The 48,479-nt window shown below is 67.6% G+C and carries 41 protein-coding genes (1 of these 41 running past the window's edge); 29 read left to right on the top strand and 12 right to left on the bottom strand.

The genetic code is table 11. The annotated features are described in order from the left end of the window. Positions 1-323: 323 nt before the first annotated feature. The 8 genes from A3A5_RS0133430 to A3A5_RS0133395 all read right to left on the bottom strand — a co-directional run bounded on the left by A3A5_RS0133430 (position 324) and on the right by A3A5_RS0133395 (position 8,551). The gene (locus tag A3A5_RS0133430; protein WP_018314801.1) at positions 324-929 is read right to left on the bottom strand and encodes an NTP transferase domain-containing protein; all 606 of its coding nucleotides are present in this window, start codon (positions 927-929) and stop codon (positions 324-326) included. A gap of 19 nt (positions 930-948) precedes the next feature. Continuing rightward, complete coding sequence (locus A3A5_RS0133425; RefSeq protein ID WP_018314800.1) at positions 949-1,986, bottom strand: XdhC family protein; 1,038 nt, start codon at positions 1,984-1,986, stop codon at positions 949-951. Continuing rightward, positions 1,959-2,516: a CoxG family protein gene (locus A3A5_RS0133420; protein WP_018314799.1), complete on the bottom strand. Its 558-nt coding sequence runs from the start codon at positions 2,514-2,516 to the stop codon at positions 1,959-1,961. The genes A3A5_RS0133425 and A3A5_RS0133420 overlap by 28 nt, the downstream gene beginning before the upstream one ends. Further along, positions 2,507-3,763 carry a VWA domain-containing protein gene (locus A3A5_RS0133415; protein WP_018314798.1) on the bottom strand — a complete coding sequence of 419 codons (1,257 nt, stop codon included), beginning with the start codon at positions 3,761-3,763 and terminating at the stop codon, positions 2,507-2,509. The genes A3A5_RS0133420 and A3A5_RS0133415 overlap by 10 nt, the downstream gene beginning before the upstream one ends. A 2-nt stretch (positions 3,764-3,765) precedes the next feature. Beyond that, positions 3,766-4,662 carry a MoxR family ATPase gene (locus tag A3A5_RS0133410; protein ID WP_018314797.1) on the bottom strand — a complete coding sequence of 299 codons (897 nt, stop codon included), beginning with the start codon at positions 4,660-4,662 and terminating at the stop codon, positions 3,766-3,768. A 175-nt stretch (positions 4,663-4,837) separates the two neighbouring features. Next, positions 4,838-5,638, bottom strand: a complete 801-nt coding sequence (locus A3A5_RS0133405; RefSeq protein ID WP_018314796.1) for a xanthine dehydrogenase family protein subunit M — start codon at positions 5,636-5,638, stop codon at positions 4,838-4,840. Between the two features lie 27 nt (positions 5,639-5,665). Then, positions 5,666-8,041 carry a xanthine dehydrogenase family protein molybdopterin-binding subunit gene (locus A3A5_RS0133400; RefSeq protein WP_018314795.1) on the bottom strand — a complete coding sequence of 792 codons (2,376 nt, stop codon included), beginning with the start codon at positions 8,039-8,041 and terminating at the stop codon, positions 5,666-5,668. 12 nt (positions 8,042-8,053) lie between these two features. Then, positions 8,054-8,551 carry a (2Fe-2S)-binding protein gene (locus tag A3A5_RS0133395; RefSeq protein ID WP_018314794.1) on the bottom strand — a complete coding sequence of 166 codons (498 nt, stop codon included), beginning with the start codon at positions 8,549-8,551 and terminating at the stop codon, positions 8,054-8,056. A 337-nt stretch (positions 8,552-8,888) separates the two neighbouring features. Here A3A5_RS0133395 and A3A5_RS0133390 point away from each other — a divergent pair, with 337 nt between their 5' ends. Beyond that, on the top strand, positions 8,889-9,467 hold the full coding sequence (locus A3A5_RS0133390; RefSeq protein WP_018314793.1) for a YqaA family protein: 579 nt from the start codon (positions 8,889-8,891) through the stop codon (positions 9,465-9,467). 180 nt (positions 9,468-9,647) lie between these two features. Next, positions 9,648-13,622: an FAD/FMN-binding oxidoreductase gene (locus tag A3A5_RS0133385; RefSeq protein ID WP_018314792.1), complete on the top strand. Its 3,975-nt coding sequence runs from the start codon at positions 9,648-9,650 to the stop codon at positions 13,620-13,622. A 27-nt stretch (positions 13,623-13,649) separates the two neighbouring features. On the opposite strand, the gene A3A5_RS40605 is transcribed toward A3A5_RS0133385, so the two are convergent. Next, positions 13,650-14,510, bottom strand: a complete 861-nt coding sequence (locus A3A5_RS40605) for a fimbrial protein (RefSeq protein ID WP_157637362.1) — start codon at positions 14,508-14,510, stop codon at positions 13,650-13,652. A 329-nt stretch (positions 14,511-14,839) separates the two neighbouring features. Between A3A5_RS40605 and A3A5_RS0133375 the strand changes: the two genes are divergently transcribed. The 15 genes from A3A5_RS0133375 (at position 14,840) to A3A5_RS0133305 (ending at position 30,056) form a co-directional block, all read left to right on the top strand. Then, the gene (locus tag A3A5_RS0133375) at positions 14,840-15,277 is read left to right on the top strand and encodes an HIT family protein (protein ID WP_018314790.1); all 438 of its coding nucleotides are present in this window, start codon (positions 14,840-14,842) and stop codon (positions 15,275-15,277) included. A gap of 128 nt (positions 15,278-15,405) precedes the next feature. Next, positions 15,406-17,271 (top strand): ABC transporter ATP-binding protein/permease, encoded by a 1,866-nt coding sequence (locus A3A5_RS0133370; protein WP_026201387.1) that lies wholly within the window; start codon positions 15,406-15,408, stop codon positions 17,269-17,271. Positions 17,272-17,357: 86 nt separating this feature from the next. Beyond that, positions 17,358-17,780 carry a gamma-butyrobetaine hydroxylase-like domain-containing protein gene (locus A3A5_RS0133365; protein WP_018314788.1) on the top strand — a complete coding sequence of 141 codons (423 nt, stop codon included), beginning with the start codon at positions 17,358-17,360 and terminating at the stop codon, positions 17,778-17,780. 34 nt (positions 17,781-17,814) lie between these two features. Next, positions 17,815-18,546 (top strand): bifunctional demethylmenaquinone methyltransferase/2-methoxy-6-polyprenyl-1,4-benzoquinol methylase UbiE, encoded by a 732-nt coding sequence (gene ubiE / locus A3A5_RS0133360; protein ID WP_018314787.1) that lies wholly within the window; start codon positions 17,815-17,817, stop codon positions 18,544-18,546. Between the two features lie 63 nt (positions 18,547-18,609). Then, the gene (locus A3A5_RS0133355; RefSeq protein WP_018314786.1) at positions 18,610-19,599 is read left to right on the top strand and encodes a Tim44 domain-containing protein; all 990 of its coding nucleotides are present in this window, start codon (positions 18,610-18,612) and stop codon (positions 19,597-19,599) included. 129 nt (positions 19,600-19,728) lie between these two features. Beyond that, positions 19,729-20,409 carry an SCP2 domain-containing protein gene (locus A3A5_RS0133350; protein WP_026201386.1) on the top strand — a complete coding sequence of 227 codons (681 nt, stop codon included), beginning with the start codon at positions 19,729-19,731 and terminating at the stop codon, positions 20,407-20,409. A 67-nt stretch (positions 20,410-20,476) separates the two neighbouring features. Continuing rightward, positions 20,477-22,054 (top strand): ubiquinone biosynthesis regulatory protein kinase UbiB, encoded by a 1,578-nt coding sequence (gene ubiB, locus A3A5_RS0133345; RefSeq protein ID WP_018314784.1) that lies wholly within the window; start codon positions 20,477-20,479, stop codon positions 22,052-22,054. A 37-nt stretch (positions 22,055-22,091) separates the two neighbouring features. Next, positions 22,092-22,715, top strand: a complete 624-nt coding sequence (locus A3A5_RS0133340; protein WP_018314783.1) for a methyltransferase domain-containing protein — start codon at positions 22,092-22,094, stop codon at positions 22,713-22,715. A 294-nt stretch (positions 22,716-23,009) separates the two neighbouring features. After that, positions 23,010-24,446, top strand: a complete 1,437-nt coding sequence (locus A3A5_RS0133335) for a sodium:solute symporter family protein (RefSeq protein WP_018314782.1) — start codon at positions 23,010-23,012, stop codon at positions 24,444-24,446. A 164-nt stretch (positions 24,447-24,610) separates the two neighbouring features. Further along, the gene (locus A3A5_RS0133330) at positions 24,611-24,952 is read left to right on the top strand and encodes an FmdB family zinc ribbon protein (RefSeq protein ID WP_018314781.1); all 342 of its coding nucleotides are present in this window, start codon (positions 24,611-24,613) and stop codon (positions 24,950-24,952) included. 13 nt (positions 24,953-24,965) lie between these two features. After that, a complete protein-coding gene (locus A3A5_RS0133325; RefSeq protein ID WP_018314780.1) occupies positions 24,966-25,688 on the top strand; it encodes a DUF502 domain-containing protein in 723 nt (240 codons plus the stop codon). A gap of 65 nt (positions 25,689-25,753) precedes the next feature. After that, entirely contained in the window at positions 25,754-27,562 is a 1,809-nt protein-coding gene (gene aspS / locus A3A5_RS0133320; RefSeq protein ID WP_018314779.1) for an aspartate--tRNA ligase, read from the top strand. Positions 27,563-27,778: 216 nt separating this feature from the next. Continuing rightward, positions 27,779-28,690, top strand: coding sequence for a membrane protein (locus A3A5_RS0133315; protein ID WP_018314778.1), 912 nt, complete (start codon positions 27,779-27,781; stop codon positions 28,688-28,690). Positions 28,691-28,788: 98 nt separating this feature from the next. Beyond that, entirely contained in the window at positions 28,789-29,277 is a 489-nt protein-coding gene (nudB, locus tag A3A5_RS0133310; protein ID WP_018314777.1) for a dihydroneopterin triphosphate diphosphatase, read from the top strand. Then, complete coding sequence (locus tag A3A5_RS0133305; protein ID WP_018314776.1) at positions 29,274-30,056, top strand: endonuclease/exonuclease/phosphatase family protein; 783 nt, start codon at positions 29,274-29,276, stop codon at positions 30,054-30,056. Before nudB ends, A3A5_RS0133305 begins: the two co-directional genes overlap by 4 nt. A gap of 2 nt (positions 30,057-30,058) precedes the next feature. Here the strand turns inward: A3A5_RS0133305 and mobB are convergent, their stop codons facing one another. Beyond that, on the bottom strand, positions 30,059-30,574 hold the full coding sequence (gene mobB, locus A3A5_RS0133300; protein WP_018314775.1) for a molybdopterin-guanine dinucleotide biosynthesis protein B: 516 nt from the start codon (positions 30,572-30,574) through the stop codon (positions 30,059-30,061). Positions 30,575-30,666: 92 nt separating this feature from the next. Between mobB and clsB the strand changes: the two genes are divergently transcribed. The 12 genes from clsB to A3A5_RS0133240 all read left to right on the top strand — a co-directional run bounded on the left by clsB (position 30,667) and on the right by A3A5_RS0133240 (position 47,344). Beyond that, complete coding sequence (clsB, locus tag A3A5_RS0133295; RefSeq protein ID WP_018314774.1) at positions 30,667-32,061, top strand: cardiolipin synthase ClsB; 1,395 nt, start codon at positions 30,667-30,669, stop codon at positions 32,059-32,061. 360 nt (positions 32,062-32,421) lie between these two features. Further along, on the top strand, positions 32,422-33,012 hold the full coding sequence (locus A3A5_RS0133290) for a TetR/AcrR family transcriptional regulator (protein ID WP_026201385.1): 591 nt from the start codon (positions 32,422-32,424) through the stop codon (positions 33,010-33,012). A gap of 76 nt (positions 33,013-33,088) precedes the next feature. Next, a complete protein-coding gene (locus A3A5_RS0133285; RefSeq protein ID WP_018314772.1) occupies positions 33,089-34,876 on the top strand; it encodes an acyl-CoA dehydrogenase C-terminal domain-containing protein in 1,788 nt (595 codons plus the stop codon). A 218-nt stretch (positions 34,877-35,094) separates the two neighbouring features. After that, positions 35,095-37,518: a 3-hydroxyacyl-CoA dehydrogenase/enoyl-CoA hydratase family protein gene (locus A3A5_RS0133280; protein WP_018314771.1), complete on the top strand. Its 2,424-nt coding sequence runs from the start codon at positions 35,095-35,097 to the stop codon at positions 37,516-37,518. Between the two features lie 21 nt (positions 37,519-37,539). Further along, complete coding sequence (locus A3A5_RS0133275) at positions 37,540-38,739, top strand: acetyl-CoA C-acyltransferase (RefSeq protein WP_026201384.1); 1,200 nt, start codon at positions 37,540-37,542, stop codon at positions 38,737-38,739. A 394-nt stretch (positions 38,740-39,133) separates the two neighbouring features. Continuing rightward, complete coding sequence (locus tag A3A5_RS0133270; protein ID WP_018314769.1) at positions 39,134-41,182, top strand: LamG-like jellyroll fold domain-containing protein; 2,049 nt, start codon at positions 39,134-39,136, stop codon at positions 41,180-41,182. 87 nt (positions 41,183-41,269) lie between these two features. Beyond that, a complete protein-coding gene (locus A3A5_RS0133265) occupies positions 41,270-41,503 on the top strand; it encodes a hypothetical protein (RefSeq protein ID WP_018314768.1) in 234 nt (77 codons plus the stop codon). A gap of 49 nt (positions 41,504-41,552) precedes the next feature. Next, positions 41,553-43,709 carry a phosphocholine-specific phospholipase C gene (locus A3A5_RS0133260; protein ID WP_018314767.1) on the top strand — a complete coding sequence of 719 codons (2,157 nt, stop codon included), beginning with the start codon at positions 41,553-41,555 and terminating at the stop codon, positions 43,707-43,709. A 148-nt stretch (positions 43,710-43,857) separates the two neighbouring features. Further along, positions 43,858-44,745 (top strand): LysR substrate-binding domain-containing protein, encoded by an 888-nt coding sequence (locus tag A3A5_RS0133255; protein ID WP_018314766.1) that lies wholly within the window; start codon positions 43,858-43,860, stop codon positions 44,743-44,745. 124 nt (positions 44,746-44,869) lie between these two features. Next, on the top strand, positions 44,870-45,571 hold the full coding sequence (locus A3A5_RS0133250) for an HAD family phosphatase (RefSeq protein ID WP_018314765.1): 702 nt from the start codon (positions 44,870-44,872) through the stop codon (positions 45,569-45,571). 4 nt (positions 45,572-45,575) lie between these two features. Beyond that, positions 45,576-46,598, top strand: a complete 1,023-nt coding sequence (locus tag A3A5_RS0133245) for a M14 family zinc carboxypeptidase (RefSeq protein WP_018314764.1) — start codon at positions 45,576-45,578, stop codon at positions 46,596-46,598. Next, positions 46,595-47,344, top strand: coding sequence for an alpha/beta fold hydrolase (locus A3A5_RS0133240; protein ID WP_018314763.1), 750 nt, complete (start codon positions 46,595-46,597; stop codon positions 47,342-47,344). The genes A3A5_RS0133245 and A3A5_RS0133240 overlap by 4 nt, the downstream gene beginning before the upstream one ends. On the opposite strand, the gene A3A5_RS0133235 is transcribed toward A3A5_RS0133240, so the two are convergent. Next, entirely contained in the window at positions 47,330-47,917 is a 588-nt protein-coding gene (locus tag A3A5_RS0133235; RefSeq protein ID WP_018314762.1) for a TetR/AcrR family transcriptional regulator, read from the bottom strand. The genes A3A5_RS0133240 and A3A5_RS0133235 overlap by 15 nt on opposite strands. Positions 47,918-48,121: 204 nt before the next feature. Further along, positions 48,122-48,479: the 3' portion of an acute metal response CopQ/CzcJ/MmrQ/MmtQ/MmmQ gene (locus tag A3A5_RS0133225; protein WP_018314761.1), read on the bottom strand. It continues 227 nt past the right edge of the window; the window shows 358 of its 585 coding nt (coding positions 228-585); its start codon lies off the right edge, out of view; its stop codon occupies positions 48,122-48,124.

Here is a 48,479-nt window from a genome sequence, read left to right as displayed (position 1 = left end):
AAGGCGTTGATGCGATAGCGCTGGAGAGCGCGGGCCGCCGCCCGACTTGGGGATCGTTCAAAAGCCGGTTATCGCAGGCACTGCCCCACACTCACATGGCGTTAGCAGGCTCGAACCGCGACCACGCCCAAACGGCAAGCACCGCCGCCCATACGACCAACGCCGCGTAATTTATTGCCAGCCGCATAGGCGACGCGTTTCTTGGTTACTTCTTGTCGCTCGGACAAGAAGTGACTCGCCGGCTACGCCGGCGAAACAGCCCACGCCCGCCAAGAGCAACAAGCAACCACATGGCGACAAGGCAGACGGCCCTCCCCATCCCCTCACTTCAAATCCCCCGGCGTATCAATATCCCGAAACGCCCCTTCATCCTCAGTCAGGATCCGCGTCACAGGCTTGTCCTTCAGCAGAGCCCGCGCCCCTTCATCCCCATCCAGTTTCAGCAGTTCCTCACGCCAGGCCGCGCCAAAACCAACCGGATGCCCGCGCTGCCCGTTGCGCCACGGCGCGGCGATGGTATCGGGCGTGGTGATTGTCAACGCCACCGCCCGGATCAGTTCCATCGGGAGCCAGGGCATATCCGCCAGCGCTACCACCCAGCCGCGCGCTTCGGGCGTGGCTGCCACGGCAGCACGCAGGGCTGCGCCCATGCCGGCTTCGGCGTCGGGTGACTCCACCACGCGGCAGCCGCCGCGGCGCAGTTCCTCGGCCAGTGCCGGATTGCCCGGACGAATGACTGCGATCGATTCCGGCAACGCCGCGGCCAGCGTGCGGGCGCTGCGCCAGGCCACCGAGCGGCCGCCGGGCAGCACCTCCAGCAGCTTGTTGCGTTTGCCGGCGGCGTCGAAGCGGCGGCCGAAGCCTGCGGCCAGCAGGATGCCGGTGGGCAGGTCGGTGCGGAGCAGGGGAGCGTTGGGGGCGGCAGTCATGGCGGCATTCGCGAAGTCGTCAGGTGGGACCAGGCGCGACGTCGCAGCTGCTGCCGGTGCCGGCAGCCATCTCGCGTGCGGCCTTCGCGCCTTCCACCTGCAGGATGTCGGGCAGCGATACGTGGTTCCTGGCCGCGATCACCTCGGCCAGGATCGAGATGGCGATCTCCGGCGGCGTGCGGCTGCCGATGTAGATGCCCACGGGGCCATGCAGCCGCGCCAGCTGCAGCTCGGTCAGGTCGAATTCCTTGAGGCGTTCGCGGCGCGCCTGGTTGTTGCGGCGCGAACCCAGCGCGCCCACATAGAAGGCCCGGGTGCGCAGCGCTTCCATCAGCGCCAGGTCGTCCAGCTTGGGGTCGTGCGTGAGCGCGATCACCGCGCAGCGCTCGTCCAGCTTCATGTCGGTGACGGTGTCGTCCGGCATGGTGCGCACCATGGTCACGCCGGGGATGTCCCAGGTCTCGGTGTATTCCTCGCGCGGGTCGCACACGGTGACCTGGAAGCCCAGGCCCACGGCGATCTGGCACAGGTACTTGGACAGCTGCCCGGCGCCGATCACCAGCATGCGGTAGCGCGGGCCGTGGATGGTCAGCAGCGTCTTGCCGTCGAACACCAGGCCGTCGGTGGCGCTGGCCGGGCCCAGCGTGGCGGTGCCGGTGGCCATGTCCAGCGTGCGCGCGACCAGGCGGCCGTTCTCCACGGCGTCGAGCAGCTCGGCGATGCCGCTGGCCGGGGTCAGCGGTTCGGTGACCAGCTCGATGGTGCCGCCGCACGGCAGCCCGAAGCGGTGGGCTTCCTCGGCGCTGATGCCGTACTTGATCGCTTCCGGGTGGTCGGCGGTGATGCCCTGCCGGCGCACGCGGTCGATGATGTCGTCCTCGATGCAGCCGCCCGAGACCGAGCCCACCACCAGGCCGTCGTCGCGCACGGCCAGCATCGCGCCTTCGGGCCGGGGCGACGAGCCCCAGGTCCGCACTACCGTGACCAGCAGCACGCGATGGCCTTGCTGCTGCCACTGCACGCTGTTCTTCAGGGCTTCGAGATCCACGCTGTCCATGATCGTTTCCGCTTCGGTTCCTCTGTCGGTTCATTGTCGCCGGCAGCTGTGGCAGGGGCGCCCTCGGCCGCCGGCGTGTCGTCTGTGGCGTCAGGGGTGACGGCCTCGGTGAAGCGCGCAAAGAAGGTATCTGCCATCTTGCGTGCCGCGGCGTCCACCAGCCGCGAGCCGATCTGTGCGATCTTGCCCCCCACGTGGGCGTTGACGGTGTAGGTCAGCACGGTCTCGTCACCGTCTGGTTCCAGCCGGACCTGGGCGCTGCCCTTGCCGAAGCCCGCCGCGCCACCCTGGCCATCGAAACGGATGGTGTAGCTGTCGGGGGCCTGGATATCTTCCAGTGCCATGCGGCCCTTGAAGCGTGCCTTGACCGGGCCCACCGCGGCCGTCAGGGCCAGCTGGTAGGCGTTGTCGCCGTCGGGCTCGATACTCTCACATCCCGGGATGCATTGCTTGAGCAGCTCGGTGTCGTTGAGCGCTTCCCATGCCACTTGCTGCGGGACCGGCAGGCGCTGGCTCTGGTTCATTTCCATGGAGGGGCTTCCTTGTTGTGCCTGGCGAGGGCAGGGGTGGCGGCCCGGGGCGGGCCGCCATGGTCGGACAGCAGCGTCTCGAGCGCCAGCAGGCTGTCCAGGTTATGGGCCGGGCGCAGTGCGTCCACGTGCGGCAGGATGGCTTGCACGCCACGCGCCTGCGGGGTGAAGCCGGGGTAGCGCAGCAGCGGGTTGAGCCAGACGATGCGGTGCGCAAAGCGGCGCAGCCGTGCCATTTCGTCGCCCAGCAGGTCGATATGCTCGTGGTCCAGGCCGTCGGTGACCAGCAGCACGGTGGCGCGCCCGGACAGCGTGCGCCGCGCCCAGTGGCGGTTGAAGCTGGCCAGCGCGGCGCCGATGCGGGTGCCGCCGGCCCAGTCGCGCACCTGGCCGGTGATCAGCGCGACGGCCTCGTCCGGGTCGCGTTCGCGCAGCGATCGCGTGATGTTGGTCAGCCGCGTGCCGAACAGGAATACCGACAGCCGCTCGCGCGACTGCATCAGCGCATGGCAGAAATACAGCACCGCGCGCGAGTACTGGCTCATCGAGCCGGAGATGTCCAGCAGCAGCACCACCGGCGGCTTGCGTTCGGCGTGCTTGCGGAATTTCCAGCGCAGCCACTCGCCATGCTGGCGCACCGCCAGGCGCGCGCTGGCACGCAGGTCGGCATGGGTGCCGCAGGTGGCGGCGCGCAGGCGGCGGGTGCGCTGCAAGGCCAGGTGGGCGCGGCGCGTGCGCACCAGGTGCTGCAGCGCGCGCCATTCCTGCGCGGTCAGGGTTTCAAAGTCGCGCTGCGCCAGGCGTTCCTGGTCGGAGAAGGTCAGCGGCACGTGGACGCGCTCGGCTTCCGTCTGCGCGGGCCGCGATGGCGTTTCGGGCTGGCGGGCGGCCAAGGCATCGGCCAGCCGGTTGCTGCGCTTCGGCGGCGGCGCCCCGGCATCGACGCGCGGCAGCAGCAGCGCGCGCAGCTTGCCTTCCCAGTCGGGGTCGCGCCAGAACAGGTCGAAGGCGGCATCGAACAGCGGGCGCTGGTCGGGGCCGGACAGCACCAGTGCGGCCAGCGCGGCGCGCACCTCGTCGCGCTGGCCGATATCGACATGGCGCAGCGCCTGCAGCGCATCGACCGCATGGGCCGGCGACAGCGCGAAGCCGCCGTTGTGCAACAGCCGCATGAAGTGCGTGACGTTGCGCGCCAGCACCGGCAGGGCCGGTGCGGCAGGCCGTACCGCGGCGTGCAGCGTGGCCATCTTCAGCCTCCCGGCGCGGCACCCGCCAGCAGCTCGGCCACGGTGGGGCCATCCACGCGCGCCAGGTCGTCCTGGTACTTGAGCAGCACGCCCAGCGTGTCGCGCACGGATTGCGGATCGAGCTCGGTCGCGCCCAGCGCGGACAGCGCGCGGCACCAGTCGATGGCCTCGGCGATGCCCGGCGCCTTGAACAGGTCAATGCCGCGCAGCCGGTGGATAAAGTCGATCGCCTGCGCCTGCAGCGCTGCGGCGGCCTCAGGGGCGCGCGCGGCCACGATCTGCAGTTCGCGGTCGCGCTCCGGGTAGCCCATCCACTGGTACAGGCAGCGGCGCTTGAGGGCGTCGTGGACTTCGCGGGTGCGGTTGGAGGTGATCACGATCAGCGGCGGACGCTCGGCGCGGATCACGCCGATCTCGGGGATCGACACCTGGAATTCGGACAGCACCTCCAGCAGGAAGGCCTCGAAGGGCTCGTCGGCGCGGTCGATCTCGTCGATCAGCAGCACGCGCGGCACGCCCGGCGCGGCCGGGTCGGGCAGCAGCGCTTCCAGCAGCGGGCGCTTGAGCAGGAAGTCGTCATGGTAGAGCGACTGCGCCTCGGGCCGCTCGCCGCGAGCCTCGGCCAGGCGCAGCGCCATGATCTGGCGCGGGTAGTCCCATTCGTACAGCGCGCTGGCGGCGTCCAGCCCTTCATAGCATTGCAGCCGCAGCAGCCGCGTGCCGAGCACGCCCGCCATCGCCTGCGCCATGGCGGTCTTGCCGACGCCGGGCTCGCCTTCCAGGAACAGCGGCCGCTGCATGCGCATGGCGAGATAGAGCACCGTGGCGGTTTCGCGGTCGGCGAAGTATTGCTGGCGTTCCAGCTGGGCGATGGTGTCGTCGATGGAGGTGGGAAGCATGAGGTTCTTTCTGTGCCGGTGCGCCTTGCACGCCGACGGTTTGCTCCCCTCTCCCGCACGGCGGGAAAGGAGCGGGGGTGAGGGCGCTCACTTCGCAGAGGCGCCGGCCCTCACTCCCAGCCCCTCCCCCGCGGTGCGGAAGAGGGGAGACCACAATGGGAAAGGTGAAGCGCCACTAGCTCTTCACCGCCGCCTCCACCGCCCGTGCCGCCAGTATCGGGATCAAATGCGCCCGGTACTCCGCCGACGCATGCAGGTCGGCGTTCAGCTTCGACGCATCGACCTTCACGCCACGCGCCGCCTGCGCGGTGAAGCTGGCCGACAGCGCCTGCTCCAGCGGCTGGCAGCGGAACACGCTGTCGGCCGCGCCTGTCACCGCCACGCGCACCGTGTTGCCGGTCCGCGCCACCATCACGCCCACCAGCGCAAAGCGCGAGGCCGGGTTGCGGAACTTGGCGTAGGCAGCCTGCTCCGGGATCGGGAAGCGCACCGCGGTGATCAGCTCGTCCGGTTCCAGCGCGGTTTCATAGAGGCCCTTGAAGAAGTCGTCGGCGGCGATGGTGCGGCGGTCGGTGACCACGGTCGCTCCCAGCCCCAGCACAGCAGCGGGATAGTCGGCAGCGGGATCGTCATTGGCGAGCGCGCCGCCGATGGTGCCCATGGCGCGCACCTGGCGGTCGCCGATGCCGCCGGCCAGTGCCGCCAGCGCCGGGATGCGCTGGCGCACCTCGGCATGCTCGGCCACATCGGCATGGCGCGCAGCGGCGCCGACCACGATCTCATTGCCTTCGACGCGGATCTCGGCCATGCCGGGAATGCGCGCCACGTCCACCAGCACGGAGGGCGCGGCCAGCCGCAGTTTCATCGCGGCCAGCAGGCTCTGGCCGCCGCCGAGGAACTTGGCGTCGGGATCGGCCTTGAGCGTGGCCACGGCCGCCTTGGCATCCGCGGCGCGTTCAAAATTGAATGCGTACATGTCGGTTTCCTTTGCGGTGTGCGTGGGTCACGGCCGGGCGGCCTGGATGGCCTGCCAGACCCGGTGCGGCGTGGCGGGCATCTGGATGTCCTTCACGCCCAGCGGGCTGAGCGCATCCACCAGCGCGTTGATGAACGCCGGCGGCGAGCCGATCGCTCCGGCCTCGCCGCAACCCTTCACGCCCAGCGGGTTGTGGGTGCAGGGCGTGCCGGTGGCGGTCTCGACGGTGAAGTCGGGCAGGTCGCTGGCGCGCGCCATGGCGTAGTCCATGTACGAGCCGGTCAGCAACTGGCCGCTGTCGTTATCGTAGATGCATTGCTCCAGCATGGCCTGGCCCAGCCCCTGGCCGATGCCGCCATGGACCTGGCCTTCGACGATCATCGGGTTGATGATGTTGCCGAAGTCGTCCACCGCGGTGAACTTGACCACTTGCGACTCGCCGGTATCGGGATCGACCTCGACCTCGCACACATAGGCGCCCGACGGGTAGGTGAAGTTGGTCGGGTCGTAGAACGCGTTTTCGTTCAGACCCGGCTCCAGCTTGTCGAGCGGGTAGTTGTGCGGCACGTAGGCGGAGAGCGCGACCTCGCCAAAGGTCTTGGTGCGGTCGGTGCCGGCCACGCGGAACACGCCGTTGCTGAACTCGATGTCGGTGTCCGCCGCCTCCAGCAGGTGCGCGGCGATCTTCTTGGCCTTGGCCTCGATCTTGTCGAGTGCCTTGACGATGGCCGAGCCGCCCACCGCCAGCGAGCGCGAGCCGTAGGTGCCCATGCCGAACGGCACCCGGCCGGTGTCGCCGTGCACGATCTCGACCTGATCCAGTTGCAGCCCGAGCCGGTCGGCGACCACCTGCGCAAAGGTGGTCTCGTGCCCCTGCCCGTGGCTGTGCGAGCCGGTGAACACGGTCACGGTGCCGGTCGGGTGCACGCGGATCTCGCCCACCTCGAACAGCCCCGCGCGCGCGCCGAGCGCGCCGGCGATATTCGACGGCGCCAGCCCGCAGGCCTCGATATAGCAGGAATAACCGAGGCCGCGCAGCTTGCCGCGCTGCTTCGCTTCGTCGCGCCGGGCCGCAAAGCCCTTGACGTCGGCCAGTTCCTGCGCGCGCGCCAGGCACGGCTCGTAGTCGCCGGTGTCGTAGGTCAGGCCCACCGGCGTGGCATACGGGAACTGGCGGATGAAATTTTTGCGGCGCAGCTCGGCCGGGTCGATCTTCATCTCGTGCGCTGCGGCTTCGACCAGGCGCTCGACGACATAGGTGGCCTCGGGCCGTCCGGCGCCGCGGTAGGCATCCACCGGCGCGGTGTTGGTGAAGACCGACTGCACCTCGGCGTAGATCGCGGGCGTGGCGTACTGGCCCGCCAGCAGCGTCGCATACAGGATGGTGGGCACGCTGCTGGCAAAGGTCGACAGGTAGGCGCCCATATTGGCGGTGGTATGCACCCGCATCGCCAGGAACTTGCCGTCGGCATCGAGCGCCAGCTCGGCCTTGGTCACATGATCGCGGCCGTGCGCATCGGTCAGGAAGGACTCGGAGCGGTCCGCGGTCCACTTGACCGGGCGGCCGATCTTCTTCGAGGCCCAGGTCAGCGCCACGTCTTCCGGGTACAGGAAGATCTTGGAGCCAAAGCCGCCGCCCACGTCCGGCGCGATGATGCGCAGGCGCGATTCGGGCAGCCCCAGCACGAACGCGCCCATCAGCAGGCGTTCGACGTGCGGGTTCTGGTTGGCCACGTAGACGGTATAGCTGTCGTCCTGGCGCGTGTAGCTGGCGTTGACCGCGCGCGGCTCGATCGCGTTGGGGATCAGCCGGTTGTTGACAATGTCCAGCGTGGTCACGTGCGCGGCCTTGGCAAAGGCGGCGTCGGTGGCGGCCTTGTCGCCATGGCCCCAGGTGTAGCAGGTGTTGGCCGGCACGTCGTCATGCACCAGGGTGGACGCCTTGGCGGCATCCGCGGCGCTGACCACGGCGGGCAGTTCTTCATAGTCGACGTCGATCTTCTCTGCCGCGTCGCGCGCTTGCTGCAGGGTCTCGGCGATGACCAGCGCGACCTGGTCGCCGACGTGGCGCACCTTGTCGTGGGCGATCACGGGGTGCGGCGGCTCCTTCATCGGCGAGCCGTCGATGCTGTGGATCAGCCAGCCGCAGGGCAGGCCGCCGACCTTGTCGGCCGCCAGCTCGTCGCCGGTCAGCACGGCGATCACGCCGGGCGCGGCCAGCGCCTCGGACTTGTCGATCGAGCGGATGCGCGCATGCGCGTGCGGCGAGCGCAGGAAGTACGCGTAGCTTTGCTGCGGCAGCACGATGTCGTCGGTGTACTGGCCGTTGCCGGTCAGGAAGCGATAGTCTTCCTTGCGCTTGACCGGCGCGCCTACCAGGCGCTGGTTCTCGGGTGCGTTCATGGCCGGTTCCCCTTATTCCGCGCTGGCGGTGGTGCCCTGCATGGCCGCCTGGCCCTGCTGCACTGCGCGCACGATATTGTGGTAGCCCGTGCAGCGGCACAGGTTGCCTTCCAGGTGCGCGCGGATGGTGGCGGCGTCGGCGCCGGGGTGTTCCTGCACCAGCGCGGTGGCGCTCATCACCATGCCGGGCGTGCAGAAGCCGCATTGCAGGCCGTGGCATTCGCGGAAGGCTTCCTGCATCGGGTGCAGGCCGTTGCCGGCCTTGTCGCCGGCGAGGCCCTCAATGGTGGTCACGGCGGCGCCGTCGGCCTGGACCGCGAGGATATTGCACGACTTGACCGCCCGGCCGTCCAGGTGGACCGTGCAGGCGCCGCACTGCGCGGTGTCGCAGCCGACGTGGGTGCCGGTCAGGCGCAACTGTTCGCGCAGGAACTGGACCAGGAGGGTGTTGGGTTCTACCTGTGCGTCAACGGGCTTGCCGTTGACCGTCAGGCGGATCGGAATCGCCATGCTTGTCTCCATGTGGGGTGGACGCGCATGACCAATTGCCCGAAATCCCGAAAGCAACTGCGCGGGACTGGCCACGACGCGGTACTGCCGCTTAAGACGGCTATAGGACGGCTAATTCGTGATATTGGTGCTGCCGCTGCAACTGCCGAAGGTGCGCCAGCGCACGCGGCGTTTGGCGTAGATGCTGGCGCAATTGCCACGGCCGGCGAACGATCGGCCGCAACAGGCTCTAACAGTTAATCACAAATCCAGCACAGGTGCCATGTGGTTTGCCCGCGCCCCGTTCGGGGCACAGCAGCTAGAATGAGCCGCGCCCACTGGCACCCGCCACCCTTACATGGAAGCCTTCTTCAACTGGCTGTTTGAAACCGTTGCCCTGCCCAAGGTGGGCCTGCCCGCGATCTTTGTGGTCAGCCTGATCTCGGCCACGCTGCTGCCGCTGGGCTCGGAGCCGGCGGTGTTCGGCTACGTCAAGCTCAACCCGGAGATGTTCTGGCCGGCGATTGTGGTGGCCACCGCCGGCAACACCGTGGGCGGCGCCATCGACTGGTGGCTGGGCTATGCCGCCAAGCTGGCGCTGGTGCGCTACCACAAGCGGCGCCGGGCGCGCGAGCACGACATTGAGCACCTGGAGCACCGCAAGCACGCGCGCAAGCCGCCCAAGCCCAAGCTCGACGCGCGCTACTTCCGGTGGATGCGCCGGCTTGGGCCGCCCACGCTGCTGTTTTCGTGGCTGCCTGGAATTGGTGATCCATTGTGCACTTTGGCCGGTTGGCTGCGCCTCTCATTCTGGCCCAGCCTGGCCTGGATGGCGGTCGGCAAATTCATCCGCTACCTGTTCATGACCGCCAGCCTGTTGTGGATCCCGGACAGCTTTTGGCACAACATTGCCCAAACCTTCAAGGCCTGGTTCTGATCCGGTGCGCTGCCGGCACCACCGTGGAGCGTCGTTGGCAGGCTGAAAAGTCGCCTAATCCCTTGTTCCAACAAGGATTCCTCGATGTTGCGGTGCGGCGAAACCGGGCCTTGCAGTACAATCGCCCTTTAATGAACGATTCGCGCACAGTCCCCGTGCGCAGCAGGAAGCGGTCCCCCAATGAACGCCCCACTCGTGCTCGACGCCAAGCTCGCCGCGCAGGACGCCCCGCCGCGCCTGCGTGAAATCCCCTATAACTACACGTCCTTCTCGGACCGCGAGATTGTCATCCGCCTGCTGGGCGAGGAAGCCTGGCGCATCCTGGACGAACTGCGCAGCGAACGCCGCACCGGCCGCTCCGCGCGCATGCTGTACGAGGTGCTGGGCGATATCTGGGTGGTTCGCCGCAATCCCTACCTGCAGGACGACCTGCTGGAAAATCCCAAGCGCCGCCAAATGCTGGTCAGCGCGCTGCACCACCGCCTGAACGAGATCGAGAAGCGCCGCGCCGCCGACCGTGCCGAGCACGCCGAGCCCGCGGCCGAGGACCGCTCGCACCGCGTGGAGCAGCTGGTCGCCTTCGCCAAGCAGGCGATCGAGGACTTCAAGAACGAATTCGCCGCGGCCTATGACCTGCGCAAGCGCGCCCAGCGCGTGCTGGGCCGGGTCACGCAGAAGGACAACATCAAGTTCGACGGCTTGTCGCGCGTCTCGCACGTGACCGACGCCACCGACTGGCGCGTGGAATACCCGTTCGTCGTACTGACCCCGGATACCGAGGAAGAGATCGCCGGCCTGGTCAAGGGCTGCTTCGAGCTGGGCCTGACCATCATCCCGCGCGGGGGCGGCACCGGCTATACCGGCGGCGCCGTGCCGCTGACGCCGATGAGCGCGGTGATCAATACCGAGAAGCTGGAGCAGCTGGGGCCGGTCGAGCAGACCGACCTGCCGGGCGTGTCGCACAAGGTGGCGACCATTTTCTCCGGCGCCGGCGTGGTGACGCGCCGCGTGGCCGATGCCGCCGACAAGGCTGGCCTGGTGTTCGCGGTCGACCCGACTTCGATCGATGCCTCGTGCATCGGCGGCAACGTCGCCATGAACGCGGGCGGCAAGAAGGCCGTGCTGTGGGGCACCGCGCTGGACAACCTGGCCTGGTGGCGCATGGTGGACCCGGAAGGCAACTGGCTGGAAATCACCCGGCTGGACCACAACCTGGGCAAGATCCACGACGTGCCGGTGGCCACCTTCGAACTGAAGTGGTCGGACGGCAACCGCGCCCCGGGCGAGAAGGTGCTGCGCACCGAGACGCTGGCCATCGAGGGCCGCAAGTTCCGCAAGGAAGGCCTGGGCAAGGACGTCACCGACAAATTCCTGGCCGGCCTGCCCGGCGTGCAGAAGGAAGGCTGCGACGGCATCATCACCAGCGCGCGCTGGATCCTGCACCGCATGCCGAAGCACATCCGCACCGTGTGCCTTGAGTTCTTCGGCCAGGCGCGCGACGCCATCCCCAGCATCGTCGAGATCAAGGACTACCTCGACGCCGAGACCAAGAAGCCCGGCGGCGCCATCCTGGCGGGCCTGGAACACCTGGACGAGCGCTACCTGCGCGCGGTCGGCTACGCCACCAAGAGCAAGCGCAACGCTTTCCCGAAGATGGTGCTGATCGGCGATATCGTCGGCGACGATGAAGACGCCGTGGCGCGCGCCACCTCGGAAGTGATCCGCATGGCCAACGGCAAGAGCGGCGAAGGCTTTATCGCCGTCAGCCCCGAGGCGCGCAAGAAATTCTGGCTGGACCGCTCGCGCACCGCCGCGATTGCGAAGCACACCAACGCCTTCAAGATCAATGAAGACGTGGTGATCCCGCTCAATCGCATGGGCGAGTACACCGACGGCATCGAGCGCATCAATATCGAGCTGTCGATCAAGAGCAAGCTCAGGCTGGTCGATACGCTGGAAGCGTTCTTCGCGCGCGGCAACCTGCCGCTGGGCCGCAGCGACGACGCCAACGAGATTCCCAGCGCCGAACTGCTGGAAGACCGCGTGCAGCACGCGCTGACACTGCTGCGCGAGATCCGCGCGCGCTGGCGCTACCTGCAGGACCACATGGACGTGCCGCTGGCGCAGTCCAAGGCCTCGCTGATCGGGCATGGACTGGGCCTGCTGGGGCAGGAGTTCGAGGCGCGGCTGCAGCAGCAGCCGGACGCCACCGTGTTCCACCTGCTGCAGGACCGCACCATCCGCGTGTCGTGGAAGAACGAGATCCGCGCCGAGCTGCGCAAGATCTTCAACGGCGGCGAGTTCAAGCCAATCCTGGACGAAGCCCAGAAGATCCACAAGCAGGTGCTGCGCGGCCGCGTCTTCGTGGCGCTGCACATGCACGCCGGCGACGGCAACGTGCACACCAACATCCCGGTGAACTCCGACGACTACGACATGCTGCAGGACGCGCATCGCGCGGTGGCCCGCATCATGGCGCTGGCGCGTTCACTCGACGGCGTGATCTCGGGCGAGCACGGCATCGGCATCACCAAGCTGGAATTCCTTACCGAGGAAGAGATCGGCGACTTCCGTGCCTACAAGGCCAGGGTCGATCCGCAGGGCCGCTTCAACAAGGGCAAGCTCTTGCCCGGCGCCGACCTGCGCAATGCCTATACGCCGTCGTTCGGCCTGATGGGGCATGAGTCGATCATCATGCAGCAGAGCGACATCGGCGCCATTGCCGAGAGCGTCAAGGACTGCCTGCGCTGCGGCAAGTGCAAGCCGGTGTGCGCCACGCACGTGCCGCGCGCCAACCTGCTGTACAGCCCGCGCAACAAGATCCTGGCGACCTCGCTGCTGATCGAGGCCTTCCTGTATGAAGAGCAGACCCGCCGCGGCGTGTCGATCAAGCATTGGGACGAGTTCTCCGACGTGGCCGACCACTGTACGGTCTGCCACAAGTGCGTGACGCCGTGCCCGGTCAAGATCGACTTCGGCGACGTGTCGATGAACATGCGCAACCTGCTGCGCAAGATGGGGCAGAAGAAATTCAACCCCGGCACCGCGGCGTCGATGTTCTTCCTGAACGCCACCAGCCCCGAGACCATCAACCTGACCCGCAAGGTCATGATCGACTGGGGCTACAAGGCGCAGCGCCTGGGCAACGAGGTGCTGAAGAAGCTGGCGAAGAAGCAGACCGCGCATCCGCCCGCCACCGTGGGCAAGCCGCCGGTGCGCGAGCAGGTGATCCACTTCATCAACAAGAAGATGCCGGGCAACCTGCCCAAGAAGACCGCGCGCGCGTTGCTCGATATCGAAGACAACGAGATCGTGCCGATCATCCGCGACCCGAAGGCGACCACGCCGGAAACGGAAGCGGTGTTCTACTTCCCGGGCTGCGGCTCGGAGCGGCTGTTCTCGCAGGTCGGGCTGGCCACGCAGGCAATGCTCTGGCACGTCGGCGTGCAGACCGTGCTGCCGCCGGGCTACCTGTGCTGCGGCTATCCGCAGCGCGGCAACGGCCAGTACGACAAGGCCGAGAAGATCGTCACCGATAACCGCGTGCTGTTCCACCGCGTGGCCAATACGCTGAACTACCTCGACATCAAGACCGTGGTGGTCAGCTGCGGCACCTGCTACGACCAGCTCGCCGGCTATGAATTCGACAAGATCTTCCCGGGCTGCCGCATCATCGACATCCACGAATACCTGCTCGAGAAAGGCGTCAAGCTAGAGGGCGTGACCGGTACGCGCTACATGTACCACGATCCCTGTCATACCCCGATCAAGACCATGGATCCGACCAAGCTGGTCAACGACCTGATGGGGGGCAACACCGGACTGGGCAAGATCGAGAAGAACGAGCGCTGCTGCGGGGAATCCGGCACGCTCGCGGTGACGCGTCCGGATATCTCGACCCAGGTCCGCTTCCGCAAGGAAGAGGAAATGACCAGGGGCGCTGACAACCTGCGCGCCGACGGCTTCACCGGCGACGTCAAGATCCTGACCAGCTGCCCGTCGTGCCTGCAGGGGCTGTCACGCTACAAGGAAGACGCTTCGGTGCAGGCTGACTACATCGTGATTGAGATGGCGAAGCACCTGTTGGGCGAGAACTGGATGCCCGAGTATGTCGCCAAGGCCAATGCCGGTGGTATTGAGCGGGTGCTGGTCTGACGCTGAGGTTCCGGCCGCGGGTTCCGGCTATTGGTAGCTCATCGTGAACGTCGCATTGGCGTTGGCGGACCCCGGCGTCACCGTGCCTGTACGCACATAGCGTGCCGCCAGCGGGATATTCATGGCGCCGGCGCCGGCCATGGTGCCGACGTTGAACTGGTTCAGGTTGCCGGCATTGGCGGAATCCGGTCCGTAACTGACCGGCGTGCCGTTGTAGAGAATCTGGTAGGCGACACCGCCCGCACTGGATCCGGTGGCCAGCGACAGGCTGCTGCTGGTATTGCCGGGCTGCGCGGCATCGGTAAGGGTCATTGTGACCGCGGTGGCCCCGGTACAGCTGAGCGAGATATTGAAGCCGGTTTGCCCGGCTGTCGCACCGGCGGCTGGCAAGGCCGAAGCGCTTATCGTCGGCATGTTCACCACCACTGACGTATTTTGTACCGTGCAGGCGGGCGCAACGATGTTGGTGCTGCCCGCCACCACAAGCTGGTTCACGGTCAGCGCGCCATAGCTGGCCTGGGCCAGCAGGCCTGGCAGGCTGATGGTGCCAGGCATCACGGGACCCGTCACGACGAGTTGCAGCCGGTAGCGCCCCATCGGGCCGTAGGGCGTCGGGCTGGGGTTGGGAACGGACAGTGAGGCCGGTGGCGAGACCAGCGCCGTGCTGTCGACGCTGGGGGAGCCGGAGAGCCAGTTCGCCCAGCCTGTCTTGATGCCGATGCCGCTCACGGGCGTCTGGTAAACGTTGCTGTATCCCGGCACGGGGACCATCGGGCTAGCGTAGCCCCAGTTCTGCGCGATGGTGCCCGTGCAGACAATGCTGGTGGGACCTGCGGTGACCCAGCTGGAATCGTACAGGATGCTGCCTACCGCGGTATTGCGGGGCACGCTGATCTGCACCGGCAATGAAATGGTCGCCGTGCCAAGCGCATTGCCGCCTGCGAAGCTGCAATCGGCGGCTGCCGGCGCAGACAGCAAAAGGGCCGGCAGCGCCAATGCGCAAAACGCGATGGGTATGCGCAATGGCTTGCGGAGGCGGTTTCTGGAAGGGTCGGACATGGCCGTTGACATTGACGATGGAGGAAGAGCCAGTATTCCAGCCGTGGGAAGGTAATAAAATCGGACGTTACTTAAAATGCCCGAATGCGGTGCCTGCGGCCTACCGCCCCGCGCGCTGCAGCACGGCCCCGCCATTCAACAATGGATAAATTCGTTTCATGAGCCGAATCCCCAACTGCGCCCTTTGCGAGACCGATGGCGGCGAACTGGTCTGGATGGGCGACCGCGCCCGGCTGATCCTGGTCGAGCATGACCGCTTCCCCGGCTTCTGCCGCATCGTCTGGAACGACCACGTGGCCGAGCTGAGCGACCTGGACGAGGCCGACCAGGCCTGGCTGATGCGGCTGGTGGCGCGGGTGGAGCGGGTGGTGCGCGAGGTGATGGCGCCGGACAAGGTCAACCTGGCGGCGTTCGGCAACATGGTGCCGCACCTGCACTGGCACATCATCCCGCGCTACCGCTGGGACACGCATTTCCCTGAGGCCATCTGGGCAGCACCGCAGCGCGCGGCGGACAGCGCGCACGTGCAGGAACTGGCCAGCCGGCTGCCGGCGCTGCGTACCGCACTTTCGCTGATCGAAGCAAGCGACGCCTGAGGCCGGGCGCGGAACCCGCGCCGGCCGACACCGTCTGAATGCTGTTGCTGCCGCGGTCGCGCTTGCGCCCGCGGTACCAGAACAACAAGCCCGGCCCGCATCACGCTGGCGGGCCAAGAGCTGCCGCTATGTCCTCGACCCCGACTTCCGTCACCGTACCGGGCCCGGCCGTCCCTGCCCGGGCCCTCAAGATCCAGAGCCGGCTGCGCATGGCCGCGACCTGGGCGCTGATCAAGCCCTACTGGAAATCCGAAGACCGCGTGGCGGGCCTTGGCCTGCTCACCCTGGTGATCGCACTGAACCTGGGCATCGTCTATATCAACGTGCTGCTCAATGAGTGGAACCGCGTGTTCTACAACGCGCTGGAGCAGCGCGACTATGCCTCGTTCAAGGTCCTGCTGCTGCGTTTCTCGTGGATTGCCGGCTTCTATATCGTGGCCTACCTGTCCCGGCAGTACTACACGATGATGCTGCAGATGCGCTGGCGTACCTGGATGACCGGCCGGTTCATGGGCCGATGGCTCGGACACCAGGCGTACTACCGCATCGAACAGACCCATACCACCGACAACCCCGACCAGCGGATCGCGGACGACCTGCGCCAGTTCACCGACGGCGGCCTGTCGCTGTCGTTGGGACTTCTCAACTCGGTGGTGACGCTGGTCTCCTTCGTCGGCATCCTGTGGACGTTGTCGGGGCCGATCAGTTTTGCGTTCGGTGGCAGCGAGCTGGTGATCCCGGGCTATATGGTCTGGTTCGCGGCAGGCTACGCCGTGGTCGGATCGCTGGTCGCGCACTTCGTCGGGCGCCCCCTGATCGGCCTGAACTTCCAGCAGGAACAGTACGAGGCGGATTTCCGTTTCACGCTGGTGCGGCTGCGCGAGAACAGCGAACCCGTGGCGCTGTACCGCGGCGAGCCGACCGAGAAGGCAGGGCTGCGCGCACGCTTCGACCGCATCCGCGCCAACTGGAACCAGCTGATGCTGTATACGCGGCGACTTAACTTCGTCAGCTCCGGCTATGCCCAGTTCGCCATCATTTTCCCGATCCTGGTGGCCGCGCCGCGCTACTTCGCCGGCAAGATGACGCTGGGCGGGCTGATGCAGATCAGCTCCGCCTTCGGCCAGGTGCAGGGCGCGTTGTCCTGGTTTGTCGACAGCTATGCCACCCTGGTGGGCTGGAAGGCGGCGGCCAACCGCCTGATCGATTTCCAGGAAGCGATCCGCGTGGCCGAGCGCCAGGACATGGCGCCGGGCGGCGTGCGCGATATCGAGGTGGAACATACCGGCAAGCCGCAGAATGGCATCACCATCGACGCTCTGGCGCTGGCACTGCCGGTACGCGCCGCGCGCAGCGCGGCCGTGGGCCAGCGGCCGCTGGTGGCGCCGTTCTCGCTGTCGGTCGCGCCGGGCGAGCGCTGGCTGGTCAGCGGCCCGTCTGGTTGCGGCAAGAGCGTGCTGTTCCGCGCGCTGGCGGGAATCTGGCCGTACGGCAGCGGCACCGTGACGATGCCCGACGGCGCGCGCATGCTGTTCCTGCCGCAGCGCAGCTACCTGCCGATCGGCACGCTGGCTGATGCGCTGGCTTACCCCGACGCTGGCACGGCGCACAGCGCGCAAGCGCTGCAGGTGGCGCTGCGCCAGGCGCGTCTGGCGGCGCTGGTGGACCAGCTCGACGTGTTCGACAACTGGGCGCTGCGGCTTTCTCCGGGCGAGCAGCAGAGGCTGGCCTTCGCGCGCGCGCTGTTGCAGAAACCGGACTACCTGTTCCTGGATGAAGCCACCAGCGCGCTCGACGAGGAAACCGAGGGCGCCATGTACAAGCTGATGGTGGAGTCGCTGCCCGGCGCGGCGATCGTCAGCATCGCGCACCGCAGCACCGTGGCGGCCTTCCATGGCCGGCGCCTGCGCTATGTGCCGCAGGACGGGGAGGCCGAGCAGGCTGCGCAAGCCGGCATGCCTGGGGTAAGCTATCGGGTCGTATGCGAAGCGTGACGGGGCGCGGCATCTGTACCGCCGCACTGGTCCCGTCACGCTGAAATCACCTATCGAGGGCGCCCGTAGCACGGGCTGCGATCATCATGGCAGGCCTGGACAAAGACACTCCCCATCCCACCGCGCTGACGGTCCACACGCAATCCCGCGTGCTGGAGATCGGCTTCGACAACGGCCGCAGCTTCCGGCTGCCGTTCGAGCTGTTGCGCGTGTATTCACCGTCCGCCGAAGTCCAGGGCCACGGCCCGGGGCAGGAAGTGCTGCAGACCGGCAAGCGCGAGGTGGGCGTCAATGCGGTCGAGCCGGTCGGCAACTACGCGATCCTGATCCGCTTTACCGACGGCCACGACACCGGCATCTATTCCTGGGACCTGCTGTACCGCCTCGGCGACAACCAGGATGCGCTGTGGCAGGACTACCTGCAGCGCCTGGAAGCCGCCGGCGCCGACCGCGACACCCCGATGCCCGCCGCCGGCGCTGCCGGCGGCCACGGCTGCGGCCATCACTGAGCCGCACCGATTCGATTACCCTGGAGTCTGAAAGATGAGTGAAACCCACTTCGGGTTTGAAAAGGTCGACGAAGCGGAAAAGGCCGACAAGGTTGCCGGCGTATTCCATTCGGTGGCAAGCAAGTACGACGTGATGAACGACCTGATGTCGGGCGGCATGCACCGGCTCTGGAAGATGTTCACCATCGCCCAGGCCGGCGTGCGCCCCGGCCACAAGGTGCTGGACCTCGCCGGCGGCACCGGCGACCTGGCCAAGGCGTTTGCCAAGCAGGCCGGCCCGACCGGCGAGGTCTGGCTGACCGACATCAACGAGTCGATGCTGCGCGTGGGCCGCGACCGCCTGCTGAACAAGGGGATTGTCACCCCGGTGTGCCTGTGCGACGCCGAGCGCATCCCGTTCCCGGACAACCACTTCGACCTGGTGACCGTGGCCTTCGGCCTGCGCAACATGACGCACAAGGACGCCGCGCTGGCCGAGATGCGCCGGGTGGTCAAGCCGGGCGGCAAGGTCATGGTGCTGGAATTCTCCAAGGTGTGGAAACCCCTGGAAAAGGCCTACGACGTCTATTCTTTCAAGGTGCTGCCATGGCTGGGCGAGCGCGTGGCAGGGGATGCCCCGAGCTATCGCTATCTCGCGGAATCGATCAGAATGCATCCAGACCAGGCTTCACTTGTACGCTTGATGGAACATGCGGGCCTGGAAAATGTCGAATACTTCAATCTGACGGCCGGAGTGGTGGCGCTCCACGTCGGGCGCAAGTATTAAGAAGACTTGAAATCGCCATGCCTCGCCCGCATATCGGGTGAAACTGACAGGGGATAGCAGAATATGTCGTCATTTCGTGGAAAGTTCCTGGTTGGGTCGCTGATTACCGCGATTGCCTTCGGGATGGTGTTCGATGCCAATGCCAAGCGCATCGGCGGTTCGCGCAGCATCGGCAAGCAGTCCGAATCGGTCACGCAGCGCCAGCAGGCGCCGCAGCCCACTTCGCCGACCCAGCAACCGGCCCAGCAGCCTAATCAGGCCGCCCCGGCCACGGCTGGCGCCGCCGGCGCGGCTGCCGCGGCAGCCCCCAAGCGCAACTGGGGCGGCATCCTGGGCGGCATCGCCGCCGGCCTGGGTATCGGCTGGCTGCTGTCGCACTTCGGCCTGGGCGGCGCGGCGCTGGGCTTCCTGTCCAACCTGATCCTGATCGCGCTGGTGGCGTTCGCCGCGATCTGGCTGATCCGCAAGTTCCGTGGCGGCAGCAAGCGCACCCAGCAGCCGGCCTACGCCGGCGCCGGCAACGCGCCGAACCTGGGCCGCAACGCCGAGCCCATGTTCCGCGGGGAGCCGACGCCTGTGCCTTCGGGTAGCCCGGCGGGCCCGGCCGCCAACACGGTACTGCCGGCAGCATCGGCCGCCCCGGTCGCGGCCGATGCCGTGGCCCAGCAGCCGTGGGGTGTGCCGGCTGACTTCGATACCGAAGCCTTCCTGCGCAACGCCAAGGTCCACTTCGTGCGCCTGCAGGCCGCGTGGGATGCCGGCAACCTGGACGACATCCGCGAGTTCACCACGCCGGAGATGTTCGCCGAGATCAAGATGGACCTGTCCGAGCGGGGCGCCGAGGTCAACAAGACCGACGTGGTCACGCTGGAAGCCCAGCTGCTCGGCATCGAGTCGGCCGCGGCCCAGCATATCGCCAGCGTGCGCTTCTCCGGCATGATCCGCGAGAAGGCCGGCGAGGCGGCCCAGCCGTTCGGCGAGGTCTGGAATCTGGCCAAGCCTGCCAGCGGCACGGGCGGCTGGCTGCTGGCCGGCATCCAGCAAGAGTCCTGATGCCGCACCCCGCGGCGGTGATGCGCCGGGGGGAGTAGCTTAGAATGGAGGCCCACGTGAAAGCGTGGGCCTTTTTTGTTTGGGACGCCCGATGTGCGGCGTCGCTGCCTGCCCGCCAACCGCGCTGTCATGAATACTCTGCCTTCCGCCCTGGCCATGCCCGCCATCTCGGCGCTGAACCACCTGCTTGAGCAGGAGCCGTGGGCCCGCAACCAACTCAGCCCGTTTGCCGGGCGCGTGATCCGCTTCGATGCCGCCGCCTTCGTGCTGTCGCTGAAGGTGACAGAGCACGGCTGCACCGAACTGGCGCCCGAGGCCGAGGCGCCCGCGGTGACGCTGCGCGTGCCGGTGCAGCAGTGGCCGCTGGTGGCCGCCGACGTGGCCGAAGGCGGCCAGGCCGCCGCCATGCGCCATGTACGCATCGAGGGCGACGCCGAACTGGCCAACACCGTGTCGACGCTGGCGCGCAACCTGCGCTGGGACGCCGCCGAAGACCTGTCGCGCGCGCTGCGCGGCATCCTGGGCGGGCCGGTGAGCGACAGCGTGGCGCAGCGCGTGGTCGATGGCGCGCGCCAGGTGCATGAGCAGGCCACGCGCGTTGGCCGCGCCCTGGTCGACAACGTCACCGACTACCTGCTGGACGAACACCCGACCCTGGTGCGCCACGCCGCGCTCGATGCTTTCGGCGCCGACGTGGGCCGGCTGCGCGACAGCCTGGCCCGGCTCGAAAAACGGCTGGAGCGGCTGGAGCGCGTCGGCCCGCCGCCGGCATCCGGCCCGTCCGGCCAGCTGCCGTCGCCGCACCGCTGAGCCGGCCGCGCCCCGATCCCATCCACCACTAACGTGACTGCCTGCCCGGCCCTGTGAAGATTCCCGAATGACCCGCCTCCTGCGCCTTGGCAAGATTCTCTTCGTCATCCTCTATTACGGCCTGGACGAGCTGGTGCTCTCGGGCTTCAGCAGCCGCAAGATCCGCTTCCTGGTGCGCGTCATCACCATCGGGCGCAAGCTCGACATGCCGCGCGGCGAGCGCCTGCGGCTGGCGCTGACGCGGCTGGGCCCGATCTTCGTCAAGTTCGGCCAGGTGCTGTCGACCCGGCGCGACCTGATGCCGGCGGACATTGCCGACGAACTGGCCAAGCTGCAGGACCAGGTGCCGCCGTTCGATTCGGTGGTGGCGGTGAAGATCATCGAGCGCGCGCTGGGGCGGCCACTGGACCAGCTGTTCGAGACCTTCGAGCACCAGCCGGTGGCCAGCGCCTCGATCGCGCAGGTGCACTTCGCCACGCTCAAGGGCGGCCCCTGCCACGGCCGCGAGGTCGCGGTGAAGGTGCTGCGCCCGGGCATGCTGCCGGTGATTGACAGCGACCTGGCGCTGATGCGCGACATGGCCACCTGGCTGGAACGCTTCTGGGCGGACGGCAAGCGCCTGAAGCCGCGCGAGGTGGTGGCCGAGTTCGACAAATACCTGCACGACGAACTCGACCTGATGATCGAGGCGGCCAATGCCAGCCAGCTGCGCCGCAACTTTGCCGATACCAGCCTGCTGCTGGTGCCCGAGGTGTTCTGGGACTGGTGCAGCAGCACCGTGTTCGTGATGGAGCGCATGCACGGCATCCCGATCTCGCGCACCGAATCGCTGAAGGCCGCGGGCGTGGACATGCACCTGCTGGCGGAGGAGGGCGTCGAGATCTTCTTCACCCAGGTGTTCCGCGACGGCTTCTTCCATGCCGACATGCACCCCGGCAATATCCTGGTGTCGGTGCAGCCCGAAACCTTCGGCCGCTATATCGCGCTGGACTTCGGCATCGTCGGCGCGCTGTCCGAATTCGACAAGAACTACCTGGTGCAGAACTTCATTGCCTTCTTCCGGCGCGACTACCACCGCGTGGCGCTGCTGCACGTGGAGTCCGGCTGGGTGCCGCCCGATACCCGCATCGAAGAGCTTGAAAGCGCGGTGCGCGCCTGCTGCGAGCCGTACTTCGACAAGCCGCTGAAGGAAATCTCGCTGGGCATGGTGCTGATGCGCCTGTTCCAGACCTCGCGCCGCTTTAATGTCGAGATCCAGCCGCAGCTGGTGCTGCTGCAGAAGACGCTGCTCAATATCGAAGGCCTGGGCCGCCAGCTCGACCCCGACCTGGACCTGTGGAAGACCGCCAAGCCGTTCCTGGAGCGCTGGATGCACGAGCAGGTGGGCTGGAAGGGCGCCTGGGAGCGCGTCAAGGTGGAGGCGCCGCTGTGGGCCAAGATGCTGCCCGACTTCCCGCGCCTGGCGCACCAGTTCCTGGAGCGGCGCGCGCTGACCAGCAACGGCGAGCAGGACAAGCTGCTGGCGATGCTGGTGGTGGAGCAGCGCCGCACCAACCGGTTGCTCGGCACCGGGCTGCTGTTGCTGGGCGGCTTTGTCGCCGGCATCGTGCTGACGCATGTGCTGGGCTGGGCGGGCTACTGGTAGCGCACCCCTGGCTGATCCATATTAGATTGAGGTGACCATGAGCGACCCCGCCAAGCCTGCGCCGCCGACCTTCTCCACCCGCAATGCCGCCGACCCGGCGTTCTGGGACGAGCGTTTCGAACAGGGCTTCACGCCCTGGGACCAGGGCGGCGTGCCCGATGAATTCCGGCAGTTCATTGAAGGCCGCGCGCCATGCCCGACCCTGGTGCCAGGCTGTGGCAACGGCTGGGAGGCCGCGTGGCTGTTCGGGCGTGGCTGGCCGGTGACGGCAATTGACTTCTCGCCACAGGCGGTCGCGTCGGCGCGGCGGACGCTGGGGCCGGCGGGGGCAGTGGTGCAGCAGGGCGATTTCTTCGCCTTCACGCCGCAGCCGGCGTGCGAGCTGATCTACGAACGGGCCTTCCTGTGCGCGCTGCCGCCGGCGATGCGGGCTGACTATGCCGCCCGGGTCGCGCAACTGCTGCCGCCGGGCGGCCTGCTGGCCGGCTACTTCTACCTGGGCGAAAACCGCGGCGGGCCGCCGTTCGCGATGCCGGCCGAGGAGCTGGATGCGCTGCTGGCACCGGCCTTCGAGCGACTTGAGGACCGGCCCTCGGCCGCGCCGCTGCCGGTGTTCCAGGGGCAGGAGCGCTGGCAGGTCTGGCGCCGCCGGTCCGGCTGAACCAGTCGCCGGCCAGCCCTTGTGGCGCAGGCGATGCTCAGCGTGGCGCATTTGCGCCGGCTGGGAATTTTTTTCGCCCACACTGGTCTGCGTCGCTATAATCCGCGTTTTGATTCGGCTACGACCGCAGCCCCGGCCGCGTTTTCCGCCCTGCGCGAGAACTCCAGGCAGCTCGATATGCGGCCCCGACCGATGAATTGGACTCCGGGCAGATGCGCGCAAGAAACGTGCACCCATGCGCCGCCCGGCATTCGGTTTCTCGCCACAAGGGCACTTTCTGCATAGGGCAGCGGCATGCTGATCTGGTTCGTCATCATCTACTGGGTAATCTCGGTCGGCATCGGCCTGTGGGCGGCGCTGCGCGTTCGCAACACCACCGATTTCGCCGTCGCCGGGCGCAGCCTGCCGTTCCATATCGTCACCGCCACCGTCTTCGCCACCTGGTTCGGCTCCGAGACGGTGCTGGGCATCCCCGCCGTATTTCTCAAGGAAGGCCTGTCGGGCGTGGTCTCCGACCCCTTCGGCTCGTCGCTGTGCCTGATCCTGGTGGGCCTGTTCTTCGCCCGGCCGCTGTACCGGATGAACCTGCTGACCATCGGCGACTACTACCACAACCGCTATGGCCGGCTGGCCGAGGTGCTGACCACGCTGTGCATCGTGGTGTCCTACCTGGGCTGGGTGGCGGCGCAGATCAAGGCGCTTGGGCTGGTGTTCTATACCGTCTCGGACGGCGCGCTGACGCAGGAGGCCGGCATGATGATCGGCGCGGCCAGCGTGCTGGTCTATACGCTGTTCGGCGGCATGTGGTCGGTGGCCATCACCGACTTCATCCAGATGATCATCATCGTGATCGGCATGCTCTATATCGGCTACGAGGTCAGCGGCCAGGCCGGCGGCGTCACGGCCGTGGTGTCGCACGCGGCCGCGGCCGGCAAGTTCGAGTTCCTGCCGTCGCTGGATCTTATCCAGATCATCGGCTTTGCGGCGGCGCTGTTCACCATGATGCTGGGCTCGATCCCGCAGCAGGATGTGTTCCAGCGCGTGACCTCGTCGCGCACCGAGCAGATCGCCGGGCGCGCCTCGGTGCTGGGCGGCGCGCTGTACTTCTGCTTTGCCTTTATCCCGATGTTCCTGGCGTACTCGGCCACGCTGATCGACCCCGGCATGGTGGCCAAGTACATCGACACCGATTCGCAGCTGATCCTGCCGCAGCTGATCCTGCAGCACGCGCCCATGTTCGCCCAGGTGATGTTCTTCGGCGCGCTGCTGTCGGCCATCAAGAGCTGCGCCTCGGCCACGCTGCTGGCGCCGTCGGTGACTTTTGCCGAGAACATCCTGCGCCCGTACTTCCGCCACCTGGACGACCGGCAGTTCCTGCGCGTGATGCAGACCGTGGTGCTGGTGTTCACCGCGGTGGTGACGCTGTTCGCGCTCAACTCGCACCTGTCGATCTTTCATATGGTTGAGAATGCCTACAAGGTCACTTTGGTCTCGTCCTTCGTGCCATTGTCCTTCGGCATGTTCTGGAAGCACGCCACCCGCCAGGGCGGGCTGGCGGCGATCCTGCTGGGCCTGTCTTCCTGGCTGACCTGCGAGGTGGCCTTGGCCGATGCTGTGGTGCCGCCGCAAATGGTCGGCCTGCTGTTCTCGGTCAGCGGCATGGTGATGGGTTCACTGCTGCCGCAGTGGATTGCAGATCACGCGCCGGTCAAGGAAGTGCACATCGCCTGACGGTCCCCGGTCTGCCACCCCCTCATTTCCGGCGATCAGGCAGCCTCGGAACGGTTTATAATTCAAGGCTTTGCATCGTCGCGCGGGGATCTCCCGCAGCCGCTATGGCCCGCGGCGATGTCCGCCTTTGTACCGATTCCGAAGTTTTCTCGCGAAATAACACCATGCCGATCTATGCCTACCGTTGCGACGCCTGCGGCCACGGGCGCGATGTGCTGCAGAAAATGAGCGATGCCCCGCTGACGGACTGCCCGTCGTGCGGCGTCGCCGGCGCGTTCAAGAAACAGCTGACCGCTGCTGGTTTCCAGCTCAAGGGCTCGGGCTGGTATGTGACCGACTTCCGCGGCGGCACCAGCGCGCCGGCAGCGACCGGCGCCGCGGGTGGCGCCGCTGCAGCGGCGGCCAGCGCCCCGGCGGCGGCTGAATCGTCGGCCAGTCCTGCCTCCTCCGCTTCGGCTACCCCCGCGGCAGCCGGCGGCTGCGGCAGCGCCTGCGCCTGCCATTGAGCCGGACCCGCCCGTGGTTGCCAAGAAGACTTCCGCCCTGAAAACCTGGTTCCTGACCGGGCTGCTGGTGCTGGTGCCGCTGGGCATCACGCTGTGGGTGCTCAGCCTGATCATCGGCACGATGGACCAGAGCCTGGCGCTGCTGCCCGAGGCCTGGCGCCCGGACCGGCTGATGTTCGGCAAGCGCGTGACCGGCCTGGGCGCCATCCTGACGCTGCTGGTCATCCTGCTGGTCGGCCTGCTGGCGCATAACTTCATCGGCCAGCGGCTGGTGCGCTGGTGGGAAGCGCTGCTGGGCCATATCCCGGTGGTGGGCCCGATCTATACCAGCGTCAAGCAGGTCTCGGACACGCTGCTGTCGTCCTCGGGCAATGCCTTCCGCAAGGCGCTGCTGGTGCAGTACCCGCGCGAGGGCTCGTGGACCATCGCCTTCCTGACCGGGCGCCCTGGCGGCGACGTCCAGAACCACCTGCAGGGCGAATACGTCAGCGTCTACGTGCCGACCACGCCGAATCCGACCTCGGGCTTCTTCCTGATGATGCCCAAGGCCGACACCATCGAACTCGACATGACCGTCGACGCCGCGCTCAAGTACATCGTCTCGATGGGCGTGGTGGCACCGGCGGAATTGCCGCGCAAGAACAGCAGCGCGCCCCGGCCGGCAGCCCCGGCCAGTCCAGCCAATCCGGCCGGCAGGGCCAGCAACGAGGAAACGGTCGAGACGACCGATCCTTAAGCATCCAATCTGATCACGGGCCGCCCGATGCGATCGGGCGGCCGCGTTTTACCGGGAATCTCTTAATGTCCTCCATGCGTACTCACTACTGCGGTCTGGTGACCGAACAATTCTCGGGCCAGGAAGTGGCCCTGACCGGCTGGGTCCAGCGCCGCCGCGACCATGGCGGCGTGATCTTCATCGACCTGCGCGACCGCGAAGGCCTGGTGCAGGTGGTGTGCGACCCGGACCGCCCCGAGATGTTCAAGGCCGCCGAAGAGATCCGCAATGAGTTCTGCATCCGCGTCACCGGCAAGGTCCGTGCGCGCCCGGCCGGCACCGAGAACGCCAACCTGACCTCGGGCAAGATCGAGGTGCTGTGCCATGAGCTGACCGTGCTGAACCCGTCGGTCACGCCCCCGTTCCAGCTCGACGACGACAACCTGTCGGAAACCACGCGCCTGACGCACCGCGTGCTGGACCTGCGCCGCCCGCAGATGCAGTACAACCTGCGCCTGCGCTACAAGGTGGCGATGGAAGTGCGCAAGTTCCTCGACGCGCAGGGCTTTATCGACATCGAGACCCCGATGCTGGGCAAGAGCACGCCCGAAGGCGCGCGCGACTACCTGGTGCCGTCGCGGGTGAATCCGGGCCACTTCTTCGCGCTGCCGCAATCGCCGCAGATCTTCAAGCAGATGCTGATGGTGTCGGGCTTCGACCGCTACTACCAGATCACCAAGTGCTTCCGCGACGAAGACCTGCGCGCCGACCGCCAGCCGGAATTTACGCAGATCGACTGCGAGACCTCGTTCCTGACCGAGCAGGAGATCCGCGACCTGTTCGAGGACATGATGCGCACGGTGTTCAAGAACGCCATCGACGTCGACCTGGACGCCAGGTTCCCGGTGATGGAGTTCCGCGAGGCCATGGCCCGCTTCGGCTCGGACAAGCCTGACCTGCGCGTCAAGCTGGAATTCACCGAGCTGACCGAGGTGATGAAGGACGTCGACTTCAAGGTGTTCTCTGGACCCGCCAACAGCGACAACGGCCGCGTGGTCGGCCTGCGCGTGCCGGGCGGCGGTGCGATCTCGCGCGGCGAGATCGACGCCTACACCCAGTTCGTCGGCATCTACGGCGCCAAGGGCCTGGCCTGGATCAAGGTCAACGAAGTGGCCAAGGGCCGCGACGGCCTGCAGTCGCCGGTCGTCAAGAACCTGCACGACGCCGCCATTGCCGAGATCCTGAAGCGCACCGGTGCCCAGGACGGCGACATCATCTTCTTCGGCGCGGACAAGGCCAAGGTGGTCAACGACTCGATCGGCGCGCTGCGCCTGAAGGTCGGCCACTCTGACTTCGGCAAGGCCAACGGCCTGTTCGAAGACACCTGGAAGCCGCTGTGGGTGGTCGACTTCCCGATGTTCGAGTACGACGAGGAAGACGCGCGCTGGGTGGCCATGCACCACCCGTTCACCAGCCCCAAGGACGAGCACCTGGAATACCTGGAGACCGACCCGGGCAAGTGCCTGGCCAAGGCCTACGACATGGTGCTGAACGGCTGGGAAATGGGCGGCGGCTCGGTGCGGATCTTCCGTTCGGACATCCAGAGCAAGGTGTTCCGCGCGCTCAACATCAACGACGAGGAAGCCCGTGCCAAGTTCGGCTACCTGCTGGACGCGCTGCAGTACGGCGCGCCTCCGCACGGCGGCCTGGCCTTCGGCCTGGACCGCATCGTCACGATGATGGCAGGCGCCGACTCGATCCGCGACGTGATCGCCTTCCCGAAGACCCAGCGCGCCCAGGACCTGCTGACCCAGGCCCCGAGCTCGGTCGATGAAAAGCAGCTGCGCGAGCTGCATATCCGACTGCGCGCCGCCGAGCCCAAGCCGACGGCCTGAGTTGCCTGAAGCCCGCAAGGAAGCCGCGCCATTGCGCGGCTTTTTTGCTTTTTGCGCAACGTCGGGTCGCCTGTCTGCGCTGTGAGGCGCACGGCGCATTGGTTTCGATTTGTTACTGGTCGGAACGAAGGGCGCTGCCGCGGGGTCTGCTCTCTTTGACACGTAATTTGCCGAGGGGCCTCGCAATGAAGGCTTCCGGCACTCGGGAGGAAATTCGTGACCCTGGATATCGACCTGATCCGCCAGTTCCTGCTGGCCCATGACCAAACCATCCTGACCTGGCTGGTGGCCGGGCTGCTGATGATGCTGCTGGCGCGCTTCGAGCTGCGCCGAGCCGTGCGCCGCTCGGCGCAGGCCATGTCTGAATCGGTGGCCACCACCGTGGCGGCCTGCGTGCCCGACATCGCCCATGCGGTGCAGTCGGCCGCGCCCGCCGCCGCGGCTGAGCCGGTGGAAATGCAGCGCGCCGAAGCGTTGCGCCGGCTGGCGCTGGATACCGTCGGCGTGGTCATGACGCGCGGGCGCTGGCTGGACGAGCTCGGCAACTTGCGCCTGGCCGACGACGCCTTGCTGGCCGGCCAGCGCGCCGACGGCGCCGACCCGCTGCTGGTGGTGGCGCCGCAGCCGGTGGTGCAGGCCTACCTGGATGCGCAGCGCGTGTTCGAGGACGAGGCCGCGCAGGTGCAGGCGTTGCGCCGCGATGCCCAGCGCGTGCAGGAGGCGCTGCAGGCCCTGGACGCCGAAGTTGCCCATATCGAGCAGGAAACCGGCAGCATCGTGCTGCGTTTCGAGCAGGTCAACGCGCAGGCGGCGCAGGGCATGGATGGCGGCGACTACCAGCGCTTCCTGATCCAGAAGTACAACGCGCTGGGGCAGCGCGAGAAGGAAATTGCGCTGGAGCGCACAAGGCTGCAGGGCGAGGTCCGGCACCGCGCCGACGCCCTGGCCACGCACGCACATGGCGCGTCCAAGCGCTACCGCCAGGCGCTGGCGCCGCTGATGGACCAGCTGCGTGCCGCGTGGGGCCATGGCGATTCGCCCCAGGTGTTCGACACCTGGCAGCGCACCGCCGCCGACGAGCCGTACCTGGCACCCCATGCCACGCATGGCGCGCGCAGCGCCGCCTGAAGACCGCCGACGGTCGCCTCGGGCGGGCGCCGCGACGCTTTCGCGTGGCAACGTGGCGCGGCTGCGCTATCCTTGGGTTTGTCCTTTCGCCCAGACCCATGTCCTACAAGATCCCGGAATCCGTGCTGGTGGTGATGTACACGCCAGATCTTCAAGTCTTGCTGCTGGAACGCGCCGATCGCCCGGGGTTCTGGCAGTCCGTGACCGGCAGCCTCGACACCCTGGACGAACCCCTGGCCCTGACCGCCGCGCGTGAAGTGGCCGAGGAAACCGGCATCATCGCCGGCGAGCACCAGCTGGCCGACTGGGGCCACACCATCCAGTACGAGATCTACCCGCAGTGGCGCCACCGCTACGCCGAAGGCGTCACGCGCAATACCGAGCACTGGTTCGGGCTGCGCGTGTCGGAGGCGCTGCCAGTGATGCTGGCGCCACGCGAACACCTGCAATACAAGTGGCTGCCGTGGGAGCAGGCAGCGCAGCAGTGCTTTTCCAGCAGCAATGCCGAGGCCATCCGCCAGCTGGCCTGGCGCGCGGCCGGCCCCGGCGCCGGCGAGCGCCAGGCGGTGTACGGAGCGCAGCCATGAAGCTGCGCGTGGTCACCTACAACATCCACAAGGGAGTGACCGGCATCTCGCGGCGCCCGCGCATCCAGAACGTGCGCGCCGGCCTGCATGCGATGGATGCGGACATCGTCTTCCTGCAGGAAGTGCAGGACCGCAACGACCGGCTGGTGGCTGCGGCGCTGTTCGATCCGGAGCATACGCAGCTCAACTACCTGGCCACTGACGCCTATCCGCACTCGGTCTACGGACGCAACGCGGTCTATGACTACGGCCATCACGGCAACGCGATCCTGTCGCGCCACCCGATCCTGATGTCCGAAAACCTGGATATATCCGACCACCGCTTCGAACAGCGTGGGCTGCTGCATGCGGTGGCGGATGTGCACGGGGTGGAAACCCACCTGATCTGCGTGCATTTCGGCCTGTTCGCGCGCAGCCGCGCGCGCCAGGCCGAGGCCCTGGTGGAGCGCGTGCGCAACGTGGTCCCGGCCGGCATGCCGCTGGTGATCGCCGGCGACTTCAACGACTGGAACCACCGGCTCGATGCGCAGATCTGCAATACGCTGGGCGCGGTCGAGGCCTCGCACGCGCGTGGTGCGCGTCTGCATACCTTCCCCAGCCATATGCCGTGGTGGCAGCTCGACCGCATCTATGTGCGCGGCTATGAGATCGAGCGCGCGCATGCGCTGACCGGCCGCGACTGGGCGCAGCGCTCGGATCACGTGCCGCTGGTGGCGGAACTGGGACATCCGCAGGGCGAATTGGCCATGCGCGCGGAGCCCGCCGGCAAGGCCGCCTGAATTCAGCGCACGCTGGCCGCATAGTCGCGGATGAAAGCGAATACCGCCTGCGGGTCGTTCAGGTCCAGCACCGGCAGCGCGGTCATGGCGGCCACTGCGGCAGGGTCGTCGCTTGCCACCGCCACCACGCCCGGCACCTCGTCCCACAGCGGCGCGCGCCCCAGTGCCGGGCGATATACCTCCAGCTTGGGAAAATCACTGCGCTTGTAGCCCTCCACCAGCACCAGGTCGGTGCCGGGCGGCAGCACGGCGAGCGCGTCGTCCAGCTCAGGCGAGGGCACCGCCTCCGGATAGTGGCGCATCAGCGTCAGGTGGCGCGCACCGACCAGCACGACATTGGCGCAGCCGGCCTCGCGCATGCGCCACGAGTCCTTGCCGGGCGTGTCGGGGTCAAAGCCGTGGTGGGTGTGCTTGACGCCGGCCACGCGCAGGCCGGCGGCGACGAAACAGGGGATGAGCTGGTCCAGCAGCGTGGTCTTGCCGCTGCCGGACGACCCGGTAATGCCGAATACCTTCACAATGGGTTCCGTGGGGGCGTCAGTAGTCGATTGCCTGTCGCAGGCTGCGCAGGCAAGCATCAGCATCGACGATAGCAGAGATGCGCCCACCAATGTGCGCGCGGCGCCTTGCGCCAGGCAATCTGTCCGATAATCACGGCATGTCACGGATATCCCACTCCGCTCATGCCGACGGCGCCGAGGTCCCGGCGGACCGCGCGGCAGGCCAGGCCGCGCACGCCGACGCCCGCGCGCACGGCCCGGCCGCGGCCGACGACCACGCGCCGCGCCGCCGCATGCTGCGCTGGACCTGGCGCCGCGGCAAGCCCACCACCGGCAATGCGGTGCGGCTGCTGCACGGCGGCCAGGACTTCTTCCCCGCGCTGATCGCCGCCATCGACCAGGCCGCGTTCCAGGTGATGCTGGAAACCTACATCTATGCCGATGACAAGATCGGCCGCGCAGTCAGCGACGCGCTGATCCGCGCCGCCGCGCGCGGCGTGGTGGTGCGCGTGACGGTGGACGGATTCGGCGCCGGCGACATGCCCGTCGAGCTGGCCGCGCGGCTGCGCGCCGGCGGCGTGCAACTGCGCGTCTTCCGCATGCTGCGCGGCTTCCGGCTGGCGCGGCGCCACCTGCGCCGGCTGCACCGCAAGCTGGCGGTGATCGACCGGCGCGTGGCCTTCGTCGGCGGCATCAATATCATCGACGACCACAACCACGGCCCGTTCGATGGTGCCAACCTGGGGCCGCGCTATGACTTCGCGGTGCAGGTCAGCGGCCCGCTGGTGGACGGCATTGCGCTGTCCGCCGAGCGGCTCTGGTGGCGGTTGTCGCTGCGCGATATGCACGGCACCGAACGCGCCGCCGCGGTGGCCGACTACCCGCTGGTCACCGACCTGCCGCCGCGCCCGGAAGCCGCGGGCGGCGTACGCGCCGCGCTGCTGCTGCGCGACAACCTGCGCAACCGCCGCACCATCGAGCGCGAATACCTGCGCGCGCTGGGTGCCGCGCGCCACGACGTGATCCTTGCCAACGCCTACTTCCTGCCTGGGCACAAGATGCGGCGCGCGCTGCTGGCCTGCCGCGCGCGCGGCGTGCGTGTGCGGCTGCTGCTGCAGGGCCGGGTCGAATACCGGCTGCAGCACTACGCCACCCATGCGCTGTACGCCTCGCTGCTGGAGGCCGGCGTCGAGATCTACGAGTATGCCGAGAGCTTCCTGCACGCCAAGGTGGGTGTGGTGGACGAGGCCTGGGCCACAGTCGGGTCGAGCAATATGGACCCGTTCAGCCTGCTGCTTGCGCGCGAAGCCAACGTCGCCGTTTATGATGCGGCCTTCGCCGCTGAACTGCGTACCGCACTGGAATACGCCATTGCGCATCGCAGCGTGCGCGTGATGCCGGAGGTGCATGCTCGCCGCTCGCCGCTGCACCGGCTGGCCAACTGGGCGGCCTATATGCTGCTGCGCCTGGGTGTCATCATTGCTGGTGTCACAGGGCGCTACTGAACAGTAGCGGCGAGCGCGCTGTGCGTTTGCTGCCATGCGGCAGGGCGCTGGCAGCAAACGGTTGCCGCGCAAGCCATGACCGACATGAAGGACATGCTGCATTGCAGTCCGTTTAGAAACAGCGGTCTAATTAAAAGCTTGATGGTCGGCTGCTGCGCCAGAATAATCTGAACGACCGTTCTTTTTTGGCTTAGACTGCGTGCATTCGCGGTATGCACCGGCAATTCCGCCGGTCGGCCGCAAGCAAAGAATGCAACGTCAGGGTCATACGCGGGGCCGCAGCAGGGCCCCGCAGAACGGAGAAAAAACATGCGACACCAGTCAGCCCGTCTCGAATCCGCCGCCGCCTCCCCCGCGCCAATGCGCAAGGGTGAAATGACGCGCGTGGCAATTCTGGATGCCGCACTGGAATTGTCGTCCCGCGACGGGCTTGAAGGTCTGACCATCGGCCTGCTCGCGGAACGCATGCAGATGAGCAAGAGCGGTGTCTTCGCGCATTTCGGTTCGCGGGAAGACCTGCAGGTGGAAGTGGTGCGGGAGTATCACCGCCGGTTCGAGCAGGAGGTTTTCTATCCCTCGCTGCAGGAGCCGCGCGGCCTGCCCCGGCTATGGTCGATGGTGCGGCGCTGGATGGAGAAGCGCATCCAGGAAGTGACGACTGGATGCATCTACATCAGCGGCGCCGTGGAGTACGACGACCGTGCCGGCAGCCTGGTGCGTGACGAGCTGGTCAAGAGCGTCACCATCTGGCGGGCAGCGCTCACGCGCGCCATCAACCAGGCGCGGGAGGAAGGGCATCTGCGCGCGGACTGCGATCCGCGCCTGATGCTGTTCGAGATGTACAGCCTTGAACTAGGCTTGCATCATGACGCCCGTTTCCTGCGCCTGCCTGACAGTGCCGAGCTTGCCATGGTCGCGCTCAACAAGCTGATTCAGTCTTACCGTACCTGAGGCCGCCCCGGTCGGACCGTATCGCGCAAGCGGGACGGGCGGCGTGGCGGCATCGCATAACTCCAAGGAGTCTCAGATGGGCCAGTACACCGCACCGTTGCGCGACATGCAGTTCGTGCTCCATGAACTGCTCGGCGCCGAAGCCGAACTCAAGGCGATGCCGCCGCACGCGGACATCGACGCGGACACCATCAACCAGGTCATCGAGGAAGCCGGCAAGTTCTGCTCGGACGTCGTGTTCCCGCTCAACCAGGTGGGCGACCGCGAAGGCTGCACCTACGTCGGCGACGGCGTGGTGAAGGCCCCCACCGGCTTCAAGGAAGCCTACCAGCAGTACGTCGAAGCCGGGTGGCCGGCGCTGGCGTGCGATCCCGAATTCGGCGGCCAGGGCTTGCCGATCGTGATCAACAATGTGGTCTACGAGATGCTGAACTCGGCCGGCCAGGCCTGGACCATGTACCCGGGCCTGTCGCACGGCGCGTACGAAGCGCTTCACGCGCACGGCACGCCCGAACTGCAGCAGACCTACCTGCCCAAGCTGGTCTCCGGCGTGTGGACCGGCACCATGTGCCTGACCGAGCCGCACTGCGGCACCGACCTCGGCATCCTGCGTTCCAGGGCAGAGCCGCAGGCTGACGGTTCGTACCTGATCTCGGGCACCAAGATCTTCATCTCGGCCGGCGAGCACGACATGGCCGAGAACATCATCCACCTGGTGCTGGCGCGCCTGCCGGACGCGCCGGGCGGCACCAAGGGCATCTCGCTGTTCGTGGTGCCCAAGTTCATCCCCGATGCCAACGGCAACCCGGGCGAACGCAACGGCATCAAGTGCGGCTCGATCGAGCACAAGATGGGCATCCACGGCAACGCCACCTGCGTAATGAACCTGGATGGCGCGCGCGGCTGGATGGTGGGCGAGCCCAACAAGGGCCTGAACGCCATGTTCGTGATGATGAACGCCGCCCGCCTGGGCGTGGGCGCGCAGGGCCTGGGCCTGACCGAAGTTGCGTACCAGAACTCGCTGGCCTACGCCAAGGACCGCCTGCAGATGCGCGCGCTGACCGGCCCGAAGGCGCCGGACAAGCCCGCCGACCCGATCATCGTGCATCCGGACGTGCGCCGCATGCTGCTGACGCAGAAGGCCTATGTCGAAGGCGGCCGCGCCTTCAGCTACTGGACCGCGCTGCAGATCGACCGCGAGCTGTCGCATCCTGACGAAGCCGTGCGCAAGCAGGCCGGCGACCTGGTCGCGCTGCTCACGCCGGTGATCAAGGCCTTCCTGACCGACAACGCTTTCACGTCCACCAACGAGGGCATGCAGGTGTTCGGCGGCCACGGCTACATCGCCGAGTGGGGCATGGAGCAGTATGTGCGCGATGCGCGCATCAACATGATCTACGAAGGCACCAACACCATCCAGGCACTGGACCTGCTGGGCCGCAAGATCCTGGGCGACATGGGCGCCCGGATGAAGGCCTTCGGCAAGATCGTGCATGGCTTCGTTGAAGCCGAAGGCACCAACGAAGCCATGCAGGAGTTCATCAACCCGCTGGCCGACATTGGCGACAAGGTGCAGAAGCTGACCATGGAAATCGGCATGAAGGCGATGGGCAATGCCGACGAGGTGGGCGCCGCCGCGGTGCCGTACCTGCGCGTGGTGGGCCACCTGGTGTTCTCGTACTTCTGGGCCCGCATGGCCAAGATCGCGCTGGAGAAGGAAGCGAGCGGCGACAAGTTCTGCACCGCCAAGCTGGCCACGGCACGCTTCTACTTTGCCAGGCTGCTGCCGGAAACCGCCGCAGAGATCCGCAAGGCGCGCGCCGGTTCGGCCACGCTGATGGCGCTGGACGCAGACCTGTTCTGATTTGCCGGGGCGGCTTCCTTTGCCGCTGGTTTGCTCCCCTCTCCCGCTAGCGGGAGAGGGGCCGGGGGAGAGGGCGGGAGGTCGTTATGCGCAATCGCTCATGGAAGCTCCAGCCCTCTCCCCCAACCCCTCTCCATAAATGAGAGAGGGGAGCACACCGCAAGCATTGGAAGCGTGCCCTGACTCTTACCTCAACGCTCACTAATCCAGGAGCGAGCATGTCCAATTTCATCGTCAAGAAAGTCGCCGTGCTGGGTGCCGGCGTCATGGGGGCGCAGATTGCCGCCCACCTGATCAATGCGCGCGTGCCCGTGGTGCTGTTCGACCTGCCTGCCAGGGAAGGCCCCAAGAACGGCATCGCGCTGCGCGCCATCGAGAACCTGAAGAAGCTCTCGCCCGCGCCGCTGGGCATCAAGGAAGAGGCCGGCCTGATCCAGGCGGCCAACTACGAGGACGACATCGCGCTGCTCAAGGAATGCGACCTGGTGATCGAGGCGATCGCCGAGCGCATGGACTGGAAGCACGACCTGTACCAGAAGGTCGCGTCGCACCTGGCCTCGCACGCGATCTTCGCGACCAACACCTCGGGCCTGTCGATCACCGCGCTGTCCGACGGGTTTGATGCGGACCTGAAGTCGCGCTTCTGCGGCGTGCACTTCTTCAACCCGCCGCGCTACATGCACCTGGTCGAGCTGATCCCGACCGCGACCACGCAGCCGCAGATCCTGGACCAGCTCGAAGCCTTCCTGACCACCACGCTCGGCAAGGGCGTGGTGCGCGCCAAGGACACGCCCAACTTCATCGCCAACCGCGTCGGCATCTTCTCGATCCTGGCCGTGTTTGCCGAAGCCGAGAAGTTCGGCATCCCGTTCGACGTGGTCGATGACCTGACCGGCTCCAAGCTGGGCCGCGCCAAGTCCGCCACGTTCCGCACCGCGGACGTGGTCGGCCTGGACACCATGGCGCACGTGATCAAGACCATGCAGGACACCCTGCACGACGATCCGTTCGCACCGGTGTACAAGACCCCGGCCGTGCTCAAGGGCCTGGTCGATGCGGGCGCGCTGGGCCAGAAGACCGGCGCGGGCTTCTACAAGAAGGAAGGCAAGGCCATCAAGGTGCTCGACGCCAGGACCGGCCAGTATGTCGATGCCGGCAAGAAGGCCGACGAGATCGTGGTGCGCATGCTGAAGAAGGATGCGGCCGAGCGCATCAAGCTGCTGCGCGAGTCGACCAACCCGCAGGCGCAGTTCCTGTGGGCAGTGTTCCGCGACGTGTTCCACTATATCGCTGTGTACCTGGAGCAGATCGCCGGTTCCGCCGCCGATATCGACCTGGCGATCCGCTGGGGCTTCGGCTGGAACTCGGGTCCGTTCGAAGACTGGCAGTCGGCCGGCTGGAAGCAGGTGGCCGAGTGGGTGAAGGAAGACGTGGAAGCCGGCAAGGCGCTGTCGGCCGCGCCGCTGCCGGCATGGGTATTCGAGGGCCCGGTGGCAGAGAACCAGGGCGTGCATGCCGCCGCTGGTTCGTGGTCGCCGGCGGCGCAGTCGTTCGTCGCGCGCAGCACGCTGCCGGTGTACCAGCGCCAGGCATTCCGTGCCGCGATCAAGGGCACTGCCGCGGCCGATCCGCGCAAGGCGGGCCGCACCGTCGAAGAGAACGACGCCGTGCGCATCTGGGTGAGCGAAGGCCAGGACGACGTGCTGGTGGTTTCGTTCAAGAGCAAGATGAACACCATCGGGCCGGACGTGATCGACGGCCTGACCCGCGCCATCGACCTGGCCGAAGCCGGTTACAAGGGCCTGGTGGTGTGGCAGCCGACCTCGCTGCAGCTGGGCGCCCCGGGTGGCCCGTTCTCTGCCGGCGCCAACCTTGAAGCGGCCATGCCCGCGTTCATGATGGGTGGCGCCAAGGGCATCGAGCCATTCGTGAAGAAGTTCCAGGACGGCATGATGCGCGTGAAGTACGCCTCGGTGCCGGTGGTGTCCGCGGCGTCCGGCATTGCACTGGGCGGCGGCTGCGAGCTGATGCTGCATTCGGCTGCGCGCGTGGCTGCGCTGGAAACGTATATCGGCCTGGTTGAAGTGGGCGTGGGCCTGGTGCCGGCCGGCGGCGGCCTGAAGGAAGCCGCGCTGGCGGCCGCACGCGCGGCACAGGCCGCCGGAAGTACCAACTACCTGCAGTTCCTGACCAGCCGCTTCCAGAGCGCGGCCATGGCCAAGGTCTCGGCCTCGGCGCTGGAAGCGCGCCAGATGGGCTACCTGCAGCCGTCCGACAGGATCGTCTTCAACGTGCATGAGCTGCTGTACGTGGCGCGGAACGAAGTGCGCGCGCTGGCCAGTGCCGGCTACCGCGCGCCGCTGCCGACGCTGGTCCCGGTGGCCGGCCGCTCCGGCATCGCCACCATCAAGGCATCGCTGGTCAATATGCGCGACGGCGGCTTTATCTCGGCGCACGATTTCCTGATCGCTTCGCGCATTGCAGAAGCCGTGTGCGGCGGCGACGTCGAGGCCGGTTCGCTGGTGAGCGAGGACTGGCTGCTGGCGCTGGAGCGCAAGGCCTTTGTCGATCTGCTCGGCACCGGCAAGACGCAGGAGCGCATCATGGGCATGCTGCAGACCGGCAAGCCGGTGCGTAACTAACAGGGCAAGCGAGGAACCGACATCATGAAACAATTGCAAGACGCATATATCGTTGCGGCCACCCGCTCGCCGATCGGCAAGGCCCCGAAGGGCGCGTTCAAGAACACGCGTCCCGACGACCTGCTGGCCACCATCCTGAAGGCTGCCGTGGCGCAGGTGCCGAACCTGGACCCGAAGCTGATCGAAGACGCCATCGTCGGCTGCGCGATTCCTGAAGCGCAGCAGGGCCTGAACGTGGCGCGCATCGGCGCGCTGCTGTCGGGCCTGCCCAATACCGTGGGCGGCATTACCGTCAACCGCTTCTGTGCCTCGGGCGTGAGCGCGGTGGCGATGGCGGCCGACCGCATCCGCGTGGGCGAGTCCGACGTGATGATCGCCGCCGGCGTGGAATCGATGAGCATGGTGCCGATGATGGGCAACTCGCCATCGATGTCGCCGGAGATCTTCACCCGCGACGAGAACGTGGGCATCGCCTATGGCATGGGCCTGACTGCCGAGAAGGTGGCGCAGCAATGGCAGGTCAGCCGCGAGGACCAGGATGCGTTCTCGCTGGCCTCGCACCAGAAGGCCATCACCGCGCAGCAGGCCGGCGAGTTCAAGGACGAGATCACGCCGATCGAGGTCGTTGAGCGCTTCCCCGACCTCGCCAGCGGCCAGGTGAACGTGAAGACGCGCACGATCTCGCTGGATGAAGGCCCGCGCCCGGAGACCTCGCTGGAAGGCCTGGGCAAGCTGCGCCCGGTGTTTGCCAGCAAGGGCAGCGTCACCGCCGGCAACAGCTCGCAGACCTCCGACGGCGCCGGCGCGCTGATCCTGGTTTCGGAAAAGATCCTCAAGCAGTTCAACCTGGTGCCGCTGGCGCGCTTCGTCTCGTTCGCGGTGCGCGGCGTGCCGCCCGAGATCATGGGCATCGGCCCCAAGGAAGCGATTCCGGCGGCGCTGAAGGCCGCGGGGCTGACCCAGGACCAGCTCGACTGGATCGAACTGAACGAAGCCTTTGCCGCGCAGTCGCTGGCAGTGATGCGCGACCTGCAACTGGATCCGGCCAAGGTCAACCGCATGGGCGGCGCGATTGCGCTGGGCCACCCGCTGGGTGCCACCGGTGCGATCCGTTCGGCCACGGTGGTGCACGCGCTGCGCCGCCACAACCTGAAGTACGGCATGGTGACCATGTGCGTTGGCACGGGCATGGGCGCAGCAGGTATCTTCGAGCGCGTCTGAACGCGCCTGCGGGACGGTTCCTCGGAACTGTCCCGCCCTTCTGTCAGGTGAAGAAAGCAGTACCGGCAGCAGCCTTCCCTTCGGGTTCAAGCCAGGCGCGGCGCATGCGTCGTTACGGGCCTTGACCTTGGAATGACCAAGGCCGGCGGCCCGCGCCTAGCCTGCGCCGCGCCTGGCTTGAACGCGTCCCCTTTTTCATTCTGAAACGGCTTCTTAGGACGCTGGCGCCACCCTCACCTCAAGAATCCGAATAGCCCCATCAGCATTCTTTGCCCCGCTGTCACCACGGTGACAACCCCGGTTCTTACTCTGCGAGCGCATTGCGGCAAACGCAATCCGCCACGCGGCACCTGCCGCCGGCGCACAACAACGCAGATGAACAGGGGAATGAAAGATGGCAGGGAACCTTGCGCCGGGCAAGCTGGCGGGGATGGCGCGCTGCCGTGTGCTGGCCGGCACCGTGATCGCCGCACTGGCCGCAGCACTGGCCGGCTGCGGCGGCGATGACGCCGCGCCGACAACCGCACCGAACGACACCACCATCAAGACCCCGCCGCCAGCCGGTGCCGGCGGTCCGCGCGTGCTGCTGGTCGGCGTGGACGGCGCCACCTATGCCCAGGTGCAGGGCGCGCTCCTGCGCCATGAACTGCCCAACCTGGCCCAGTTGAACCTGGTGCCCACCGCCACCGGCGGCATGCCTGGCACCATCACCGCGCAGCCGCCGCTGGACGCGCCCAGCTGGGCCACGGTGCTGACCGGCGCCTGGGCCAACCGCCACGGCATCGAAGACGATACCGGCAGCACCGCACTGCAGGCCCCTACCGTATTCCGCTACCTGCGCGCGGCCGGCAAACCCGGCCTCCAGCAAGGCGCATCCACCAGTTCGGGGACGCTGCCTGGCCTGCTCAAGGCCGAGCAGGAAGCGGGCATGCTCGATACGCTGGTTGACTGCGCCGGGGTCGACAGCTGCGTCACGCAGAACGCCATGCGGCAGGTGCAGTCCGGCTATGGCGTGGTGTTTGCGCAATACAGCGCGCCGGCACAGGCGGCAGAAGCCGGCGGCTTCGGCAACGGCGCCTATGCCACGGCCCTCGCCGGCATCGACAAGGCGCTGGGCGAGCTGCTCGGCGCCGTCGCCGCGCGCCGCCAGGGGCAGCCGGGCGAAGACTGGCTGGTGATAGTCACCACCAGCCATGGCCTGGATGCTACCGGCGCCACCACCACGGTGCCGACGGTAGAGAACCGCACCGCCTTCCTCGCCACCAACAAGTCGCTCAACGGCGCGCTGGCCAAACCTGGCGCGGCAGCGCCGGACACCCCGGCGGACCTGTCCGCGCTGCCGACCGAAGCCGATATCGTCCCCACCGTGCTGGCCCATGCCGGCGTGGCGCCCGACCCAGCCACCACGCGGCTGGACGGTTCGGCGCTGACCACCGCCACCGCAGGCGTGCGAGCCATCGGCGCCAGCATCAGCCAGTACAACGATGCCATCACCCTGAGCTGGCAGAACCCCACCGAAGCCTTCGGCATCACCCGCGTGCTGCGCGACGGCGTGCAGATCGCCTCGCTGGGACCTGAGGCGAGGCAGTTCACCGACAAGGCCTTCAACATGGCCACGGGCCTGTACCAGTTCAACTACACGCTGGTGCGCAATAACGTGCCGGTGTCGTACCTGGCGCAGATCCACTACGTCAAGCCGGTCACGCTGGCGCCGACGCTGCTCAATGGCCTGGCCACGTACTTCAGCCTCGACAGCAAGCCGTTCGCCGACGCGAAGACCGCCGCCACGCTCGGCCCGTGGGTAGCTGGCACTGACGGCGGCACGCTGGCTGCCGACAACTTCAGCGGCCAGTCGCTGCAGCTGGACTCGCGTGTCGACAGCTACAAGCTGGCGTACAACGCTGCCGATATCACGCAAAGCCCGCAGTTCACCGTCGGCTTCTGGCTCCGCACCGACTGCACCCAGGGCAACGGCACCGGCGAGCCCATCCTGTCCAACAAGAACTACATCTCGGGCGCCAACCCCGGCATCGCCGTCGCGCTGTTCGGCAGCTGCGAGATCCGCTTCAACCTGGGCAGCGGCAGCGGCAAGCGCGACGACATCAACGGCATGAAGGTGTCGGCCAACCAGTGGGCCTATCTGGCACTGTCGGTCGATGCGGCAGCCAGGCGCTTCAGCGCCTATGTCATCGATCCGGTCCTGGGCGTGCAGAAGACCGAGAACAAGGCGATCGCCAACACCGACGTGACCAAGCTGGCCGGGCTCGGCACCGGCTGGGGCGTGAACGACGATGCCACGCACAACTACGTGGGCAACAACCCCGGCTCGCTCAAGGGCGTGATGGGCTTCAACGACCTGGCGATGTGGACGCGCGTGCTGTCGCTGGACGAGCTGAAGTCCATCACCGGCGCACGCCAGCCGCTGTCCACGCTGAATCCATAACTCCGGCCGGAACCCGTTTCGCCATGGAACGGGTTCCTCACCGGACCCTACCTTCCCCCGCCCGATCCCCTGCAGGAGATTGACACCATGACTTTCCGACCTTCCACCCTGGCGCGGCCGCACTGGCTCGCCGCCCTGCTGATGTGCGCAGCGCTCGCCGCCTGCGGCGGCGATTCCGGCGACAGCCCCACCGGCTCGCCCAACGCAGCACCGACCACGCCGGGTGCCCCGGGCACCGGCGGCAACCCCGGCCAGGGCAATGGCAGCGACCAGCCTGGCGAGACGCCCGCCGTGAAGCCGCAGCTGCGCTGCGCGCCCTGAAGCCGGGCCTGGCCCGTCTCCCCTCCCGCAACCCCCCGGCACAGAATCCATGAACCCGCAAAGCAGACGCAACTTCCTCAAGCTCGCCGGCGGCAGCGCCGCCGCCACCGCCGCGCTGGCGGCCTTCCCGCCGTCCATCCGCCGCGCGCTGGCGATCCCGGCCAACAACGCCACCGGCACCATCCGCGACGTCGAGCACGTGGTCATCCTGATGCAGGAGAACCGCTCATTCGACAACTACTTCGGCACGCTGCGCGGCGTGCGCGGCTTTGGCGACCGCTTCCCGATCCCGCTGGCAGGCGGCCTGAACGTCTGGCAGCAGACCTATACCAACGGCACCACCACCCGCACCGTGCTGCCCTACCACCTCGACAGCAGCGCAGGCAATGCGCAGCGCGTCAGCGGCACGCCGCACTCGTACCCGGATGCGCAGAACGCCTGGGACCTGGGCCGCATGAACAAGTGGCCGACCTACAAGCAGACCCAGTCGATGGGCTACTACACCGAGGCCGAGCTGGACTTCCAGGTGGCGCTGGCCAATGCCTTCACCCTCTGCGACGCCTATCACTGCAGCTTCCATGGCGGCACCAACACCAACCGCCTGTTCCACTGGACCGGCACCAACGACCCCGGCGGCGACAATGGCGGGCCGGTGATCGACAACAGCGGCGACTCATTCACAGGGTCGGCCCCGCCCTACACCTGGAAGACCTACCCGGAGCGCCTGGAAGCCGCAGGCGTCAGCTGGAAGGTCTACCAGAACATGCCGGACAACTTCACCGACAACCCGCTCGCGGGCTTCAAGCAATACCGCGACGCCAACGCCGCGCGCGGCAACCAGGCCAACGGCAGCCCTTACCCGGCATACACCAGCGCCGACGACGCCATCAGCCCGCTGCTCAAGGGCGTGGCCAACACCATGCCCGACGGCGGTTTCCTGCAGTCGCTGCGCGACGATATCGCCGCGGGCAAGCTGCCGCAGGTGTCGTGGATCGTGGCGCCGGCCACGTATTCGGAGCACCCCGGGCCTTCCAGCCCGGTGCAGGGCGCCTGGTACACGCAGGAAGTGCTCAACGCGCTGACGGCAAACCCCGCGGTCTGGAGCAAGACCGTGCTGCTGATCAACTTCGATGAGAACGACGGCTTCTTCGATCACGTGCCGCCGCCATGCGCGCCCGCCTATGATGGCGACACGCTGGCCGGCGCCACCACGCTCGACCTGGAGCAGGTCAGGCCGGAATACCACGTCGACAAGCACCCCTACGGCCCTGGCCCGCGCGTGCCGATGTACGTGGTGTCGCCGTGGAGCCGCGGCGGCTGGGTCAATTCGCAGGTGTCCGACCACACCTCGGTGCTGCGCTTCCTGGAAGCCCGCTTCGGCGTGGCCGAGACCAATATCAGCGGCTTCCGCCGCGCGGTGGCGGGCGACCTGACCTCGGCCTTCAACTTCGTCAGCCCGAACACCAACCCGCTGCCGACGCTGCCCAGCCGCGACAAGGCCAGCGCCGACGCCATCCGCACCGCGCAGGGCGTGCTGCCGCAGGTGCCGCTGCCTGCGGCCGGCAGCCAGCAGATGCCGCCGCAGGACAGCGGCACGCGCCCCTCGCGCGCCCTGCCCTATGAGCTGCATGTGAGCGCACGTGAAGACGCGCGGGACCAGCGCGCAGTCTGGCTGCTGTTCAGCAACACCGGCACGGCGGCGGCGGTATTCCACGTCTACGACCGCCTGCACCTGGACCGCGTGCCGCGCCGCTACATGGTCGAGCCGGGCAAGGAACTGCATGGCAGCTGGGACGTCTTTGCCACCGACGACGGCAAGTATGACCTGTGGGTGCTTGGCCCCAACGGCTTCCACCGCGCCTTCCGCGGCAACGTGGGGGCCGTGGCCGCGGCGGGTGCCAGCGCGCCGGAGATCCGCGTCTGCTATGACATCGCCAATGCCGCGGTGTACGTGGACATGATCAACACCGGCAGCGCCCCCTGCACTTTCACCGTGCAGCCCAACGCCTACCGCACCGACGGTCCCTGGACCTACGAGGTGCCGGCCGGCATGCAGTTGCAGCAGCACTGGCCCGTGGCCCGCCAGGGCAACTGGTACGACTTCACCGTCACCACCGCGCAAGGCGGCTTCACGCGCCGCTTCGCCGGGCGCATCGAAACCGGCAAGGACAGCGTGTCCGATCCGGCGATGGGCCTCAACGGCTGAGGCGCAAATCGCCTGACGGGCAGCGCTACGCCCGCCCCCGGCCGATCCGGCCGCGGGCGGGCGTAGCCGTTTTGTCATATTGGGCCGCTAGACTGCGCGGTCGTCCGGGCCTGTCCGGGCTGCCCCCCCAACTTACCTGCGGATGACCATGCTCGGCGACCTGCTGATGACCTTTTTCGAAGTGGCGCGCCAGGGCAGCATCACCATGGCGGCCAGGCAGTTGCGCATCAGCCAGCCCACCGTCACCGGCCGCATCCGCCAGCTGGAAGAGACCTACGGCGTGGAGCTGTTCCACCGCCGCGCCAGCCGCGTCGACCTGAGCGACGTGGGCGTGGCGCTGATGCCAGTGGTCGAGCAGCTGATGCAGCAGGAAGGCAATGCCGACTACCTGCTGCGCAACGCCGGCAACCTGCGCTTCGGCAACCTGCGCATCGGCGCCACCGGCCCCTACTACATCCTGCGCGCGGTGGCGGCGTTCCGGCAGCGCTACCCGGCGATCGACGTGAGCCTGGACATAGGCAATTCGCAGCAGATGCTGGAGGCGCTGTTCGAGTACCGCATCGACGCGGCGGTGTCGTCGCACCCGGTGGACGATGACCGGCTTGCCTGCATCCGGCTGGCGTCGGACCCGATGGTGCTGGTGGTCCATCCGGACCATGCGCTGGCGCGGCTGCCGCAGGTCGAGCTGCCGCAACTGCGCGGCTGCCACCTGCTGGTGCGCGAGCACGGCTCGATGACGCGCAAAGCCACCGAGACGGCACTGGCCGCGTGCGGGCTGGAGCTGCCGCCGCACACCCTGATCGGCAGCCGCGAGGCCATCTACGAGGCCATCCGCCAGGGCCTGGGCGCCAGCGTGGTGCCGCTGGGCGAAATCCCGCGCGACCCGCTGCTGCGCGTGGTGCCGTTCGCACAAGGCGCGCCGGTGCTGCATGAATACCTATACTGCCTGCAGAGCCGGCGCGAGACGCGGCTGGTCGGCGCCTTCCTGGACTGCGTGGCGCTGGACGAGCCGACCGCCGCCACCCACGCCGCCTGAAACCCGCATGCTTGCAGCGCCAGATAAGGCACCAATGCCGGTATCGGAAAACTTGGGTCCTTCATCACCGCGCGGTCACCACGCCGCGCCAAGCTTGCCGGTTTCGCCAACTGAGCTATCCCGCATGCCCGCTGCCCCCCGCCTCGCCCTGTTTGACCTCGACCATACCCTGCTGCCACTGGACAGTGAGTATGAATGGGCCCGCTACCTCGTCGCCGTGGGCGGCGCCGAGGCCGCCGAGATCGATGCGCACAATGCGCGCTGGCTGGCCGCCTACCAGGCCGGGCGCCTGGACTTTGCCGCCCATGCCCGCTTTGCCCTGGGCCTGCTGGCACGCCACCCGCGCCAACGCCTGACGCAATGGCGCGCGGACTTCATGCGCGAGGTGATCATGCCCGCCATCCGGCCCGATGCGCTAAACCTGCTGGCCCGCCACCTCACCGCCGGCGACCTGTGCTGCATCGTCACCGCAACCTGCCGCTTTGTCACCGAACCGATCGCGCGCCAGCTGGGCGTGCCGCACCTGCTGGCGGTAGAGGCCGAACATGACGCGCACGGCGAATTCACCGGCGCGCTGGCCGGCGTTCCGGCCTTCGGCCCCGGCAAGGTGCTGCGGGTGCTGGCGTGGCTCGACACACTGGGCATGGCGCCCACGGCGCTGGCGCAGGCCACCTTCTATAGCGACTCGCGCAACGACCTGCCGCTGCTAGAAAGCGTTGGCCATCCGGTCGCCGTCAATCCGGATTCAACGCTGCGAGACGCGGCCGAGGCACGCGGCTGGCCGGTCTTGCACCTGTTCGGCACGGCCGGCGTGCCGGCCGCCTGAGTCCATGCACCCGCACGCCGGCTTCCCCGAGTACGACCAGCTGCTGGCCTTGCTGGATACGGGCAGCCACGTGCTGGACACGCGGGTGGTCTGCGAAACCATGGTGCAGGGCCGTCGCTTCGGCGTCCATGTCGCCACGCTCGGCAGCCGCGATCCGGGCGCGCCGGCGATCGGCATCTTCGGCGGCATCCACGGGCTGGAACGTATCGGCACGCAGCTGGTGCTGGACTACCTGCGCTCGGTGCTGAGCCGGCTGGCCTGGGACGAGCTGCTGCACCGCGAACTGCAGTCGGTGCGGCTGGTGTTCATGCCGATCGTCAACCCCGGCGGCATGTGGGCCGGCACCCGCGCCAACCCCAACGGCGTCGACCTGATGCGCAACGGCCCGCAGGATGCCGACGCGCGCGTGCCCTTCCTGGCCGGCGGCCAGCGCATCGGCGCCTGGCTGCCCTGGTACCGCGGCCCGGCGGGCGCGCCAATGGAAGCGGAAAGCCGCGCGCTGCTGCGCGTGGTGCAGGAAGAACTGCTGCCACGCCCGCTCAGCTTTGCGGTGGACTGCCATTCGGGCTACGGCTGGCGCGACAGCATCTGGTTTCCGTACGCGGGCACGCGCCGGCCGATGGCGCACCTGCCGGAGATGTACCTGCTCAAGACGCTGTTCGAGCAGGCCCACCCGCACCACGGCTACACCTTCGAGCCGCAAAGCCACCAGTACCTGCTGCACGGCGACTTGTGGGACCATGCCTATGACCTGACGCCGCATGGCAACCTGTTCCTGCCGATGACGCTGGAACTGGGCTCGTGGCTGTGGATCAAGAAGAACCCGCGCCAGCTGTTCTCGCGCGAGGGCATCTTCAACCCGATCAAGGCGCACCGCACCGCGCGCGTGCTGCGCCGGCACGTGAGCCTGTTCGACTTCCTGGGCCGCGTGGCCTTTGCGCCGGATCGCTGGCTGCCGCGCGGCGCGCAGCGCGACGATCTGCTGCTGCAGGCACACGCACACTGGCAAACGGAGCCGCCGCCATGAGCCAATGGGTGTTCTTGCGGGGACTGACGCGGGAATCGCGCCACTGGGGGAGCTTGCCGGCACGCTGGCAAGCGGCCGGGCTGGGGCGGCCGCTGCTGCCCGACCTGCCCGGCAACGGCGCGCTGTCCGCGCAGCCGGCACCGTGGAGCGTGCCTGAGATGGTCACTGCGGTGCGCCGCCAGTTGTCGGCGGCCGGCGCGCACGGACCATACCGCGTGCTGGCCATGTCGCTCGGCGCCATGGCTGCGACCGAATGGGCCAGCGCATATCCGGAGGAAGTCGGCGGTCTGGTGCTGGTCAATACCAGCATGCGGCCGTTCTGCTCGCCGGCGCAGCGGCTGCGGCCGCGCAACTGGTGCAAGCTGCTGCGCGTGGCGCAGCGCTGGCGGGATCGCGCGTACTGCGAGCGGACCATCCACGCCATCACCTGTGCCCGCGCCGATACGCTGGCAAGCGATCTCGCAGGCTGGCAGGCCATTGCCGCCGATGCGCCGGTGAGCCGCCAGTCAGCGCTGGCACAACTGCTGGCCGCGGCGCGCTATCGCGCACCCGCCACTGCGCCGAGTTGCCCGGTACTGCTGGTGGCCTCGGCAGCGGACAGGCTGGTCAACCCGGCGTGTTCCACGCGCATCGCACAAGCCTGGGGAACGCAGTTGCTGACGCACCACTGGGCCGGGCATGACCTGCCCCATGACGATCCGCAGTGGCTGTGCGACGCAGTCGCACGCGCGTCAGGCTTCGGCTAGTTCGTGCACGACAGGCATGGCGCTGGTCAGCAGTGCCGCCGCGGCATCGAGCCGGTCCGGCGTGCCAAACAGCCGCGCACTGATCAAGCCGTTCTGCAACGCCCCGAACACCACCTGCGCCAGCTGCTGCGGCGGCACCGGATAGGGCGACTTGCGCTGCGCGGCGGCGCGCTCGAACAAGCGGGCCAGCCATTGCTCATTGAGCCGGATAAAGTCCTGCATCGCGGCGCGCACCGCGTCTGGCAACATCAGCACGTCGGCCGACAGCATGCTCACCAGGCAAGCCTGGTCGGTGCCGGCACCCGCGCGCAAAGGCTCAAGGTATTGCCGCGCCTGCTCGGCAGGCGGCAGGCTGGCGTCGATTGCAAGCAGGCGCGCCCGCTTGCGGGCGCCGTATTCGCGCACCGCTTCCAGCACCAGGTCGTCCTTGGACGGAAAGTAGTAATGAATGCTTGAGGTCTTGACCCCGACCAGGTCGGCCAGGTCGCGGTAGCTGAAGCCGTTGAACCCCCTGCGGCGGATCAGCACCAGCGCATGTTCGACCAGTTGCTCGCGTACGGATCGGGTGTTCATGACATCAACTCCTGGTCTTGCTGCCGCGCCGTTCAGGCCGGCAGCGCTTGTGCGATCAGCGTGATGAGGGACCCGCTTGCAAAGCAAAGCCCTACCCATCCGCCAAGGATCAGCGCAGTGTCACGCCAACGCATGATCAACTCCTGAAGACGGGCCGCACGCGGCCCGGCGGGTTTCAATGGCCGGCATCACGCCGGCCGGCTCTCAGGCGATGGCGCCGTCGGTATAGGGATCAGCCTTGCCCACGCGCGCACCGTCGGTGTACGGGTCGAAGCTGCGCGACGGTTGGGCCGAGACACCGCTGCGATCCAGGCCGGCTACCGTGCGGGCGCCGTCGGTGTAGGGATCAGCCTTGCCAACGCGGGCACCGTCGGTGTACGGGTCGAAGCTGCGCGACGGTTGGGCCGATACGCCGCTGTGATCCAGGCCGGCTACCGTGCGGGCACCGTCGGTATAGGGATCAGCCTTGCCAACGCGGGCACCGTCGGTGTACGGGTCGAAGCTGCGCGACGGTTGGGCCGAGACACCGCTGCGATCCAGGCCGGCTACCGTGCGGGCACCG

It is taken from the genome of Cupriavidus sp. UYPR2.512 (assembly GCF_000379565.1).
In the GTDB taxonomy this organism is placed as follows: Bacteria; Pseudomonadota; Gammaproteobacteria; order Burkholderiales; family Burkholderiaceae; genus Cupriavidus.
Note: the sequence above shows the minus strand (reverse complement) of the source record. Positions and strands in the feature narration are given on the sequence as shown.

What these genes read in the sequence shown, in the direction of transcription:
- A3A5_RS0133280 (WP_018314771.1), top strand. Translation starts at nt 35,095, where the DNA reads ATGTCCAATTTCATCGTCAAGAAAGTCGCCGTGCTGGGTGCCGGCGTC.
- ubiE (WP_018314787.1), top strand. Translation starts at nt 17,815, where the DNA reads ATGAGTGAAACCCACTTCGGGTTTGAAAAGGTCGACGAAGCGGAAAAG.
- A3A5_RS0133285 (WP_018314772.1), top strand. Translation starts at nt 33,089, where the DNA reads ATGGGCCAGTACACCGCACCGTTGCGCGACATGCAGTTCGTGCTCCAT.
- aspS (WP_018314779.1), top strand. Translation starts at nt 25,754, where the DNA reads ATGTCCTCCATGCGTACTCACTACTGCGGTCTGGTGACCGAACAATTC.
- A3A5_RS0133255 (WP_018314766.1), top strand. Translation starts at nt 43,858, where the DNA reads ATGCTCGGCGACCTGCTGATGACCTTTTTCGAAGTGGCGCGCCAGGGC.
- A3A5_RS0133265 (WP_018314768.1), top strand. Translation starts at nt 41,270, where the DNA reads ATGACTTTCCGACCTTCCACCCTGGCGCGGCCGCACTGGCTCGCCGCC.
- A3A5_RS0133430 (WP_018314801.1), bottom strand. Translation starts at nt 929, where the DNA reads ATGACTGCCGCCCCCAACGCTCCCCTGCTCCGCACCGACCTGCCCACC.
- A3A5_RS0133375 (WP_018314790.1), top strand. Translation starts at nt 14,840, where the DNA reads ATGAGCCGAATCCCCAACTGCGCCCTTTGCGAGACCGATGGCGGCGAA.
- A3A5_RS0133245 (WP_018314764.1), top strand. Translation starts at nt 45,576, where the DNA reads ATGCACCCGCACGCCGGCTTCCCCGAGTACGACCAGCTGCTGGCCTTG.
- A3A5_RS0133370 (WP_026201387.1), top strand. Translation starts at nt 15,406, where the DNA reads ATGTCCTCGACCCCGACTTCCGTCACCGTACCGGGCCCGGCCGTCCCT.
- A3A5_RS0133340 (WP_018314783.1), top strand. Translation starts at nt 22,092, where the DNA reads ATGAGCGACCCCGCCAAGCCTGCGCCGCCGACCTTCTCCACCCGCAAT.
- A3A5_RS0133365 (WP_018314788.1), top strand. Translation starts at nt 17,358, where the DNA reads ATGGCAGGCCTGGACAAAGACACTCCCCATCCCACCGCGCTGACGGTC.
- A3A5_RS0133355 (WP_018314786.1), top strand. Translation starts at nt 18,610, where the DNA reads ATGTCGTCATTTCGTGGAAAGTTCCTGGTTGGGTCGCTGATTACCGCG.
- A3A5_RS0133305 (WP_018314776.1), top strand. Translation starts at nt 29,274, where the DNA reads ATGAAGCTGCGCGTGGTCACCTACAACATCCACAAGGGAGTGACCGGC.
- A3A5_RS0133400 (WP_018314795.1), bottom strand. Translation starts at nt 8,041, where the DNA reads ATGAACGCACCCGAGAACCAGCGCCTGGTAGGCGCGCCGGTCAAGCGC.
- A3A5_RS0133350 (WP_026201386.1), top strand. Translation starts at nt 19,729, where the DNA reads ATGAATACTCTGCCTTCCGCCCTGGCCATGCCCGCCATCTCGGCGCTG.
- A3A5_RS0133290 (WP_026201385.1), top strand. Translation starts at nt 32,422, where the DNA reads ATGCGCAAGGGTGAAATGACGCGCGTGGCAATTCTGGATGCCGCACTG.
- A3A5_RS0133250 (WP_018314765.1), top strand. Translation starts at nt 44,870, where the DNA reads ATGCCCGCTGCCCCCCGCCTCGCCCTGTTTGACCTCGACCATACCCTG.
- A3A5_RS0133425 (WP_018314800.1), bottom strand. Translation starts at nt 1,986, where the DNA reads ATGGACAGCGTGGATCTCGAAGCCCTGAAGAACAGCGTGCAGTGGCAG.
- A3A5_RS0133260 (WP_018314767.1), top strand. Translation starts at nt 41,553, where the DNA reads ATGAACCCGCAAAGCAGACGCAACTTCCTCAAGCTCGCCGGCGGCAGC.
- A3A5_RS0133385 (WP_018314792.1), top strand. Translation starts at nt 9,648, where the DNA reads ATGAACGCCCCACTCGTGCTCGACGCCAAGCTCGCCGCGCAGGACGCC.
- A3A5_RS0133240 (WP_018314763.1), top strand. Translation starts at nt 46,595, where the DNA reads ATGAGCCAATGGGTGTTCTTGCGGGGACTGACGCGGGAATCGCGCCAC.
- ubiB (WP_018314784.1), top strand. Translation starts at nt 20,477, where the DNA reads ATGACCCGCCTCCTGCGCCTTGGCAAGATTCTCTTCGTCATCCTCTAT.
- A3A5_RS0133390 (WP_018314793.1), top strand. Translation starts at nt 8,889, where the DNA reads ATGGAAGCCTTCTTCAACTGGCTGTTTGAAACCGTTGCCCTGCCCAAG.
- A3A5_RS0133415 (WP_018314798.1), bottom strand. Translation starts at nt 3,763, where the DNA reads ATGGCCACGCTGCACGCCGCGGTACGGCCTGCCGCACCGGCCCTGCCG.
- clsB (WP_018314774.1), top strand. Translation starts at nt 30,667, where the DNA reads ATGTGCGCGCGGCGCCTTGCGCCAGGCAATCTGTCCGATAATCACGGC.
- A3A5_RS0133335 (WP_018314782.1), top strand. Translation starts at nt 23,010, where the DNA reads ATGCTGATCTGGTTCGTCATCATCTACTGGGTAATCTCGGTCGGCATC.
- A3A5_RS0133330 (WP_018314781.1), top strand. Translation starts at nt 24,611, where the DNA reads ATGCCGATCTATGCCTACCGTTGCGACGCCTGCGGCCACGGGCGCGAT.
- A3A5_RS0133235 (WP_018314762.1), bottom strand. Translation starts at nt 47,917, where the DNA reads ATGAACACCCGATCCGTACGCGAGCAACTGGTCGAACATGCGCTGGTG.
- A3A5_RS0133420 (WP_018314799.1), bottom strand. Translation starts at nt 2,516, where the DNA reads ATGGAAATGAACCAGAGCCAGCGCCTGCCGGTCCCGCAGCAAGTGGCA.
- A3A5_RS0133410 (WP_018314797.1), bottom strand. Translation starts at nt 4,662, where the DNA reads ATGCTTCCCACCTCCATCGACGACACCATCGCCCAGCTGGAACGCCAG.
- nudB (WP_018314777.1), top strand. Translation starts at nt 28,789, where the DNA reads ATGTCCTACAAGATCCCGGAATCCGTGCTGGTGGTGATGTACACGCCA.
- A3A5_RS0133405 (WP_018314796.1), bottom strand. Translation starts at nt 5,638, where the DNA reads ATGTACGCATTCAATTTTGAACGCGCCGCGGATGCCAAGGCGGCCGTG.
- A3A5_RS0133395 (WP_018314794.1), bottom strand. Translation starts at nt 8,551, where the DNA reads ATGGCGATTCCGATCCGCCTGACGGTCAACGGCAAGCCCGTTGACGCA.
- A3A5_RS0133270 (WP_018314769.1), top strand. Translation starts at nt 39,134, where the DNA reads ATGGCAGGGAACCTTGCGCCGGGCAAGCTGGCGGGGATGGCGCGCTGC.